We start from the raw sequence: 56,352 nt of genomic DNA, 5'->3' as shown, positions 1-56,352 counted from the left end.
AATTGTTCAGCAGTGATGACCTGAACCGGGCCTGCCGAAGCAGTCGCAGCGTCGACCGCGATGCGCGAACCGGTGACGACGATCTGGGCTTCGTCGGGTTGCGTGCTGTCGGCCTCATCAGCAATGCTGTCCTGCGCCTGCGCTGCCGAGGGCGCGAGGGTGGAAACGAGCATCGCCGCGGCAAGCGCCGAAAGCGAACAAGTCTGTCTTGTATGTGTGGAATAGCGCATCATTTTTCCTCGCGTAGGAAGTTCAATCACTGACGCTCCAACGCTGCTGCAAGGCTGCGTCGGAGCGTGTTGCTCATTTCAGACAATGTGCAAACGACGGTCACCCGCAAGCGGCACTCTTGCCTGAATTCAGTCCCTCCTGACCGAGGCGGAAGCCGGGATTTTTCCCGTATCATCCCGCGCCCGGTAACATCTCTGGCTGTGTTTATTACCAGCTTGCAGCCTTAACCTGCCGCAGATGCTGCTTATTCACAACCCAAGTGGCGTGCCTCTGCAAAGCATTGTAGGCTTTTGCCGCATAAGTGTAGCCAATGCGCAACATTGGCGGGGTCTGAACCTTTGTTGAACAAACGAGCCTGATGGGCCGTGATCCAGCGCAATTTTGCGGGTTCGCCTCGGCTGCATGGCAATGCTAACGCTGCCGTCATGAGCGAATGGATCATCGACGCGCGAACAGCTATTGCGGCGGCGCGAGCTTATTGTGACGCTTTGCGGGTGACGCTGGCGGAACGGGTTGCGCCTGACGGATCGCCCGACGCCGTGCTGCTTGAGCGGGAACAGCACGCGGTGCATGGTTTCGCCTGGGCGGCAGCGACGCTGGCCGCGCTTGAGGCGACCGCTGACTGGGCGGCGCGGGCTGATGCCGGTGGCCGGTTCGGTGCGTCGGAGCAACTGGCGCTGCGCATCGGTTTTGGCGAGGCGCTGGCACAGCTTGCCTTCGGCCTCCCCATGAGCGCGAGCGAGGTGGTGCGTCCGGCCGCGTTCGGCTGCGAGGGCGCGGCGCGCGCGCTGACAGATACGCCTGCAATAGCCCGCTTTCTCAACCACGGCAGCACCGCCGAGACCCGCGCCGCTTTTGCCGCGCTGCTCGCCGATGGTCAGCGCCCGGACGAGGCGCTGGGTGACGAGACGCTGGATATGGTGCGCGAACAGTTCCGGGCCTTCACTTCGGAGCGGATCACGCCTCACGCTCACCAGTGGCACCTAGCCGACGCGCTGATTCCCGACGAGGTGATCGCGGAAATGGCGCAGCTTGGCGTGTTCGGCGTGTGCATCCCGGAGGCGCACGGCGGGCTGGGGCTGGGCAAGCTCGCCATGGCCGTGGTTTCCGAGGAGCTTTCGCGCGGGTGGATATGCGCAGGCTCGCTCGGCACCCGGTCGGAAATTGCAGGTGAACTGATCACTGCAAACGGGACGGACCAGCAAAAGGCAGCGCTGTTGCCGCGCATTGCCGACGGCTCGTGCCTGCCGACTGCTGTTTTTACCGAGCCTGATACCGGCTCCGACCTCGCAGCTGTGCGGACGCGTGCGGAACTTCAGCCCGATGGCCGCTGGGAAGTAACAGGGGCCAAGACGTGGATCACTCACGCCGCACGTGCGGACCTGATGACGATGCTGGTGCGCACTGATCCAGCGCAGCCGGGCTATGCTGGCCTGTCGATGCTTCTTGCGGAAAAGACGCGCGGTACGGACGCGCAGCCATTTCCCGATGCCGGGATCGACGGCAGCGAGATCGAAGTGCTCGGTTATCGCGGAATGAAGGAATATGCGCTCGGTTTTGACGGCTTCGTGGTCGCGCCGGAGGGTCTGCTGGGCGGACGCGAGGGACAAGGCTTCAAACAGCTAATGCGGACCTTCGAGGGTGCCCGGATCCAGACCGCCGCACGCGCCATCGGCGTAGCGTGGAATGCCCTGGATCTGGCGCTGGATTATGCGCAGAACCGTAAACAGTTTGGCCAGCTGCTCACCGCCTTTCCGCGGGTCGCCGACAAGATCGCGCTGATGGCGGCTGATATCGTGATGGCGCGTGAGCTGACCTATTATGCCGCCCGAGCCAAGGACCGGCAGGCGCGCTGTGATATCGAGGCGGGGATGGCGAAACTGCTTGCCGCGCGCACCGCCTGGGCGGCGGCGGACAATGCGGTGCAGATTCACGGCGGCAATGGTTATGCGCTCGAATACCCGATCAGCCGGGTGTTGTGCGATGCGCGGATTCTCAACATCTTCGAGGGCGCAGCCGAGATACAGGCGCAGGTGATCGGGCGCGGGCTGCTTGCCGCGCAGTCGCAGGCGCGCGCTGCGTGAGCTGGCGAGCCTAAAGCACGCGCCGCGTCATCTCCATGCGCGGCGCGGCAGCGGGGGTGTCGATTGCCAGCGCGGTCTTGATATCGACGTGACGCGGACGATCACCGCGCAGCTTGATTATCCGCCCGACCCGCCGCACCAGCACAGCGGGATCAAACGGCTTGCGGATGAAATCCTGCGCGCCGGCAAAGATCGCCTGCGCTTCGTCTTCATCGCCGCTCAGCGCGGTGAACATGATCACCGGCAGGTCATAAAGCTGGGCTGAAAGGCGCAGCCGCCGCAGCAGGGTAAGCCCGGATTCGCCGGGAAGACCCTGGTCGAGCAACAGGATATCGGGCCGCTTGCGGCGCACGCATTGCCAAGCCGTCTCGGCGCTCGTCACCCAACCGCAGGCATGGCCGGCATCGATCAGCACTTCGCTTGCCAGTTCGGCGATCAGTTCGTCATCATCTGCGATCAGGATCCGGGCCATCGGGAAGGGGCCTTTCGGTTAATGCGGGTTCGGTTTCATGATTAACCAAATCAGGCTCAAGGTCGGCTTGGCGCGATCCCACGCAATTCCCCCTAAGGGCGGCGGCGGTGGTGCCTGCCTTGCCCCCGTCACCTGCCACTGCCACTGTCGTCAGCGATGATTCGCCACAAAACCAGCCCCGCCGCTCCCCCTGCCGCCCCCCTCGCCGCCGAGGCGCAGGCCATCGGTCCTTTCCTGCCGACCGAAGGCATTCACAACCTGCGCGATTATGGCGGCTATGCAGTGCCGGGCGGGGCGCGGGTGCGTACCGGAGTGCTGTTCCGTTCGGGCCAGCACATGGACGCGACCGATGCCGACCTCGCGCTGCTCGACCGGCTCGATATCCGTACCATCATCGATCTGCGCGGCGTCAGCGAGCGCGCGGGCTTTCCCTGCCGCCGCCATCCGCGCTTTGCTGCTGAAGTGATTGCCCATGAAGGCGAGACCAGCAATTCGCCGCCGCACGAGGGCGGGGGCGGGCGGCTGGTGATGACCCCGCAAAAGGCGCGCGAACGGATGCTGGCGGTCTATACCCGCATGCCGGTGAACCCGGCGATGATCGCGATGTTCACGCGTTATTTCGCCGCACTCGACACGCGTGGTGGCGGCAGCCTCGTGCATTGCTTCGCTGGCAAGGACCGCACCGGGATCGCCGCGAGCCTGTTGCTGCACGTGCTGGGCGTGAACCACGAGGATGTGGTGGCAGAGTTCCTGCGCACCAATGATGCGCCCACCCGCCACGTGCTCGAACGCCAGTCGCTTCCCCGGATGGAAGCCCATTATGGCGCGATCGATCCTGAGGCGCTGCGCAACCTGATGGGTGTGCTGCCCGAATATATCGCAACCTACTTTGCCGAGTTGACGCGTGACCATGGCTCGATCGACACCTATCTTGCGACAAGATTAGGTGTGGATGAGGCAAGGAAAGAACGCCTGCGCGCCAAGCTGGTGGCGTGACAATTGCGCTGCTGCGTCCCATATCGCTGGCACCATATTTGACGGATTGAAGAGACGGATCATGGCGACGCACCACACCAAGATGCTGATTATCGGCTCCGGCCCGGCGGGTTATTCTGCCGCGATCTATGCCGCGCGTGCGATGCTCGAACCGATCGTGGTGCAGGGCTTGCAGCCCGGCGGGCAGCTGACCATCACCACCGATGTCGAAAACTATCCCGGTTTCCGCGATGTGGTGCAGGGCCCGTGGCTGATGGAAGAGATGAAGGCGCAGGCCGAACATGTCGGTACGCGGATGATCTGGGACACCATCGTTTCGGTCGATCTGGAAAACGGCCCCCCGTTTCGCGCCATCGGCGACAGCGGCGATGAATATATCGGCGAAACGCTGGTTATCTGCACCGGCGCGCAGGCCAAATGGCTGGGCGCCCCGGGCGAAATGGAGCTCGGCGGCAAGGGCGTTTCGGCCTGCGCGACCTGCGATGGGTTCTTCTATCGCGGCAAGAAGGTGGCAGTGATCGGCGGGGGGAATACTGCGGTGGAAGAGGCGCTCTACCTCACCAATCATTCCGACAACGTCACCCTGATCCACCGACGCGACAGCTTGCGGGCGGAGAAGATCCTGCAGGAACGCCTGTTCAGCAATCCGAAGATCACTGTGCTGTGGAACAAGGCGGTGGAAAGCTTCGAGGCGGGCGACAACGGCATGCTCGACCACCTCGCCCTGAAAGACACGGTGACAGGCGAGGACTCCACTATCGCAGTCGACGGGGCTTTCGTCGCCATCGGCCACGCGCCCGCGACCGAATTGTTCAAGGGCAAGCTGCCGATGGATGACAGCGGCTATCTGCTTACCGAACCCGGCACGCCCAAAACGGCCATCCCTGGCGTGTTTGCCGCCGGAGACGTGACCGACCATGTTTACCGGCAGGCGGTGACGGCAGCGGGGATGGGCTGCATGGCGGCGCTTGATGGCGAACGCTACCTCGCCGCGCGCGCCCATGCGGCTGCCGAACCTGAAGTGCAGGTGGCGGAATAATCCGTCGCCTTATGCGCTGGCCTAGAACACCGCGATTCCGGCGTGAAGGATCAGCGCCATCAGTACCAGCGATGACAGGGCATAAAGCGCGAACCGGATGATCACCCGGTTGATCGTCGCTTGCACGATGCTGTGCGCGATGCGCAAACCCACATAGGCCCAGGCGAGAATGGTGTTGAACCCGTCGCCCTGTCCGATGATCGCCAGCACGATTGCCACCGCGTAAAACAGCGTTGGCGCTTCGTGCAGGTGGTTGTAATTGTCGGCCTTCCAACTGACCGTGTCTGGCAGCTTAGCGCGCAGGCTCGACCCCTCGCCGCCGACGAGGTTCTTGGCATCTATCCCGGCGGCGTTCATTGCCGGGATGCGGGTGGCATACATCCACAGCCACATCACCATTGTCCACACCAGCAACGCGACGACGGGTTGCAGAATATCCATTCCGATCATGTCATTATCCTCAAGCCGGGAGTACGGAAGGGTTGGCCAGCAGCGTCGCCATCACGGCCCGCACCGCCAGAACGATCAGCGCAGTGGTGCTGGCGAGAAACAGTGCGAACCGCACCGGCACGGCGTTGACGAGGTTCTGCCACAGCGAATGCACGATCCGTAAGCCCACATAGACCCAGGCGAGCGTTACATCGAGCGCGGCCGGCCCCATGACCGCCAGGATCAGCACCGTTGCATAAAACAGCGTCGGCTGTTCGTGCAGGTGGGTGTGGTTATGCGCGGGCCAGTTGGCCTTGTCGGGGATCGCACCTTCCAGATCAGCGCCGCGCGCGCCCTGCTTGGCGGCCAGCGCAGATTTGTCCGCCAGCTTGGCAATCGCCCCGAACCGCGCTGGAATGATCCAAAACAGCACGATCAGCGTCCATACCACCAGCACGGCGGCAGGCGCGAGTATTTGCGCTTGCATCTGATTGATCCCCTTCGAGAGCCACTCTCGCAGCCCTCACTGCGCAAGCGAAGAACGATTGTCAATTGCAACTGAGTTGCAAGCGGCACACTGTCTGCTTTGCCCGTGGTTCGGTCCGGCTCTCTGAATGCTAGATCGCCTTGCGGCACAGGGGCGCGTATAATTCCGGACCCTGATAGGCGGTGAGCGCGGACGCCGCGTCCGCGCTCGGCGCTTGTAGGAACGCATTCAGGCGATCGACCATTTTGGGGTCCATCCCCGCCATCCACAGGCCAAAGGTCACCGCCGAGGCACAGGAACAGAACGCGCTGTCGGGGGCCACCGCTTCGCCCTTGGCCGAACAATCGGCGCGAACCGCATCGTCGATCGCGGCAAGCGAGGGGTGCTTCGCGATCAGGGAGTCGCGAACCTGCGCCATCTCGCCGACCATGTCCTGTGCTTTCCGGTCGGCGGCGAGGGCATTCCCGCCGATCACCGACAAGCCACCGATGAAACCTGCCGACATACCGAACCATAAGCTTTTCAACGCAAAGCCCTTCACTTTTGGCATCAGAGTGGATCTCTGGTGCCATCGACTTGGAATCGCGCCGAAACCGAACTGGTTGCGCGCCTTTGCTTGCGTCCCGGCGGCGTTGACTGCGGGACCGTGGACAAGACTGACGATCAAAAGGCTAGTCTAGCCCGCCCTTTTGAACACGACCGGAGCTGCGGCAATGTTGAACGTGAGCGACTGAGGAGTCCCGGAATCAGGGCCGAAATCCACCTCGAAGTAATCGACTTCTATTCCGGCTGTTGGCGGCTGTGAAGCGGTAAGGCCGAAACGGGAGCCACCCAGATGCTTCAGCGAAAATTCGTCGCCCGGTGTCGTCAGGACAAGGCGTTTGTCCTCGTAATGCACATGGATCTGGCCATACCCGGCGGCTTCATATGTCCCTGAAAGGGAGGCTGGTTTCAATGCAAGCGGGTCTGACTCGTCGAGCTGAAGCTCTGCGCCTGGCTCTGCCAGCGGGCCTGCATCCCTCACGATCACGGGATATTGCGAGAGTTCTCCAGCGGTCAGACCCAGCATTTTGCGCATGATCATGTCGGTCACGACATAAGGCAGAACCGAGTCCTGCTGATTGGTCAAAACCACAATCCCGATATTTTTCGCAGGGACCATCATGACGTGCGTACTGAAACCGTTTTCGTTGCCGCCGTGATGAACAACATAGTTGCCTTCAACCGACTTGATTTGCCACCCGTAACCGTAACCGAACAGATAGATATTTGGCTCATCTGCATCGGGAACCGAGCCGTTCTCGATGGCCTGCATGCTAAGTGCCTGCTTGGCGTAATCGGTGGGCACGATCTTGGCTTCAGCAGTTTGGCCGTCGCTCATCCACATGCCCAGCCAACGTGCCATGTCAGGGGCCGTTGCGTAGACGTGCTCGCCAAAAAGGCGTTCCACCGCGGTTCGTTCCATTTTGCCGGATCGTGACACATAACCGACTGCGGCATTCCGCGATGCCATGAATTGCTCCGTTGCGCTCAGCGAACCGGCCATTCCAATGGGCGCGAAGAGACGCTCCGTTATCAACGTGGTTTTCGATTGGCCGGTCACACTTTCCGCCACCATGTCCAGCATGATGAAATTCAGATTGTTGTAGGCCCAGCAATCCCCGACCCTGCAGGAGGCGGGGAAGTTCACCAGCCTGGGTGCAAGTTCTGCCTGCGTTTCGGGCGGAAAGAATGTGGTCGACCCATCGATGTTTGGAAGACCCGACGTCTGGCTCAGAAGGTTTCTGATCGTCAGGTCACGGCTCAGACCGGCGTCACCAAATTCCAGACCGGGGACATATTCTGCCGGACTGGCATCGAGGTCCAGCTGCCCTTCCGACGCCAGTTGCCCGATCAGCGCGCTCGTGAACGACTTGACGACCGATCCGATACCAAACTGAGTTTCATGCTCGACCGGCCTGGCAGTTTCCAGGTCGGCATGGCCCATGGTGTATGTGTAAATGATCTTGTCATCGGCAATGACGCTCACCGAAACGCCCGGCGCTCCGTACTTGGTTGCCATGAAGGTGATATCGTCTGACAGGTCATCAAGCTCATGATCTGTGTTGTCTTGTGCAACTGCAGGATACGAAGCGAATGCCGAGACAATAACCAAAATTCTGAACACACGGCGCATAGAATTTGTCCCCTGATTGGTTAATTCGAGTGGTCAGAAACAAGCGCCCAACTGATCACCGGACGTGTAAATAAAAATTTTGGTAGTTAGGCTCTCGGGTGATGGCAGTAAGAAATTTCCAGACTGGTGTAGGGACATTATTCGGATGCGGCGTTGAAATCTGATTTTATATCATCAGTTTCGTCAAAACTCATTGGCCGCACGATGATTTTATATTTCGCTCTGCGTGAGGGTTCAATCAAAACCCCACAAACCGCGCAGCCTCGTCGACGCTCTTGCGCAGAGACACCACCGCATTGGCCGGAAAATCCGGATCGGGCCAGCCCATCGCCACCGCTTTCATGATCACTTGGGTCTCGGGAATCCCGGCGTGTTCGCGCACCACGGGGCTTTGCATGATGCCTTGCGAGTTGATCACGCAGCCGAGCCCCCGGCTCCACGCGGCGTTGACCAGCGCTGTCGTCACCGCGCCGCAATCGAAGGCCGTATCGTCGCTGCCGGAAAGCTCGCGGTCATAGGTCACGATCACGCAGACCGGTGCGTCGAACTGGCGAAAGCCGCGCAGCACCCAGTCCTGCCGCGCGTCCTTGTCATCGCGTTCGATGCCCATCGCGCCGAACAATTGCTTGGCGACCTCGACCTGCCGTTCGCGGTGCACGCCTGCAAAGGCCTCGCCCCGGCGGAATTCGCGGCTGTCGGGCAGGCCGGCGAGGATGTTGTCAGTATTGCCCTTGCGGATGCGGTCCAGCGGTTCGCCGGTGATCACATGGAAATGCCACGGCTGGGTGTTCATCGATGTGGGCGAGCGCATGGCCATGGCCAGCACCTCCTCGATCAGCGTACGAGGCACCGGCTTGTCGAGGTAGCCGCGAATGCTGCGCCGTCCGAGGACGATTTCGGCGAAGGTCTGGTCAGGCGTACCGCCCATTGATGCTCTCCCGATTCTGGTTTCGCAGGAGGCGTTAGCGCAGCAATGAGCCGTCACAAAGGACGCTACGGCATAGCGGGTACGATCAGGCGGCCTGTGCCAGCTCCAGCTCCAGCCGATCCCAGATTTCAACGAGCGCGGCTGTCAACTCGTCCATCATGTCCGTGGTATGGCCTGGGCCGGGGGTAAAGCGCAGCCGTTCGGTGCCGCGCGGCACGGTGGGGAAGTTGATCGGCTGCACGTAGACGCCGTATTCGGCCAGCAGGATATCGCTGATCTTCTTGGCGCGGACCGGATCGCCCACCATCAGCGGCACGATATGGGTGACAGAATCCATCACCGGCAGGCCCGCCTCGGCGAATTTCAGCTTGAGTTGCGCGGCGGCGCGTTGCTGGGCATTGCGTTCTGCCGAGGACTTCTTGAGATGCCGCACCGAGGCGAGCACACCCGCCACCAGCACCGGCGACAATGAGGTGGTGAAGATGAATCCCGGCGCATAGCTCCGGATGCAATCGACCACCTTTGAGCTGGAAGCGATATACCCGCCCATCACGCCGAAGGCCTTGCCCAGCGTGCCTTCGATGATGTCGATCCGGTGCGCGGCATTGTCGCGTTCCGAAATCCCACCGCCGCGTGCGCCGTACATGCCGACCGCGTGAACCTCGTCGATATAGGTCAGCGCGTTGTATTTTTCGGCAAGATCACAGATCGCGTGGATCGGGGCGACATCACCCTCCATCGAATAGACGCTTTCAAACGCGATCAGCTTGGGCGTGTCCGCATCCTCGGCGGCGAGCAGTTCTTCGAGGTGCGCGACATCATTGTGGCGGAACACCCGTTTTTCGCAGCCCGAATTGCGGATGCCCGCGATCATGCTGGCGTGGTTCAACTCGTCGGAAAAGATCGCACAGCCGGGCAGCAGCCTGGCCAGCGTCGAAAGCGTCGCATCGTTCGAGACATAGCCCGAGGTGAACAGCAGCGCGGTTTCCTTGCCGTGGAGATCGGCCAGTTCGTTTTCGAGCTGCACGTGAAGGTGGGTATTGCCGCCGATATTGCGGGTGCCGCCTGAACCGGCGCCAACATCGTGCAGCGCGGCTTCCATCGCGCCGATCACCTTGTCGTGCTGGCCCATGCACAGATAATCGTTGGAACACCACACGGTGATCGGCTTGGGGCCGTTATGCCCGTGGAAACAGCGCGCGTTGGGATAGGCGCCCTTGTTCCGCAGGATGTCGATGAAGACGCGGTAGCGCCCTTCCTCATGCAGGCGGTCGATCGCCTGATCGAAGATCTGATCGTAATTCACACGAATCTCTTTGTCCTGCGGGCGGAGCCATTCATCCGGGCCGTTGCGGCGTTTGGATATCAGCGTCCATAACCCACAAACCGGGGAAATGTTTCGCAGGTTTCTAGGTCAGGGTAATCGGTTTTACCACCCGCGATATTTGCGAGCGTTTCGCAAGGCACAGGCGCGGGATCAGAACGCCTCGGCAGGGCCGAAACCGCGGGTTGCGAGCGCTGTTTCCAGACCGTCCGCGTCAGACAACGGCCCTGTGGCGATGAAGCGGTTGGCGCCAGCGGATGCAAACTCCTGCCCTTTGAGCAGATGGGCGATGCGCCGCGCGATGCCTTGGGCCCCGTCGATCTGCATCACGCCCGGCCCGAATTCGGCCGCGAGTTCATCCGCCAGCAGGGGAAAGTGGGTGCAGGCGAGCACCAGCGTGTCGATTGCCGCACCGCCGGGCATTGCGGCAAGCTGTGCGCGTGCATTGCGGATTGGCGCAGGATCGACCGTCTGCCCGCGCAGCTTGGCTTCCGCGGCATCAACCAGCCCCGGAGCGGCAATGCGCAGCAGGCGCGTGCCATTGCCGAATTGCGCTTCCAGATCATCGACATAGGCCTGCCGGATGGTCGCTTCGGTTCCGACAAGGCCGATGGTGCCTGTTTTGGTGATCCCCGCCGCCGGCTTGATCGCGGGCACGGTGCCGACCACCGGGATTTCCAGCACATCGCGCACCATGCCCAAGGCGATGGTGCTGGCAGTGTTGCAGGCGATACAGGCGAGCCGCGGCTGGAACCGTTCGGCCATCCGCCCTAGCAATCCGGAAACCCGCGCGGCGATCTGCGCCTCGGTCTTGGTACCATAGGGCAGGCCCGCCAGATCGGCGGCATAGATCACCGGCGCTTGCGGCAGCACTGAACGCAGCGCGTCATACACCGTCAGCCCGCCGACGCCGGAATCGAACAGCAGGATTGGATCTTCGGGCTGGACCATCGGATCGAGGCGATGGCCGAGGCCCGCGCCCCGGTCAACTCCCGGACGCGGGCACGTCTTTCAGGACGATAGTTGTCTCTACGCCGAGGTCCGCGAGGTGGGCGCTGTTCCACACGTGGAATTCGCGAAACGAAACGCGACCGTCCCTGTCCGTGTCGGCAGCATCATAGAATTCGGCGATCCGGTCGGGATCGGCGTCGCCCCCGGTAAGTTCCGCACTTTCCGGCCCTGGATGATCGGTTGGCTCGATCAAGGCGAGTGTCACGAAGGGCGATTCAGGATTTTCAAGATACCCGCTCCCGTTTTCGTCGAGCTGATCGAAAGTCGGCCCCATATTTGTGTCAAGCGTGATGGTGCCGGTTTGGGCGGGCCTGTTCGGATCGCCAGCGGGCTGTTGCGCGGCGATGAGGCCGAGGGCGACAATCATGGTAAACGACATGGCAATACCTCCAATCAAGATGGGCCGATATTGCAGAGATTGGCGGGACGATGGTGCCGCGAATAGGTCCGCCGAGCCGGTTACGGCTGGTTGGTACCCCTCGGCTTGGGCCAATATCCTGGCGGCTTCCAGCGACGATCCGGCATCAAGCTTGACGCGGGCCAGCTTGAGCCGCTTTTCCACGGCATGATGCGAGACGCCGATATCCATGGCGATTTCCTTGGCGGTCTTGTGCGCCAGCCAGGCGCGCAGAACCTCCTTTTCGCGTTCGGTCAGCCGCGCTGTCGGGTCATTCGTATCCATGCCAATCAGCCTAGCGGCATGGCTAAGGCTGCGAAAGTATGGCTGAACAGTACCGCGATGCTGTTTTGGCCGGATCGGCACACACAGCTTTGGCCGGAACGGCACATAGGCTTAGACGAATCGGGCGACGCGGCTATTAGGGCCACATGGAACCGATTTTTGCCGCGCTGCTGGGCTTTGCGCTGGGCTCGATCCCTTTCGGCCTGATCCTTACCCGCGCGGCGGGGCTTGGCGATGTGCGCCAGATCGGCAGCGGCAGCATCGGCGCAACCAACGTGCTGCGCACCGGGAACAAGGGGCTGGCGGCGGCGACCGTGCTGCTCGATGCACTGAAGGCGGTGGTACCAGTGCTGGTGGCAGGCGCGGTGTGGCCCCATGCTAACGGTCTTACCGGAGGCATCGCAGGCGTTGCGGCGGTGGCGGGGCATTGTTTCACCCCATGGCTCGCTTTCAAGGGCGGCAAAGGCTTTGCCAGCGCGGCGGGCGCGCTCGCTGCGCTGGCATGGCCCGTGATGCTGGCCTGCGCTGCAATCTGGGCAGCGGCGCTGTTTCTCAGCCGCATTTCTTCCGTGTCATCAATGGTGACGGTGGTGGCTTCGCCGCTGGTGGCATGGGGGCTGGGCTATCCGCAGGTCATCACGCCGCTCATCGCCATCGCCGCGATCGTGCTGGTGCAGCACCGCGCCAATATCGGCCGGCTGATGCGCGGGGAGGAGCCGAAAATCGGCTCAAGCAAGACGTGATGCGGGGGCGCTTCTGATGGAGAGCAGGGGGTCGCAGCCTGCGCTCTCGCAACACGAAGCCTTTGCGCGCATCCGCCTGCTGCGTTCGCCGAACATCGGCCCTGTGAGCTATCGTCAATTGCTCGCCCGCTTCGGCACGGCAGCGGCTGCGCTGGATGCGCTGCCCGATCTCGCCAGCCGTGGCCGGGGGCCTTATCGTCCGGCGAGCGCGGATGGCATCGAGCGCGAGGTCGCCGCGGTGCGCAAGGCCGGGGCGCGTTACCTGTTTCACGATCAGCCCGATTACCCCGCGCTGCTGGCCGAGTTGGACAGCGCGCCGCCGATCCTGACCTGCCGGGGCAGGCTGGCGCTTGCATCCCAGCCTTGCGCTGCGCTGGTCGGCGCGAGGAATGCCAGCGCCGCAGCGGTCAAGCTGGCGCGCGATTTTGCGGGTGGGCTGGCCGATGCGGGCTTTACTGTGGTCTCGGGGCTGGCAAGGGGGATCGATGGCGCGGCGCATGAAGGCGCGTTTCCACAGACCATCGGGGTGATCGCCAGCGGCATCGACATCACCTATCCGCCGCAGCACGCAGCCTTGCAGGAACGCATCGCCAACGAAGGCTTGCTGATCGCCGAACAACCCCCCGGCACCGAACCGCGCGGACGCCATTTCCCCAGCCGCAACCGCATCATCGCCGGTCTCGCTTCAGGCACACTGGTGGTCGAGGCCGCGCCGCAATCGGGCAGCCTCATCACCGCAAGGCTGGCAGGCGAGGCGGGGCGCGAGGTGATGGCGATCCCCGGTTCCCCGCTTGATGCCCGCGCCTTGGGCTGCAACCAGTTGATCCGTGAAGGCGCGGTGCTGGTGCAGACTCCGGAAGAGGTGGTCGAATTGCTGCAAAGCTTTACCGGCGCGCCGCGATCCCGCTTTCGGGTCGGCGAGGGGGCAACTGATTTCGACTACGCCGAACTGGCCGAGGCCGGTTGGGATGGGGAGGGCAGCGAAGCGATTGCCGCGCTGCTTTCCAACGCGCCGATCGCGATCGACGAGTTGATCCGCCAGTCTGGCGCAAGCGCGGCGGCTGTGCACATGGCGCTGCTCGAACTCGAACTGGCGGGCGATCTGGTGCGCGAGGCTGATGGGCTGGTGCGACGCAGCGGCGTGCCTGCCGCCGGTTGACGGCGAAGGTCGGGCGACACAAGGCGATGCGGAACAAGCGAAAGGATCACGGGTGAATGCTTTTCCTGCCGCCCCGCGCGAGCTTGATTTCGGTGCCTTGCTGTCGCTGACGTTTGCCAATTTGCGGCTGGTCTGTTGGCAGGTCCTGTCTTATCTCGCGGTGGTTGCGGTGCTCGCTTTTGCCGTGCCGCTTGCGGGTGACGGGCCGACGGGGTTGCTGGGCCTCGGGCTCTACCTTGGCGGACAATACTGGCTTTATCACTCGCTGCTGAAGGCGCGCGGCATGCTGGAGACCTCGCGTATCCATGCCCTTGGCTTTGTCGGCCTTGCGGCGGTGCTGTTCTTTCCGATCATGTTTGGTCTCGCGCTGTTCGTGCTGCCGGGGCTGTTCCTGGTTGCCCGCTGGATTGCCGCGCCGGCCTTTATCGTTGCACGCGGCGAAGGGGTGTTTCCGGCAGCTCGCCTCAGCTGGCAAGCGGTGCGCGGTAACACTGGCAAGCTTGCAGGAGCGGTTGCGCTACTGTTCGTCCTGGTCAGTTTGATCGGCGGGTAGAGCGGCGGTGTTGATGTGACTTTGTCCGATCTCGGCGTTGATCGCAGGGCACAGCCGATCGACCTGATCCAGGCACAGCTGTTTCCCGTCCTGCTGTTTGCCCTGTCTTGCGCAACTTACGATCTGCTGGGGCCAAGGGACAATTCGATCGAGGAAGTGTTCGGCTGATCGGATGGCGTGCAAACCGGCACCCCCTTGCACAACCTGCTTGACGCTGTAAGTCGCGCCGCTCCACCTTCGCGCGTACACACGTAAGGGACACCCTGGCACCACCATGCAACTTGTCATCGTTGAATCGCCCGCGAAGGCGAAGACTATCGAGAAATATCTCGGCAAGGACTTCAAGGTCCTCGCTTCTTACGGCCATGTCCGCGACCTGCCGCCCAAGGATGGCAGCGTCGATCCCGACGCCGATTTCGCGATGGAGTGGGAACTTTACCGCGACAAGCAGAGCCGCTTCAAAGAGATTGCGGACGCCGCCAAGGGCGCATCGCGGCTGGTGCTGGCAACTGACCCTGACCGTGAAGGCGAGGCAATCAGCTGGCACGTCCTGGAACTGCTGAAGAAGCGCAAGAGCCTGCCCGCCAGCGTCGACCGCGTCACCTTCAACGCGATCACCAAGGCCGCCGTGACCGAGGCGATGACCAAGCCCCGCGAGCTCGATCAGCCGCTGATCGATGCCTATCTCGCTCGGCGCGCACTGGATTACCTGTTCGGCTTCACCCTGTCGCCGGTGCTGTGGCGCAAGCTGCCCGGCGCGAAAAGCGCAGGCCGCGTGCAGTCCGTCGCGCTGCGCCTGATCGTCGAGCGTGAGCGCGAGATCGAGGCTTTTCGGGCGGACGAATACTGGTCAGTCGTCGCCAAGATGCAGCACGATGGCAGTGAATTTGATGCACGGCTGGTACGGTTCCGGGGCGAGAAGCTGGAGAAGCTGAGCCTTGGCGCTGAAGGCATTGCGATGGAGGCCAAGGCGGCTGTTGAAGCCGGGCGTTTCACGGTCGAGGGCGTGGAAACCAAACCGGTCAAACGCAACCCCGCGCCGCCCTTCACCACCTCGACCCTGCAACAGGAGGCCGCGCGCAAGCTCGGCTTTTCAGCGCAGCACACCATGCGGCTGGCGCAAAGCCTGTATGAAGCGGGCGCGATCACCTATATGCGGACCGACGGTGTGCAGATGGACATGAGCGCGATTCTAGCTGCGCGCGATGCCATTGCCGCACGGTTCAGCGAAGATTACCGTCCGGAAAAGCCGCGCTTCTACAGCACCAAGGCCAAGAACGCGCAGGAAGCGCATGAGGCGATCCGCCCCACCGATTTCACCCGCGAGCGGGTGGCGTCGGGCGACGAGGCCAAGCTTTATGACCTGATCTTCAAGCGCGCCATGGCGAGCCAGATGGCGACCGCGCAGCTTGAACGCACCACCGTCACCTTGCGCGATGCGACCGGGAGCCACGAGCTGCGCGCCACCGGGCAGGTGATCCGCTTCCCCGGTTTCCTCGCGGTCTATCAGGAAGGCTTCGACGACAGCGAAGATGATGAAAGCGGGCTGCTGCCGGCAATGAAGGCTGGCGATTGCCCGGCCAAGCGCGCCGTCGATGCGACCCAGCACTTCACCCAGCCGCCGCCGCGTTTCTCCGAAGCCAGCCTTGTCAAACGCCTCGAAGAACTCGGCATCGGGCGGCCTTCGACCTATGCCTCGACCATCCAGACCCTGCGCGATCGCGCCTATGTCAGGATGGAGAAGAACCGTTTCTTCGCCGAGGAATCGGGTCGGCTTTTGACGGCGTTTCTCGAACGCTTCTTCCCCACCTATGTCGCCTATGATTTCACCGCCGGGATGGAGGATGAACTCGACATCGTTTCCGACGGACGCGAGGATTACAAGCTGCTGCTCGCCCGCTTCTGGAAGGACTTCAAGCCCAAGGCTGACGAGGTGATGGAGAAGCTGCCTTCGGAAGTGACCGAGGCGCTTGATGAATATCTGTCCGATTTTCTGTTCCCCCCGCGCGAGGATGGCAGTGACCCGCGTGCCTGCCCGCTATGCGCCAGCGAGGGCCGCGAAGGTGGCCGACTGGCCTTGCGCGGTGGCCGGTTCGGCGCGTTTGTCGCCTGCGCCAATTACCCCGAATGCAAGTTCACCCGCCGCTTTGCCCAGCCGGGCGGCGAAGGCGCAGACGGCGCCGATGATGGCGTGATGGGCCAGCATCCCGAAACGGGCGAGGATATCCACCGCAAGACCGGTCGTTTCGGGCCTTACGTGCAGATGGGCGATGGCAAGGAAGCCAAGCGCGCCAGCATCCCCAAGGACCTCGATGATTTCGATCTTGATTGGGCGGTGAAGCTGCTCGATCTTCCGCGCATCATCGGCGCGCACCCGGAAACGGGGCTGGAAATCGAAGCCAATATCGGGCGTTACGGGCCATATCTGCGCCACGATGGCAAATACGGCAAGCTCACCAATACCCGCGAGGTGTTCGAGGTGGGGATGAACCGCGCGGTTGATATCCTTGCCCAGGCCGCCAATCGCGGCGGCGCGGCGCGTGGCAAGGCCGAACCGATCGCCACGCTCGGCGCGCACCCTGTCAGCGCGGGCGAGATCAAGGTGATGCCCGGCCGGTATGGGCCCTATGTTACCGACGGCACCACCAATGCGACCATCCCCAAGGATGTGAAGCCCGAGGATGTCACGCTCGAAGCCGCGATCGCGCTGATCGATGCCCGCATCGCCAAGGGCCCGGCCAAGGGCGCCAAGAAGGGTGGGGCCAAGAAGAAGGCCGCGCCCAAGAAGAAGGCTCCGGCAAAAAAGGCTCCGGCAAAGAAGGCTGGGGCCAAGAAGGCTCCGGCGGAAAAGGCGGCAAAATAATTCCAGCCTGCGTGCGGCTCGCGCCCGCGTTGGTAAATCATAAAGCATTGCTGCCTATCACGGCCCTTCAAGACCAGGGGCTGCACCGTGATTGAGATCGAAGTCCAGAACGAGACGCACCAGACCCAGGCCCGCATCCGCTTTGCTGCGGTGCCGCGCATTGGAGAGGGTATTCGCCTGCGCGAGCCCGACGGGATCTGGGCGAGTTATGATGTCCTCGACGTATGGTATCAGAAGGCCGAGTTCGGCGATGTGTGGATGCCCTATCTGCATATCCGCATGACGCCCGGCGAAGGCGCGCTGGCAGGCGAGGACCCGTTTTCCGACGATTACGCCGCCCGCAGCTATGATGCCGGGTTGGTCAAAACGGGCGGGGAGCGCGAGACGTGCAAAATCTGATCAAGCGCAATTCCGGGCCGAACCGCCGTTCGGGCATGGAAGGCAAGACGCTGGCGGAAAAGCTGGCGCAAGGCGAAGCCGCGCGCGAGGCGGCACAGGCTGAACCGGCTCCGCTTGCCGAGGAAAAGTCCGAAATGCAATCGCGCGCGCCGGCCGCGCCCGAGGCAGGTCTTGATGATACCGACACGATCGTTGCCGCTGCCAAGGCGATGCGCGACCGTTATGCCGGGGGCGTTGCCCCTGCCGCCGCGGCAAAGACCTGCCTGATCGTCGACGATAGCCGGGTGATCCGCAAGGTTTCCTCCAAGATCGCGCTCAGTCTCGGCTATGTCCCGATCGAGGCGGAGAATGGCGAGGAAGCGCTGGCCCGCTGCAAGAAGGCGATGCCCGATCTGGTGCTGACCGACTGGAACATGCCCGAAATGGACGGCATCACCTTCGTTGCCAAACTCCGCGCCATCCCCACGCCGAAAGAGCCGGTGGTGGTGTTCTGCACCTCGAACGGCGAGGCCAAGGATATTCATGACGGGATTGCCGCAGGCGCGGATGATTACATCGTCAAACCGTTTGATGAGGCGGCATTGAAGGCGAAGCTGGAGAAGCTGGGGCGGGGGTGAACAACCCCTCGTCGCCCCGGACTTGATCCGGGGCTTGGCTTCTTCTCGCCCTACGCTCGGGCGAAGGAGCCAAACACGAGGCGACTTCGTCAATGCAGCGTTTCGCAGGGGCACGTCAGCTTTCAGGATTTCGGTGGTTGAGGGCTAACGGCTAGATGTGGGTGGTGACCTGCCCTTTTCGTCATCCCAGCGAAAGCTGGGATCGCTGGCGGTCAGTTGATCTGCTCGAAAAGGTCACCCCATTCAGGGTTGCTCTTGTCTATCTGCTCGATCTTCCATGCGCGCTTCCATGCCTTCATCGCTTTTTCTCGGGCGATGGCAGCGACGATCTCGGCATGAGGCTCCACGTAGACCAGTCGGTCAAGACCATACCGACGGCAGAAGGTGGAACCCTTGCTTTGCTTGTGTTGCATGATCCGCGCGGGCAGGTCGGCGGTGACGCCGATATACAGAACGCCGCCGCGTTTGTTGGTCATGATGTAGACCCAGCCGCCGATTGCCGTGAGCTAGCACGCGGGCGAGAGCGATCCCAGCTTTCGCTGGGATGACGGTAAAGTCCGCTCCGGGGTCGATAGCCGAACGGCAGGTTTTGTCTCAATTTCGCGAGAAGCGGACGCTCCTACCGCACCCAATCGAGCCCCATCTCTTCGAAAATCTCCTTGTCCTCGGCCCAGTTCTCCGACTGTTTGACGTGGAGATAGAGATGCACCGGCACGCCCAGCACTTCGGACAATTCCTTGCGCGCCGCCGCGCCGATTTCCTTGATCCGCGATCCGCCTTTGCCGAGCACGATGGCGCGCTGGGTTTCGCGGGCGACCACAATCTGCTGGTGGATTTCGATGCTGCCATCCTTGCGCACCTCGTACTTCTCGGGCCGCACCGCGCTGTCATAGGGCAGTTCCTCGTGGAGCTGCTGATAGAGCTGTTCGCGGGTGATTTCAGCGGCGAGCAGGCGTTCGGAGGCATCCGACACCTGATCTTCCGGGTACATCCATTCGCCTTCGGGCATCATGCCCGCCAGCGCGTCCTTCAACTCCGGCACGCCGTCCCCGGTCAACGCCGAGACGAAGTAGATCTCGGCAAAATCGACCTTGCCGGCCAGATCCTGCGCCAGCGCCAGCATCGGTTCTTTCTTGGCGCGGTCGACCTTGTTGATGACGAGGATCTTGCGTTCGGGCCGCCCGGCCAGCGCCTCCAGCAGCGGTTCCAGCTCATGGCGGCGTTGCTTGATCGGATCGACCAGCAGCAGCACCGCGTCGGCGGCTTCCGCGCCTTCCCAAGCGGCGCTCACCATCGCGCGGTCGAGCCTGCGGCGCGGCGCAAAGATGCCCGGCGTGTCGACCAAAATCATTTGGGTGGGGATCATCTGCACCGGCGTGCCTGCCAATTCGTGCAGCGCAATGCCGAGCATCCGCGCGCGGGTGGTCTGCGCCTTGGCACTGGTGATCGCGACCTTCTGGCCGACGAGCTGGTTGACCAAGGTTGATTTGCCCGCATTGGGAGCGCCGATCACGGCAACAACGCCGCAGCGGGTGGGGGGTGTATCCGTCATATCCGTCTTTCAATCGTGGCCCATCATAGCGCCATATAAGAAATGTTTCACGTGAAACATATCAAGAACATTGGCGCTGTTAGCGCCTGTTCCGGCCTAACCATATTCTTCCAGAAAGGCTTTCGCCGCCAGCCGTTCTGCCTCGCCCTTGCTGCTGGCGCTGGCCTCGGCCTCGCCGACATTGCGGACACTCACCCTGACGGTAAAGCGTGCCGCGTGGTCGGGGCCGCTGCGTTCGACAACCTCGTAATGCGGTACCGCCCGCTTGTTGCCCGCAGCCCATTCCTGCAACGCGCTTTTGGGATGCTTGGCCTTGCCGACATCGCCTTCGAGTTCGCGCGTCCACAGCCGGTAGACCATTCGCTGCGCGGCATCAAAGCCGTTTTCGATGAAGCACGCGCCGATCAGGGCCTCCATCACATCGCCCAGGATCTTGTCGCTATCTGCCCCGCCATCATCGCGCGCCTGCTTGCCAAGGCGGATGTGGGCGGGAAGGTCGATATTGCGGGCGATGCGGGCGCAGGTCGCCCCGCTGACGAGCGCGTTCAGCCGCTGCGACAGCTTGCCTTCCGGCCCGTCACCTGCGCGGTAGAGCCAGCTCGCCACCGACAGGCCCAGCACCCGGTCGCCAAGGAATTCAAGCCGCTGGTAATCGGTCGCCTCGCCGCCTGCGCCATTGAAGCTGCCGTGGGTGAGCGCTTCAATCCACGGGGTCTCGTTCGTGACGGCAAAGCCCTGTGCCTCCAGCCATGCGCGGGCATCGGGTTCGAGCGCGCTCACAGCGTCTCCCCGATCCGGTCCCAGCGTGCTGCGGAAATCCATGTCCACGGCTTGAGCCATTCGGCGCCGCCATCGGTCGACCACACCACCACCCCGGCGCGGCCCACCAGCCGGTCGAGCGGAACGAACCCCACCGCATCGCCTGCCGCCGCCGGCCAGCGGCTGTCGCGCGAATTGTCGCGGTTGTCGCCCATCACGAAGACCATGCCTTCAGGCACGGTGACGGGGGCGAAACTGTCCCCCGGAGTAATGCCGAAATCGAGCACTTCGTAAGCTTTGCCGCCGGGCAGGGTCTCGCGGAAGCGGACATAACGGCAGGCCTCGCGCCCCTCTGCCATGGGCACCGCCGCGCCGCCCCATTCGCAGCTGGTGTTACCTGAAAGCGGGATGAGAAAATCGGCCATCCGTTCGCGCAGCACCGGCTTTCCGTTCAGCACTGGCTGGCCTTCGACCACGGCCATGCTGTCGCCCGGCAGGCCGATCACCCGCTTGATGTAATCGCGCCCGTCGATGGGGTGCTTGAAGATCACGATATCGCCGCGCTGCGGGATGCTTGCCAGTACCCGCCCGGCCGGCAGCGGCAGATCGAACGGCAGCGAATGGCGCGAAAAGCCATAAGGCCATTTGGCCGCGAGCAGGTAATCCCCGTTCATCAGCCGCGGTAGCATGCTTTCCGAAGGAATCGAAAATGGCGAGAAGACCAGCGTGCGGAAGGCCAGCACCACCATCAGCAATTTGACCAGAAACCAGACGAAGCTGCCCCATCCCTCGCGCGCGGGTGGCTGGCCCTGCGCGTCGATCATCGCGCCTTGCCCGAGAGATTGGCTCTTAACATCCATCTCTCATGCCCTTAGTCGCAGCGGCACATATGCGCAAAGGGGAACGGCAATGAACGGATCGGGCGAAGCACGGGGCAAGGTAGCCGTGGCCGAGGCATGGGCGCGGTTGCGCGCGATCGAAACCCCGGCGCTGGCTGAGCTGTTCGCTGTCGATCCGGCGCGGACCGATGTGATGACCCGGCGGATATCATGGCCAGTCATGCCCGGCAGCGATGCGCAAGCGGGCATGGTGATCGACTTTGCCAAGACCCACCTCGGCCCTGATGCGCTGACCGCGTTCGAGGCGCTGGCCGAAGCTGCAGGCTTTGACGCGGCGCGCGCGGCGCTGTTCGATGGCGGCATCGTCAACCCGACCGAAGGCCGCGCCGCCACCCACGGCGCACTGCGCGGCAGCGGCACACCTGCGCAGGTGGAGGAGGCCGAGGCGTTGCTGGCGCGCATGGGGATGCTGGTCGAGGCGATCCATCAAGGCGCTCTGGGCGAGGTCAGGCATTGCATCGCCATCGGTATCGGCGGATCGGCATTGGGCCCGGCGCTCGCGATCGATGCGCTGACCCGCGATCTGGCGCTGGTCGATGTTCATGTCGTCTCGAATATCGACGGGCTGGCATTGGAACAGGCCTTTGCCGCCTGCGATCCTGCGACCACGCTGATCGCGCTCGCCTCGAAGACCTTCACCACCATCGAGACGATGACCAATGCGGCCAGCGCGCTCAAATGGCTGGCCGACAATGGCGTGGCCGATCCCGGCGGACGGGTGGTGGCGCTGACCGCCGCGCCCGAAAAGGCGGTCGAGTGGGGCGTGGACGAAACCCGCGTGCTGCCGTTCCCCGAAAGCGTGGGCGGGCGCTATTCGCTGTTCTCGTCAATCGGGTTTCCGGTCGCGCTGGCGGTGGGGATGGACGAATTTCGTGCCATCTTGTCAGGCGCAAAGGCGGTGGATGATCATTTCCGTGAGACCGAAGGACGCGCCAATGCGCCGCTGCTGGCCGCCTTTGCCGATCAGTTCTACGCCCGGCTGAAGGGCTGCCAGACCCGCGCGGTGTTCGCCTATGACGAACGGCTGGCGCTGCTGCCCGACTATCTCCAGCAGCTGGAGATGGAATCCAACGGCAAGAGCGTGACCACCGATGGCACGCCGGTTGACGGGCCGACCGCGCCGATCACATGGGGCGGGGTGGGCACGGACGCGCAGCACGCGGTGTTCCAGCTGCTGCATCAGGGCACGCATCTGGTGCCGGTGGACTTCATTGCCAGCATCGCGCCTGGCGACGCGCTTGATCCGGCCCATCACCGCGCGCTGCTGATGAACTGCCTTGCACAGGGTGCGGCGCTGATGGCGGGCAAGCCGTCGGACGATCCGGCGCGCGCCTATCCGGGGGATCGGCCTTCGACCACCATCCTTGTCGATGATTGCGACGCCAGCGCGCTGGGCGCGCTGATCGCGTTTCATGAACAACGCACCTTCGCCAATGCGGTGTTGATGGGGATCAACCCCTTCGACCAGTTCGGCGTGGAGCTGGGCAAGGCGATTGCGAACCAGATCGACAGCGGCGAAGGGGAGTTCGACCCGAGCACAAAGGCGCTGATGGCGGCGGCGGGGCTGGGGTGAGTATTGGCACGGCGCAATGATTGATTGACTTTCCGCAACTTTACGCCCATCTGCCGCCTATCGAAGCGCGCTAGCCATGCGTGAAGCGGCGGAACTCTGACAATATCCGCCCCGGCCGCGCCTCGGTTTTTCCCAAGGACTTCCCTTTTCACGCGGGCGGTTTTAACCCCCGCGCCGCGCCCGCAGTCCGTTTGGGACTGGCGGATGCGCGCCGCACATTATGCGAGTTTTCATGACCACTTTTGCTGATCTCGGGCTGTCGCAGCCCGTTCTCCAGGCCCTCGACATGAAGGGCTATTCTACCCCAACCCCGATCCAGGAACAGGCCATCCCGGCGGTTCTCAAGGGCCGCGATCTGCTCGGCATTGCCCAGACCGGCACTGGCAAGACCGCCGCTTTCATGCTGCCCGGTATCGACCGGCTGCGCGAAAACGACAAGCAGATCCCGTTCAAATCCTGCCGCATGCTGGTGCTGGCCCCGACCCGCGAACTGGCGGTGCAGATTGCCGACAGTGCCAGGGATTATGGCGCGCTCGCCGGCCTGAAGGTGCAATGCATCGTCGGCGGCACCAGCGTGGGCAAGGATCGCAACAAGCTGCATCGCGGCACCGACATCCTCGTCGCCACGCCGGGTCGCCTGCTCGATCTAATTGATCAGAAGGCGCTGAACCTCAACGGTATCGAAGTGCTGATCCTCGACGAGGCCGACCAGATGCTCGACCTCGGCTTCATCCATGCGCTGCGCAAGATCAAGGAACTGGCTCCGAAAGAACGCCAGACCCTGTTCTTCAGCGCCACCATGCCCAAGGCGATCAAGGAACTGGTGAGCGGCTTCTGCAACAATCCCGTGCAGGTCTCCGTGACCCCGCAATCCACCACGGCTGAGCGGATCGACCAGTACTTGTTCATGGTGCAGCAGGACGAAAAGCTGTCCTTGCTCGAAATGATCCTGAAAGGCCGCCACGATGTGCCCGGCACGATCGAACGCGTGCTGATCTTCACACGTACCAAGCATGGCGCGGACCGGGTGGTGAAGCGGCTGTCACATGCCGGGATCGAAAGCAACGCGATCCATGGCAACAAGTCGCAGCCGCAGCGCCAGCGCGCGCTCGACGAGTTCCGCAAGGGCCGCGTGCCGATCCTGATCGCAACAGATGTGGCCGCGCGCGGGATTGATATTCCGGGCGTGTCCCACGTGATCAATTACGAACTGCCCAATGTGCCTGAACAATATGTCCACCGCATCGGCCGCACCGCGCGCGCCGGCAAGGAAGGCATCGCCATCGGGTTCTGTGCCGAGGATGAACGCGCATATCTGAAGGATATTCGCAAGGTCACCGGCGCCGAGCTTGAGCGTCTGCCGCTGCCCGATAATTTCCGTGCCGTGGTCGAAGGCGAAGGCCCGACCAAGCCTGCGCCGCGCACGCCGATGAAGCGCGTCAACCCGCGCCCGCTCGGCCAGCGCAAGCCTCAGGGTGATCGGCGTCCGCAAGGCGAACGTCGTCCCGAAGGCGACCGTCGCCCGCAGGGTGATCGCAAGCCCCAGCAGGCGCACGGTTCGGGCGGCTCGGGTCGCCCCTCGGGCAAGGGTGGCGGAAATGGCGGCGGCAATGGCGGCGGCGGTGATCGCGGCCGTGGTCGCGGTCGTCCCGGTGGCGGCGGGCGTCCACGCTCGGTCAACGCCTGATGTAACCTTATCCAAGTGCAAGGCGAAGTCTCCCACCCGGGAGCGCGCCTTGCGGTTGGCATCGGCGGTGCCATCGGCCATAGCGCGCTTGCCACCGACAGGAGGATAAGCGCGCATGGCCGACCAATATGACTACGATCTTTTCACCATCGGCGCAGGTTCCGGCGGCGTGCGCGCCAGCCGCGTCGCCGCCGCACATGGTGCGCGCGTGGCTGTGGCCGAGGAGTACCGCGTCGGCGGCACCTGCGTGATCCGCGGCTGTGTGCCCAAGAAGATGCTCGTCTACGGCGCGCATTTTGCCGAGGATCTCGAAGACGCAAAAGCTTTCGGCTGGACGATCGAAGGCAAGAGCTTCGATTGGGCGGCTTTGCGTGACGCTGTCCAGAACGATGTAACCCGATTGGAGGGGCTCTACGGCGAGACGCTGTCCAACCATGATGTCACCGTGCTGAACGAGCACGCCCGCATCACCGGCGATCATCAGATCACCCTGGCAAGCGGCAAGATCGTGACCGCCAGATACATCCTCATCGCCACTGGCGCGCGGCCTTTCATTCCCGATTTTCGCGGCAACGAACATGTCATCACCTCGAACGAGGCATTCCATCTTGATGCTATTCCGCGCCGCATCCTGATTGCAGGCGGGGGCTATATCGCCAACGAATTCGCCGGAATTTTTAACGAATTCGGTAGCAAGGTGACACTTGCTAACCGTTCCGACACGATCCTGCGCGGTTATGATGAAAGCGTGCGCGACCGATTGTTGCAGATCTCGCTGACGAAGGGGATCGAGTACTGCTTCATGGCCGAATTCGAATATGTCGAAAAACAGGATGACGGCAGCCTCAGGGTCAAGCTGACCGGGCAGGACGAACGCATCTTCGACGTGGTGATGGTCGCTACCGGACGCGTCCCCAATATCGAAGGGCTCGGGCTTGAGACCATAGGTGTCGAATGCGGCAAGCGCGGCGAGATCGTGGTCGATACCTTCAGCCGCACCAATGTCGATTACGTCTATGCCTTGGGTGACGTGACCGACCGGGTGCAGCTTACCCCGGTGGCCATCCGTGAAGGCCAGGCCTTTGCTGACAGCGTGTTCGGCGAGGTCGAACCCTATGCGGTCGATCATTCCTGCGTGCCGAGCGCGGTGTTCAGCCATCCGCCCATCGCCGCGGTCGGCATGACCGAAGGCGAGGCGCGCAACACGCTGGGCAGCGTCAAGGTGTATCAGGCCGATTTCCGCCCGATGAAGAATGTCGTCGCAGGCCGTAACGAGCGCAGTCTTTACAAGATGATCGTCGATGCGGCGACCGACCGCATCGTCGGCATCCACATGATCGGCCCCGAAGCGCCCGAGATCATGCAGGCTGCGGCCGTCGCGGTGAAGGCGGGCCTTACCAAGGCCGATTTCGATGCGACGGTAGCGATCCACCCGACCATGGCGGAAGAACTGGTGCTGTTCAAATAGCGACAGGGCGCAAAACGGGGGAAGTGAAATGCAAGTGACTGGCAAGGCCGTGCTGCTGACCGGCGGCAGTGCAGGCATCGGGCGCGAGATTGCACGCCAGCTCAAGGCCAGGGGCGCAGATGTGATCCTTACGGGGCGCGATCCGGCGCGACTGGCGGCGATGGAGGCGGAAGGTTTCGAGGTGATCGCCGCCGATCTTTCGAATGCTGCCGGGGTCGATGCGCTGGTGGCGGTGCTGGGGGAGCGGCCGGTCGATATCCTCATCAACAATGCCGGACAGCTGGTCGATCACGATTTCCGCAACGGCGTGCCTGATCCGCAAGCCGCCGATAATTGTGTCTACGCCAATCTATCTGCGGCGATCCGGCTGATCACCGCGCTCGTCCCGCGTCTGCGCGCCCGTCCGGAAGCGGCGATCGTCAACGTGACCAGCGGCCTTGCGATCGCTCCGGCGGCACGCCAGCCGGTCTATTGCGCCACCAAGGCGGGCCTCAGGTTCTACACCCTTGCGCTGCGCGAACAGCTGAAGGGCACCGGCATCCGGGTGATCGAGGCGCTGCCGCCGGTGGTCGACACCCAGATGAACGACGGCAACCCGATGAAGAAGATGAGCCCCGAGGCATGCGCCCGCCAGATCATCGCCGCCATCGAGCGCGGGCGGGACGAGGCCAATATCGGGATGACCCGGCTGCTGCGGATGGTCGAATCGATTGCGCCATCGCTGGCGCGGCGGCTCACGCTGCGGTTTTAGGCACCCAGCCGGGCCGGCGAGAACATCGCGAAAGAAAGCCCCGCTTCGGCGCAATCATCAGGGAACGGCAGGCCCAACACCGCGCTCTCCGCGATCAGCGACAGCGCGGGCGCCGTCTGGAAGCCATATCCGCCTTGCCCGGCACACCACACGAACCCCGGCGCGCGCGCCGCATGGCCGATCACCGGCAATTCATCCGGCGCAAAGCTTCTGAGGCCCGCCCATGAATGGCTGATCCGGCGGATCGGCAGCGTGGTCGCCTGCTCCACGCGATCTGCCGCGATGGCGATGTCCAGTTCCTCGCTCGCGGCATCGCACGGATCGCTCGGCGTCTGATCCATCGACGAGGCGATCAATTGCCCGCGTCCCTCCGGCAGCAGGTAAAAGCCTTTGCCGACCGTCTTGGTGAACGGCCATGGGCTCACATCCTCGCTATCCGGCCCGGCAAAGGAAATCACCGTTCGGCGGCGCGGTTCGATGCCGATCGGGGTAACGGCCGCCATCTGCGCGACTTTATCGGCCCATGCCCCGGCAGCATTGATAACCAGCGGCGCAGCATAGGTTTCGCCGCCCGCCGCAACCTGCCAGCCGGAACCTTGGCGTTTGATCGCGCTCACCTGCGCGCCTGTCACCAGCGTTCCGCCATGGGCGCGCAGATCAGCAAGATGCGCCGCCAGCATCGCGTCGGTATCCAGCTTCAGCGAGCCGTGATCGACCAGCGCGGCGTGGCAATGTTCCGGCCCCGTCTTCAGCACCGGCAGCAGCGCGCGCGCTTCATCGGGCGTGATGCGAACATTGTCACAGCCGAATTGCCGGTGCACTTCCTCCAGCGCATCCAGCACAGCGACCTCGTCAGCGCGGGCGATGTGCAGCGCGGGGTGCCTCACCGCCAGCGCCGGATGCCCTTCGGCTGGCGGAGCGGCGAGATCGGGCAGGCTGAGCGCCGTCAGGGCGCGCACGATGGCATCGCCCAGTCCGAAATGGGCAAAGGCGACGCTGCGGCCCGAGGCATGATACCCGGGCGCACTCTCGCCCTCCAGCACCACCACCGTGCCGTGCTGCGCCAGCCGTGCGGCGTGGCTGAGTCCCGCGATCCCGCCGCCGATCACCACCATATCCGCCTGCCGCATTACGATCCCTTCCTTGCCGCCCGCCATTTTTGCCACGTTGACGCTGCGCCAGCGCTAAGGCAACGCATCTGCCAAAGCAAACAACAGGGGATGCCCGTGTCCGCCAATATCGCCGAAATGGAACGCCGCCGTGAAGCCGCCAAGATGGGCGGCGGGGCCAAGCGCATCGAAGCCCAGCACGCCAAGGGCAAGCTGACCGCGCGTGAGCGGCTGGATGTGCTGCTCGACGAAGGCAGCTTTGAAGAGCTGGATACCTATGTCGAACATGACTGCATGGATTTCGGCATGGAAACGCAGCGCATCCCCGGCGACGGGGTGGTGACCGGCAGCGGCACCATCAACGGGCGTCTGGTCTATGTGTTCTCGCAGGATTTCACCGTGTTCGGCGGGAGCCTGTCGAAACGCCATGCCGAAAAGATCTGCAAGGTGATGGACACCGCGATGAAGGTCGGCGCGCCGGTGATCGGGTTGAACGATTCGGGCGGCGCGCGGATTCAGGAGGGCGTGGCCAGCCTCGGCGGCTATGCCGAGGTGTTCCAGCGCAATGTGCTCGCCAGCGGCGTGGTGCCGCAGATCAGCCTCATCATGGGGCCGTGCGCGGGCGGGGCGGTCTATTCGCCTGCCATGACCGACTTCATCTTCATGGTGAAGGATTCGAGCTACATGTTCGTCACCGGCCCGGACGTGGTGAAGACCGTCACCAACGAGGTCGTGACGCAGGAGGAACTGGGCGGGGCGATCACGCATACCACCAAGACCAGCGTGGCCGATCTTGCTTACGAAAACGATATCGAAGCCCTGCTGGCCACCCGCCGCTTCATGGATTTCCTGCCGCTGTCGAACCGCGAGGAAGTGCCGACGCTCCCCACCAGTGATCCGTGGGACCGGCTCGACATGAGCCTCGACACGCTGATCCCCGACAATGCCAACCTGCCCTACGACATGCACGAAGTCATCGCCAAGGTGCTGGACGAAGGCGATTTCTTCGAGATCCAGCCGGCCCACGCGGGCAACATCCTGTGCGGTTTCGGCCGCGTGGAAGGCCGCACCGTCGGCGTGGTGGCGAACCAGCCGATGGTGCTGGCAGGCGTGCTCGACATCAATTCCTCAAAGAAAGCCGCGCGCTTCGTGCGGTTCTGCGATGCGTTTGAAATCCCGATCATCACCTTTGTCGACGTCCCCGGCTTCCTCCCCGGCACCGCGCAGGAGCTGGGCGGGATCATCAAGCACGGCGCAAAGTTGCTGTTCGCCTATGCCGAGGCGACCGTGCCCAAGATCACCGTCATCACCCGCAAGGCTTACGGCGGGGCCTATGACGTGATGGCCTCCAAGCACCTGCGCGGCGATTTGAACTACGCCTGGCCCACGGCGGAAATCGCGGTGATGGGCGCCAAGGGCGCGGTGGAAATCATCTTCCGGCAGGACCGCGGCGACGCTGAAAAGATCGCCGAAAAGACCAAGGAATACGAAGACCGCTTCGCCAACCCCTTCGTCGCCGCACAGCGGGGCTATATCGACGAGGTGATCCACCCGCACTCGACCCGCCGCCGGATCGCGCTGGGGCTAAGGAAGCTCCGGACGAAGCAGCTGGAGAACCCGTGGAAGAAGCATGACAATATTCCGCTGTGAGGTGAGCCAGTGCCGCAAAATTTGATCGGACGAAGTCTGAAGCTTTTCCTAGTCGATGGCACCCCTTCCGGCGTTATCACCGCGGAATTGGGTGTTTCTTCCGTCCGGGCGGTAGTTGCAAACCGTGTCTCTCTTCCGGATTTGATTTCGAGGGACGAAGCATCAAGGACGGGCGTTTACCTTCTGCTAGGCTCGGACGATGGTGAGAATTCAAAAGTTTACGTGGGAGAAGGAGACTCTGTCAGGACCCGTCTGAGTTCTCATGACTCCGATGAATCCAAGGCCTTCTTCGAGCGGGTCGCCTTGATTGTATCGAAAGATGAAAACCTAACAAAGGCTCACGGGAGGTATCTCGAAAGTCGAATTCTGGAACAGATTAAAGGCTCTGGTCAGGCAGAGATCGTAAATGCGACCTCGCCATCCTTCACTGGACTCCCAGAAGCTGAGATCGCTGATATGGAACGGGTATTGGAAGAAATTTCCATCCTCCTTCCAATCCTCGGATTTGACCTCTTCAAATCTCAGAAGCCCCCTGTCCTCTCGGCAGAAATGGTATCTGGTTCTAGGCAACCAATCGATTATCGTCCGGTTCAGGCTAGTGGACAATTTATTGCTCAAATTCGCGGGGCCACGGGAGAAGCGATAGAAGATGCAGGGCAGTTTATTTTGCTCGCTGGCTCGAAGGTCTATGCGACTGAGAAATCCTCATTTGCTGACCACCTCAGATTGAGGAAGGCTCGGCTTAGGCAGAATGGCACCCTTGTTGACACTACTGATCCTGAGCTGTGGGAGCTTACCCAAGACACAAACCTTGGCAGTCCGTCTGCGGCATCCGCATTCATGGCTGGACGCTCAGACAACGGGCGGACGACCTGGAGGACCAAAGACACTGGAATTACTTACGCCGATTGGCGTGCAATGAAGTTGAGGCAACATGAAGCTGGGTAGACTGAACCACATCGGGGTCGCCACGCCCTCCATCGCGGACTCCATCGCCTTCTACCGCGACGTGATGGGCGCGACCAAGATCCACACGCCGTTCGACCTAGAGGAGCAGGGCGTGAAGGTCTGCTTCGTCGACACCCCCGGAGCCGATGGCGCTATGAACGGCACGCAGATCGAGCTGATCGAGCCGCTGGGGGAAGGCTCCACGCTCGCCGGTTTCCTCGCCAAGAACCCGCTCGGCGGGCAGCATCACCTGTGCTTTGAAGTGCCCGACATCGCCGAGGCGCGCACCGCGTTTGAAGAACTCGGCAAGCGCATCCTCGGTCCCACGCGCATCGGCGCGCATGGCACCCCTATCTTTTTCGTCCATCCCAAGGACATGGGCGGCATGCTTACCGAAATCATGGAGACCCCGCGCGAGGATGCGCATTGGTCGAATTAGTTTAATCGTCTCCCCGGACTTGATCCGGGGCCCCGCTTCTTTTGTCACCTGATGAAGAAGAAAGCGGGGCCCCGGCTCGGGGCCGGGGGGGCGTGAAAGAAAGGTTGAACGAATGTCTTACGAAACCATCCGCGCCGAACGTGACGGCCCGCTGCTCACCATCACCTTGAACCGCCCCGAGCGGCTCAACGCCATGCCGCCCGCGATGGCGGACGAACTGGGGCAGGCGTTCTACGACCTTGGCGATGCGCGTGCGGTGCTGATCACGGGTGAAGGCAAGGGCTTCTGTTCGGGCGCGGACCTGTCCGCACGCGGCGATGGCAGCGCATTGGGCGGGAAGGGCGGCAGCCACGAGGCCCTGATCAATCATTACAACCCGGCGATCAGCCAGCTTATCCGCGCGCAGGTACCGGTGATCTGCGCTGTCAACGGACCGGCAGCGGGCGTAGGGTGCAGCCTCGCGCTGGCGGCAGACTTCACCATCGCTGCCAAGAGCGCCTATTTCCTCCAGGCCTTTGTCAATATCGGCCTTGTGCCCGATGGCGGATCGACCTGGCTGCTCGCCCGCGCCATCGGCCGCGCCCGCGCCACGCGGATGATGATGCTGGGCGAGAAGATTTCGGGCGAACAGGCCGAGGAATGGGGCCTGATCTACAAATGCGTCAATGATGCCGAGTTGATGACCGAAGCCCGCGCGCTGGCCGAGAAGCTGGCGAACGGGCCGACGGTCGCCTACGCCACAATGAAGCGCAACATCGCCACAGCGCTCGACCAGAACCTGCAAATGGTGCTGCTGGCCGAGGCCGAGGGCCAGCGCATCGCCGGCGCGACCAAGGACGCGATGGAGGGCGGGATGGCCTTCCTTCAGAAGCGCAAGGCCGAGTTCAAGGGTCAATAGTCGGCCAGACTATTGACCCGCAGCCCCCGCGAAGGCGGGGGCTCAGCTTCCTTTTGCGCCATGGATGCTGGAACGAAGTCACCACAGGTGAAACAAGTTCAGCATGACGGGATTGTATAGTGATGACCCAGAAACCCACCCCCGCCGACTGGAAAGCCCTCGCCGACAAGGAAGTGAAGGGCCGTGACCTGACCTGGCAAACGCCCGAAGGTTTCGCGATCAAGCCGCTCTATACGGCGGAGGATCACGCCGATTTCGACCCCGGCCTGCCCGGCTTCGCGCCCTTCACGCGGGGTGTGAAGGCGAGCATGTATGCGGGGCGCCCGTGGACGATCCGGCAATATGCGGGCTTTTCCACCGCTGAGGAATCGAACGCCTTCTACCGCCGCAATCTGGCAATGGGGCAAAAGGGCCTGTCGGTAGCCTTCGACCTCGCCACCCACCGGGGATATGACAGCGATCACCCGCGCGTGGTCGGCGATGTCGGCAAGGCGGGGGTGGCGATCGACACGATCGCGGACATGCAGATCCTGTTCGACCAGATCCCGCTCGATGCCATGAGCGTGTCGATGACGATGAACGGCGCGGTGATCCCGGTGCTGGCCTTCTTCATCGTCGCGGCCGAACGTCAGGGCGTGTCGCAGGACAAGCTGGAAGGCACGATCCAGAACGACATCCTCAAGGAGTTCATGGTCCGCAACACCTATATCTACCCGCCCGAGCCTTCGATGCGGATCATTTCGGACATTATCGCCTATACATCGGCCAACATGCCGAAATTCAACTCGATTTCGATTTCCGGCTATCACATGCACGAGGCAGGCGCCACGGCGGTGCAGGAGCTTGCCTTCACCATTGCTGACGGCAAGGAATATGCGAGCCGCGCCATGGCGGCGGGGCTGGATATTGATGCCTTTGCAGGGCGTTTGAGCTTCTTCTTCGGCATCGGCATGAACTTCTTCATGGAGATCGCCAAGCTGCGCGCCGCCCGCACGCTGTGGTACAAGGTGATGGACGGGTTGGGCGCGAAGGACGAACGCTCCAAGATGCTGCGCACCCACTGCCAGACCAGCGGCGTCAGCTTGCAGGAACAAGACCCCTACAACAACGTCATCCGCACCACGGTTGAAGCGATCGCGGCGGTGCTGGGCGGCACGCAGTCGCTCCACACCAATGCTTTGGACGAGGCGATTGCGCTCCCCACTGATTTCAGCGCCCGCATCGCGCGCAACACGCAATTGGTGCTGCAAGAGGAAAGCGGCATCTGCAACGTCGTCGATCCGCTCGGCGGCTCGCATTATATTGAGGCTTTGACCGCTCGCCTCGTGGCCGAAGCCGAGGCGATGATGGCTGAGGTCGACGCGGCGGGCGGCATGACCGCCTATGTCGCCACCGGCGCACCCAAGGCCGCGATCGAACGCGCAGCGGCGGAAAAGCAGACCGGGATCGACAAGGGCGAGACGGTGATCGTCGGGGTCAACAAGTATCGCAAAGACAGCGAAGACCCGATAGACACGCTGGATATCGACAACCAGAAGGTGCGCACGGGGCAGATTGCCCGCCTCGCCAAGGTGCGTGCAGGCCGCGACGAGGCGGCGTGCCGTGCGGCGCTCGCGGCGTTGACGGCGGGCTGTACATCCGGCGAGAACGTGCTGGCGCTGGCCGTCGAAGCCGCCCGCCACGATGCCACGCTGGGCGAGATTTCCTCGGCGATGGAAGAGGTGTTCGGCCGCCACGATGCGACGCCCGCGCCGGTCTCGGGCGTTTACAAAAGCGCCTACGAGTTCGACCGCCGCTGGGCGCAGGTAACGGACGGTGTGGAAGCCGTAGGCCGCCGTTTGGGCCGCAAGCCGCGCATCATGGTCGCCAAGATGGGGCAGGACGGCCACGATCGCGGCGCGAATGTGATCGCCAGCGCGTTCGGTGACATGGGCTTCGAGGTCGTCTCCGGCCCGCTGTTCCAGACACCGGAGGAATCGGTTGCGATGGCGCTCGAACACGATGTCGACGTGGTTGGCGCGTCGTCATTAGCCGCAGGCCACAAGACGCTGATCCCCGAACTGATCCGGCTTTTGCGTGAAGCAGGGCGCGGCGATATCAAGGTCACCGCAGGGGGTGTGATCCCACCGCAGGACTACGATTACCTACGCGAGGCAGGCGTACAGGGCATCTACGGCCCCGGCTCGAACGTGGTCGAATGCGCGGCGGATATCCTCGTGCTGCTCGGCCACAACATGCCGCCTTTGGGTGAGGGACTGGACGAGGCGGCGGAGTGATGGCTACTTCCTCGTCATTGCGAGCGGAGCGAAGCAATCCAGCTTCGGAGGTTGCTGCATAACGAGACGGCAGTTGATGGATTTCCGCTTCGCCTGCGGCTCCTCGCAATGACGAAGGGCTGGCTAAATGATTGTTGCTTATGTCGTTCACGAACTTGGCCCCGATGATTTGATCGGCCCACAAGAGCTTCCGGCCCTTCCCACGTCGGGGGCGATCATCAGCGGGATTGACCGCAACTCGAACAAGTATCGCCTGAAAGTCACTTCTGTCGAATTCTTCGTGGCTTCAACCGATCCAGAGCGCAAGGAAATGCAACTTGCATTGGGCGGTGAGACTCGAATCCGCATTACCGGAACCTCTTTTTATGACTGAAATCCGCACTGACTGGACCCGCACGGAAATCGCGGCCCTCTTCGACCTCCCCTTCACCGAGCTGCTGTTCCAGGCCGCCAGCGTCCACCGCGAATACCACCCGCCCACGCAGGTGCAGCTGTGCACCCTGCTCAGCATCAAGACCGGCGGGTGTCCGGAGGATTGCGGCTATTGTTCGCAGTCGGTGCACGCGGACTCCGGCGTCGAAGCCACCAAGCTGATGGACGTGCAGGCCGTGCTCCAGCGTGCGGCGCAGGCGAAGGATGCGGGCAGCCAGCGGTTCTGCATGGGTGCGGCGTGGCGCAATCCCAAGGACCGCGATATGCCCGCGATTGTCGAGATCGTGAAGGGCGTGCGAGACATGGGGCTGGAGACCTGCATGACGCTGGGGATGCTCGAACCGCATCAGGCAGCGCAGCTGGCCGAAGCGGGCCTCGATTACTACAATCACAACATCGACAGCTCGCCCGAATATTACGAGCGCGTCATCTCCACCCGCGATTTCCAGTGCCGGCTTGATACGCTGGACCATGTGCGCAAGGCCGGGATCAATGTGTGTTCCGGCGGGATCGTCGGGATGGGGGAGACGCGCGGGGACCGGGTGGGCTTTATCCACACGCTCGCCACCCTGCCGCAGCACCCCGAAAGCGTGCCGGTCAACGCGCTGGTGCCGGTAAAGGGGACGGTGCTGGGCAACATGCTGGCCGACACGCCGCTCGCCAAGATCGACGATATCGAGTTCGTCCGCACCGTAGCGGTGGCACGCATCACCATGCCGCGCTCGATGGTGCGGCTGTCGGCTGGGCGCGAGTCGATGTCCGAGGCGACGCAGGCGCTGTGCTTCCTTGCGGGCGCCAATTCGATCTTCACCGGCGAAAAGCTGCTGACCGCGCCCAATGCCGGTGACGACAGCGACGGTGCGCTGTTTGCGAAACTCGGCCTCACCGCGCTGCAAGGCGAGGAACCCGCGCGGTCGGCAAAGCAGGCGGAACCGGCGGGGTGACTTCCTTTAGTGTCATCCCAGCGAAAGCTGTGATCTGTAGCCAAGAGATCGGACGCCGGTGGCCTGAGACCCCAGCTTTCGCTGGGGTGAGGGATTAGGGCGGTGTCCCTCGGCTTCTCCGTCGACACGCTGCTGCCCAAGGCGCGGGGCGGCGGGCAGCTGCGCATGGGGCTGGTCAAGCTGGAGGAGCGCGAGTGGCTCCAGCCTGCGCCCGATCTGGCGGCACGCGCGGCGGGGTTTGCCGACTGGCCTGAGGGGGTGCAACTGACCCCCGAAGTGGATGCGCCGGGCCGCGAGCTTGCGGCGATGCTGGGTGTCGCAGGCGCGCTGCCTGAGGCCGCGCTGGCTTGTCACGAAGACCTCTGCATGCTGACCAAAGCCGAGGGCGAGGAGGTTTACCGCCTGATCGGGGCGGCGGTGGCATGGCCATCCGACTGGCATCCTGCCGAGAAGATCGGCCTGCCTTTGCGCGCGCTCCATGCTCCGATTGCGGGATACGAGGAGCAACTCGCCACCGGGGTTGATCGCTTCATGGAAACGCTCCGTCCCGGCCCGATCTACGCCCGCTGCAACTGGTTCATTGCGGCCACCGGAGAGCGCCGCTGGTTGCCTGACCTCCCGCCAGCCGAAGCCTTCGCCCATGTCACACCGGAGAACGCAGGCGAGACCCTGTTCGTCCGCTCCGAACGCCAGACCCTGCGCCGCCTGCCGCAAACGGTCGCGATCCTGTTCACCATCGGGATTTATGTGGAGCCGCTCGCTAGCCTTTCCCCCGCCAATATCATCATGCTCGGCAAGGCGGTGCAGACGCTCGTCAGCGGCGAGGGTGACCGCAGGGGCGCACCTGCTTATGCTGACAGCCTGATCGCCTTTGCCCAACGGAGAGCTGCATGATCGCCTCGTTTATCCTCCCGCTGCTGCTGCAAACCGCAAGTCCTGCCGAAGATGGGATGAGGCACGCTTTCGCGGCCGCAGAGCAAGGCGGCGATCCCGAATGGAACTGCGACGATCCGCAGGTGCAGCAGGAAATGAACTGGTGCGCGGGCCGCGATTTCGAGGTCGCGGATGAACGGCTCAATGCGCAATGGAAGGAAACCGCCGCGGTCATGAAAGCGCAAGATGCCGAGTTTGCGGCCTATGGAAGCGAGCGTGACACCCGCGAAGGCTTCTTTGAAAGCTTGCTCGAAGCCCAACGCGGCTGGCTGCGTTACCGTGACGCGCATTGCCGGGTCGATGGCTACACGGCGCGCGGCGGCAGCCTGGAACCGCTGCTGGTTTCGACCTGCAAGGCGCGGCTTACCCGCACGCGCACGAGGGAACTGAAGGAACTGGTCGAGGTCCCCGGCTGAAGCCCCAAATCCGCTAGCTTGCAGGCTGCGTGATCAGGCGGCATAGCCCTGTGCAAGAAAAAGCGCTTGCACGAGAGGTCTTCCGCCTTGTTCTCGAAAATCCTGATTGCCAACCGCGGCGAAATCGCCTGCCGGGTCATCACCACCGCCCGGAAAATGGGGATCAAGACCGTCGCGGTCTATTCCGATGCCGATGCGCGCGCGCCCTTCGTGGCGATGGCGGACGAGGCCGTGCATATCGGCCCGTCACCTGCGGCCGAATCCTATCTGATCGCGGACAAGATCATTGCTGCCTGCAAGCAGACCGGGGCCGAGGCGGTGCATCCCGGCTATGGGTTCCTGTCGGAACGCACCTCTTTCGCCGAGGCGCTGGCCAAGGAAAACATCGCCTTCATCGGCCCGCCGGTGAACGCCATCGCGGCAATGGGTGACAAGATCGAATCCAAGAAACTTGCCATGCAGGCGGGTGTCAATGTCGTCCCCGGCTTCGTCGGCGAGATCGAGGATACCGAGCACGCGGTCCGCATCTCGAACGAGATCGGCTATCCGGTGATGATGAAGGCCAGCGCAGGCGGCGGGGGCAAGGGGATGCGCCTTGCCTATTCCGAAGCCGACGTGCGCGAGGGCTTTGAAAGCGTTAAGCGCGAAGGGCTGAGCAGCTTTGGCGATGACCGCGTTTTCATCGAGAAATTCATCCTCAACCCGCGCCACATCGAAATCCAGATCCTCGGTGATCAGCACGGCAACATCCTCTATCTGAACGAGCGCGAATGCTCGATCCAGCGCCGCCACCAGAAGGTGGTCGAGGAAGCGCCGTCGCCCTTCGTCACGCCCAAGATGCGCAAGGCGATGGGCGAGCAATGCGTCGCCCTGTCGCGCGCGGTGGGGTATTATTCGGCTGGCACGGTCGAACTGATCGTCAGCGGCGCGGACCCGACGGGGGAAAGTTTCTACTTCCTCGAAATGAACACGCGTTTGCAGGTCGAACACCCCGTGACCGAGGCGATCACTGGCATCGATCTGGTCGAACAGATGATCCGCGTCGCCGCTGGCGAGAAGCTCGCCTTCACGCAGGACGATATGGGGATCGACGGCTGGGCGATCGAAAACCGCGTCTATGCCGAAGACCCCTATCGCGGGTTCCTGCCATCAACCGGGCGGCTGGTGGAATATTCGCCGCCGCTGCCGGGCTGGAGCGAGGATGAAACCGTCCAAGGTAAGGCACGGCGCGGGGTAGCGCGGGGCAATGGTTCGGTGCGGGTCGATGACGGTGTTTACCACGGCGGCGAGGTTTCGCGCTTCTACGACCCGATGATCGCCAAACTGGTGACCTGGGCGCCGACCCGTGACGAGGCGGCCGGCTTGCAGATCGAGGCGCTAGACAATTTCCGGATCAAAGGTCTCGGCCACAACATCGATTTCCTCAGCGCGATCATGCAGCACCCGCGTTTCCGTTCGGGGGAACTGACCACCGGCTTCATCGCCGAGGAATATCCCGAAGGTTTCCACGGCGCGGCGACGAGCGAGGATTTCCGCCGCATCCTTGCTGCTGTGTGCGCGGGCAACGAATTCACGCTTCAGGCGCGCGGGCGGCAGATTTCGGGGCAGCTTGATGGGCCGCTCCCGGTCGGCAGCGATTGGCTTGTCAAGCTGGGTGATGAACGCTTCGAAGTGACGCTGGGAGATGGCCATGCACTGGTCGATGGTGTGCGGGTGGAGGGCACCTGCGACTGGCTGCCCGGCATGGTGCAGGCCAGCGCCACCGGCAAGATTGGTGATGGCGCAGAGGTGCGCTTCGGCCTGATTGTCGAGCGGATCGGCAATCACTGGAAGGTCACGACCCGCGGCGCGGCGCACACTGCGCTGGTGCTGCCGCTGCGGCTTGCCCGACACGAATCGCTGATGCTGGAAAAGGTGCCGCCCGACCTGTCGCGCTTCCTGATCTGTCCGATGCCGGGGATGCTGATGAAGCTCCACGTGGCTGAGGGCGAGACCGTGCAGCCCGGCCAACCGCTCGCCACGGTCGAGGCGATGAAGATGGAAAACATCCTGCGCGCCGAAAAGGAAGGCGTCATCGCGAAGATCAACGCCGCCGAGGGCGAAAGCCTGGCGGTCGATGCGGTGATCCTCGAGCTGGAGTAGCGCCTTGTCCGGCGCAAGCGGCGATCAAAAGTCGGCGTTGAAGCGGATGGTGGAATAGGTCCAGCCTTTGGGCAGGCGATCCGCGGCAAACTCCCACAGGATCAGGATGTCGCGGTGCTGACAGATGTAACTGGTCATGATCCGCAGGCTTGATATGTAATCCTGCTTCCAGCCGACGCATTGCTCTGCCTTGCCATATTCGGCGCTGACGGTTTCGTTCTGGCTCACGACGAGGCTGATCTGGCTGGTCTGCTGCGCGACCACCGGATTTTCGCTGAGCGCCGCGCGCAAGGCTTCGGCTGCCTTGCCGGAGATGATCTCTGCGATCAGTGCATCGGTTTTCTCGCGCACATCGGCAAAATCGACCGGCGTGGGGGCGGAAAGTTCCTCGATGGTGCCTTGCGCGAAGGCGGGAGCGGCCAGTGGCATGGCGAGCAGAAACGGCATGGCACGGGCGAAGCGATGGGGGAAATTCATGAGGACCTCCTGAACACGAAACGACACAGCGCCCGTTCACAAGCGCGGGCCGTGCCTTGAGAGAAGTGAGCCGTGACACAGTGCTGCGTCAACACGGAATCAAGGCATTGTGGCGAGAAATATTCTTGCCGGATCGCTTGTAGATTTTCGTCAATATGATGATTCTCGGCCCCAAATGGCGGCGCGGATTTGGCAGATGGCCGCGATCCCAGTGATGATAGCCCTTGCCGGGTCGCGGAATGTCCCGCGCGCGGATTGGATCTGAATGGGAGGGTTTGATCATGGCACATACTGGGACGGGGTTCTTTGATCGCAAGGGGAACTTCTTCAAGTCCGCCCGTGATGCGACGGTGAGCGACCTTGCCGGGATGCTCGGGCAGATTGGCGAGGGCGAGAGTCTGGCTCCGGGCATCGCCTACATGCTGCTGGAACGCCGCGCCGAAATCGAGCGGTTGTTCGCCGAGCATGACAAGATGCTGGAGGAAGAAGCCGTGATCAGGGGAGCGCGTTTGGCGGAATCGCCGGACAATGTTGCCAAATTGGGCAGGCTGAACCGGGTCAGCTTTCCAGGACCGCCACAGCGCGGATCCAGCCAGCGCTGGCGCGTTCGATTTTCACCGGAAAGCAGCTCACCATGAAGCCGTAGGGCGGCAGGCTGTCCAGGTTGCACAGCTTTTCGATCTGGTAATAGGGACGGATGCGTCCAGCCTTGTGGCCTTCCCAGATGATCGCAGGATCGCGTTGTTCGGCCCAGCGTTTTGCCGTGTGACTGAAGGGCGCGTCCCAGCTCCATGCGTCGGTGCCGACGACTTCGACCCCGCGCTCCGTCAGCCACAAGGTCGCCTCTGCGCCCAGACCGACGCCCTGATCGGTGAAACCCTCGGTGCCGTAGACCGCGCCTGATTGCACCAGCACGATGTCAAGCGGTTCGAGCGCGTAGCCGATCCGCGCCAGCTCCGCCTCGACCTCGGCGGTGCTGACCACGTGGCCATGGGGAAGGTGGCTGAAATCGAGCTTCACGCCGGGCCGGAAGAACCGGTCGAGCGGGGCTTCGTCGATGCTGGGGGCAGGGCGCGCGCCAGAATCCGTGGTCGAATGGTAGTGCCACGGCGCGTCCATGTGGGTGCCGTTGTGGGTGGACAATTCGACGAATTCGACCGCCCAGCCTTCGCCATCGGGCAGGTCTTCGCGGGTAAGGCCGGGAAAGAACATCGCGATCTGTTCCCACGTGTTTTCATGGGTCATGTAGGTGACGCGGGGGCGCATCACATCAGGATCGGAGATCACGTCGTTGGTGATCGGGATCGAGAGATCGACGAAGCGGGTCATCCGGCAAGCTCTCCATCAAGAAAGGCGGCAATGTCGGCGAGGTCGACGTCGCGGGCGAGATAGGCCTCTCCGATGCCGCGCAGTAGCAGGAACGGCAGGGTCGTGCCTTCGGCCTTCTTGTCGTGTCGCATATGGTCGACCAGCGCAGCGCCATCGCAGGTTATCCCCAATGCCGGCAGGTTGGCGGGTAGGCCGACAGCGCCAATCGCCTGCGCGGCTCGTTCGGCATCGCCAGACGAAATTTCGCCGCGCCGCGCCGAATAGCGCGCTGCCAGAACCATCCCCAGCGCTACCGCTTCGCCGTGCAGCAACCGGTCGGAAAAGCCGGTCTCCGCCTCCAGCGCATGGCCAAAGGTATGCCCCAGATTGAGCAATGCGCGGCGGTCCAACGTCTCGCGCTCGTCCTCGGCGACGATCTGCGCCTTCATCGCGATGCTGGTGGCGATCGCGTGTTCGAGCGCAGTCGGCTCGCGCGCTAGAACCTTGTCGCCGTTCGCTTCCAGCCAGCCAAAAAACGCCGCATCGCCGAGCAAGCCATACTTGATCACCTCGGCATATCCGGCGCGCATTTCGCGTTCGGGCAGGGTGTCCAGCACCGTGGGATCGATCAGCACGAGGCTGGGCTGATGGAATGCTCCGATCAGGTTCTTGCCTGCCGCGGTGTTGATCGCGGTTTTCCCGCCGACCGAGCTATCGACCTGCGCCAGCAGCGTGGTCGGGATCTGCACGAAGCCGCAGCCGCGCTTGGTGACGGCGCAGGCGAAGCCGACCAGATCGCCCACCACCCCGCCGCCGAGCGCAAAGACATGATCCGATCGCGTCACGCCCAATGCCAGCAGCCAGTCGGTCAGCTGTTCGAGCACACCCCAGCTTTTTGCCTCCTCACCCGGTTGGACCACGAACCATTCGGCGGCCAGCCCATCCGCGTCGAGACTGTCATTAATCGCCATATGACACAGCCGGTGGGTGTTGGCATCGGCAACAAATGGAACCTTGCGCCCGCCCTCATAAGCCTTGAGGAATGGCGCGGCGGCCTTGGCCAACCGGCCCAGCAGTCCCTCCTCGATCACCACTTCATAAGCGCGCCCGGCCAGCGCGACAGGAATTACAGCCATTGGTCGATTGCCTTGATGATGGTGCGGGCGGTGTCGGCGTGGGGGCCGTTCTCGCTTACCACGCGGATAGGGGCCTCGGCATAGAACGGCGCGCGTTCTGCAGCCAGCCGGGTGAGGATTTCATGAGGGTTGCCGCCCTGCAGCAGCGGCCTCGTATTGCGCCGCGCCGTGCGTTCGACCAGCATATCCACATCGCAGTCGATCCACACCGCGATGGCACGTTCAAGGATCAGGGCGCGGGTCGACGCATCCACGAATGCCCCGCCACCGGTCGCAATCACGCCGTGGCCTTCCTCGATCAGGCGAGCGATCACGCGCCGTTCGCCGTCGCGGAAATAGGGCTCGCCGAACTGGGCGAAGATTTCGGGGATGCTGAGCTGTGCGGCATCGGCAATGGCATCGTCGGCATCGGCGAAGTCGCGTTCGAGCATCCGGGCGAGCTTGCGCCCCACGGTCGACTTGCCGACGCCCATCAACCCCACCAGCACCACGGGACGGCTGATGCGCGCAGCGACGGCAGCGATTGCGTGATCGGTTGATTCAAGTTCGTCGGACATTGCCGCACGGCCTATAGATGGGGTAGGGCGCGTGCAATATGGCAAACCTGTCCCGCCGGCTGGCATCACGGCAGATTCTTTCGCGCGAACCGGCGCCGCGATCGCGGCTGCGCTGGCTGGCGATGGCGCTGGCTGTGATTGCAGGCCTGGCCGGGTTGGCCTGGATCGACGGAGGCGAAGAACCGCTTCACCCGATTGCCGAGCCGGTAGAACTACCCGGACCTGCCTCCGGAGCTTCGCAATGAGATCGGTGGCTTCATACCGGATGCTGGCGGTCAGCATGCTGGCGCTGGGTTGTGCCGGCGCGCTTGGCGGGGCGGGTCTTGCAGGAATGGCGACCGCGCAGAGCAAGCCCGAATCGATTTTGCCCCCGGGGTTTGACGATCCGGTCCCTGCGCCCACCCCGACGCCGCGGCCCGCGCCCGCGCCGACATCAGGCCCGCCGCCGATTGTCCGTCCGGTCCCTGGCGAGGTTGGGCCAGTCCCGGTCGCGCCGTTCCCCGGCACCGTTCCTGCCAGACCTGTCGATGTGCCGCCTTTGCCCTCCATCACGCGCGACGAGCTGACCCGTCTGCCCAGCCTTGAAGAGCTGGAAAGCATGTCGACCGAAGAGCTCGACCAACTGCTTGGCCTCAAGCCCAAATTCGATATTCCGCCGGGCGCGCGCCGCGCTTTGACGCGTATCGGCGTGCTGGCGGTGGACGAAGGCGGCCTGCCGCCGCGCGCGCTTGCCAACCAGCCGGCCACCTTGGTCCGTGCAGCGCTGGCGGGCAACAAGGGGATGATGGTGTCGCGCTGGGGGCACATCCTGCTGCGCCGCGCACTGGCGAGCCGTATGGTCGCGCCCCAAGGCATGGAGCCGATCGAATTTGCCGCGCTGCGGGTCGGCCTGCTCAACCGCCTGGGCGAACACGCCGTTGCGCGCGCCGTGATGCAGGATATCGACACCGCCAATTGGTCGGCCGAACTCACATCCGAAGCGCTGAACGCCTATCTTGCGGTCGGCGACATTACCGGGGCCTGCCCGGCGGTGCGGCTTCAGGGTTCCACCCGCGAGGATGGGGAGTGGCAGCTGATGCAGGCGATCTGCAACGCCTTCGCTGGTGAAAGCGCGCTGGCCGCCTCGCAGCTTGACGGTGCGCTGTTCCGCGGCATCGCACCGCGCATCGACGTGTTGCTCGCGCGGCGTTTTGCCGGGGCGGCAGGGCGCGGCCAGCGTGCGGTGCAGATCGAGTGGGACGCCGTTGACGCACTCAATCCGTGGCGCTTTGGGCTGGCGACGGCCCTTGGAGAGCCGGTGCCCGATTCCCTGCTGGAGTCCGCGCTTCAGGCACCGGGCGGGGCTTATTACGCCCATGCCGGAGCGTTGCTGCCGATGTTGCCTGCGGCCCAGCGTGCGCCTTATGCCGGACGTGCGGCGCACGAAGGGATTTTCTCCTCGCAGGCGCTGATCGATCTTTACAGCGCCGTCTATGCCGACCCGGCGGCCAATGGCGAGGCGGCGACCAATGCGGCCACCTTGCGCGAGGCCTATCTTGCCGCCGATCCCGCCGCCCGCATCGCCGCGATGCAGCGGTTGTGGGACGCGGGCGAGGCGATCGGCGGTGGGGATGGTCACAGCGCGCAGGTGCTCACCGCCTATGCCGCGGCGCGGATCCCCGCCGACGCCTCCCATGCCGGGGCGGCGGGTGGATTGATCGCGGCAATGCTGACCGCCGGGCTCGATCGCGACGCATTGGCGTGGCGCGAGGTGGTTGAGCAAGGTTCGCTCGGCTGGGCGTTGATTGCGCTTGCGGCTCCGGGCAGTACCGGTGTCGGGCAAGGCGGGGTCGATGTTTTTCTCGATGATGATGAAAGCGCTGGTGCGCGCAAATCGGCTTTTCTCGTGGCGGGGCTGGCCGGGCTGGGCAAGCTGTCATCTGGCGATGCCGGGACGCTGGCAGACCGCGTCGGGGTCGATCTGGCCCGTCAGACCCGCTGGAGCCGTGCGATTTCGCGTGCAGCCGAGGTGAACAACCCGGCGCTGGTGGCGTTGCTTGCGGGGCTCGGGATGCAGGGAACGGGTTGGCAGCAGATGACCCCGCTTCATCTCTACCACATCACTGCAGCGCTGCGGCGCGTGGGACTGGAAGCCGAAGCCCGGATGATCGCCGCAGAGGCGGTCGCGAGAGGCTGAGGCCTGTCGCGGGGGAAGAGCATGTCCGCCGCCACCGAAGCCTTTCTCGCCATGCTCGCTGCCGAGCGCGGGGCTGCACCCAACACGCTGGCCGCCTACCGCCGCGATCTGGCCGGTGCGGAGGACGCGATTGGCGATCTCGCCAGCGCCCCGCGCGAAGCGGTCGCCAGCCTCGCGCAGGTCTGGGGCGCGCTTGCCCCTGCCAGCGTTGCGCGCAAGGCATCGGCGTTGCGGCAGTTTTTCGGATTTGCTGTCGATGAAGGCTGGCGGCGCGACGATCCTTCGGGCGCGCTGCCTGCCCCGCGCACGCGTCGCCCCTTGCCCCGGGTGCTGGGCCATGATCAGATCGCCGCGCTGTTCGTGCGGGCCGAGCTGGAAGCGGTGGTCGAGGAACCGCGCGCCGTGCGGAGCCTTGCGCTGATCGAATTGCTGTATGGATCGGGCCTGCGAGCGAGTGAACTGGTTACCCTGCCGCTGGTGGCGGTGCCGCGCGATGCCCCGTTCCTGACCATCACGGGCAAGGGCGGATCGACCCGGCTGGTGCCGGTCGGGGCGCGGGCGCTGGATGCGCTGGCGCGCTGGATCGCGGTTCGTCCCGGTCTTCCGGCCTCGCGCTATCTGTTTCCGTCGAAGGAGGGCAAGCCGTTGACCCGCGTGCGGCTGTTCCAGCTCATCAAGGCGCTTGCCGCGCGCGCCGGGGTTGATCCGGCCACGATCAGCCCGCACGTGCTGCGCCATGCCTTTGCCACCCACCTGCTTGAAGGCGGCGCAGACCTGCGGGTGTTGCAGACCTTGCTTGGCCATGCCGATATTGCCACCACCCAGATCTATACCCATGTCGAGCCGGCCCGGCTGGTCGCGCTGGTCAATTCGCGCCATCCGCTTGCCCAGCCCTCACTTGCCCAGCCTCCACTTGCCACACGCGCAACATCGGACTAGCGCCGGGCAATGATTTCCTACCTCGATTTCGAGAAGCCGGTCGCCCAGCTCGAAGAACGCATCGCCCAGCTGCGTAACGTCAACGCGCTGCATGATGTCGATGTCGAGCAAGAGATTGCCCGGCTCGAAGCCAAAAGCGCCGAGCTGCTCGCCAGCACCTATGCCTCGCTTACCCCGTGGCAGAAGACCCAGGTCGCGCGGCATCCGCAGCGCCCGCATTTCCGCGACTATGTCAGCCATGCGTTCAGTGATTTCGTCCCGCTGGGCGGGGATCGGCTGTATGGTGACGATCAGGCGATTATGGGCGGATTTGCGCGGCTGCACGGGCGCCGGGTGATGTTGATCGGGCACGAGAAGGGCAATGATACGCAAAGCCGGATCCGGCACAATTTCGGCATGGGCAAGCCCGAAGGCTATCGCAAGGCGATCCGGCTGATGGAACTGGCGGGCCGATTCGGCCTGCCGGTGGTGACTCTGGTTGATACCTCTGGCGCGTTTCCGGGAATCGAGGCGGAGGAACGCGGCCAGGCCGAAGCCATCGCCCGTTCGACCGAGGCGTGCCTTGCGCTGGAAGTGCCGATGGTGGCTGCCATCGTCGGCGAAGGCGGATCGGGCGGCGCGGTGGCGCTGGCCAGCGCCAACAGGGTGCTGATGATGGAACATGCGGTCTATTCGGTCATCTCACCCGAAGGCTGCGCCTCGATCCTGTGGCGCACGTCGGACAAGGCAGCCGACGCCGCACAGGCAATGAAAGTGACCGCCCAGCACCTCAAGCGTAGCAATGTGATCGATCATATCGTCAAGGAGCCGGTCGGCGGGGCGCAGCGCGATCCGAAAACCGCAGCGCGGCTGCTCGGGCAGGCCTTGAACGAGGAGCTTGAACTGCTTTCGGGCAAGAGCGGTGAAGCGTTGATCAGCCAGCGCGAAGAGCGGTTTCTCGCCATCGGCGGTTAAGCTGCCTTCCTTCAAGGCTTTGCCAAAGGCCGCTTTGCCGATAGGCTGGCGGCACGGCTTTGTCACAGGGAGAAACAGCCATGGCAAGAATCGTACGCACGATCCTCGCAGCCGGGGCCGCGCCGCTGGCGCTGGCCGGATGCATGGGCGCAGGCGCCGCGGTCCCTTCTGCCTCAACCCCGATCACCCAGCAGGAAGCGCAGATGGGGGCGCAATATCATCCCCAGCTCATCGCCCAATTCGGCGGCGCGATGAGCGGGCCACACGCCGCCTATATCGAACAGGTGGGCAAGAATATCGCAGTGCAATCGGGCCTCGGCAATGCGCGCGAGAGCTTTACCGTCAGTCTGCTCAATTCGCCCGTCCACAATGCCTTCGCAGTGCCGGGCGGCTATATCTACACGACCCGCCAGCTGGTGACGCTGATGAACAACGAGGCCGAGCTGGCGGCTGTGCTGGGCCATGAAGTCGGCCATGTCGCCGCGCGCCATTCCCAGCGGCGTCAGCAGGCAGCACAGCGCAATTCGGTTTTCGGTATGCTTGGCGCGATCGGTTCTTCAATCCTGTTTGGAAACAGCGAAATAGGGCAGTTGGGTCAACGCCTTGCGATGGGCGGGGCGCAGTTTTTCACGCTCAAATTCTCGCGCAAGCAGGAGCTTGAGGCAGACGATCTGGGGATCCAGTATTTGTCGCGTGCGGGTTATGACCGGCGGGCAATGGGGACAGTGCTGGCCAGCCTCGCGGCGCAAAATACGCTCGATGCGCGGTTGCAGGGGCGCAATGCGAGTGTACCCGAATGGGCTTCCACACACCCCGATCCGGCCAGCCGCGTGCAAGGGGCGTTGGCCAAGGCGGGCGCGGCGGCGGGCGGTGTCACGAATCGCGACACGTTCCTGAGCCGGATCGATGGACTGCTGTATGGAGATGACCCGGCACAGGGAATTATCGATGGTAGCCGCTTTATCCACCCTGATCTGCGCCTTTCCTTCACCGCGCCGCAGGGTTTTTACATGGTCAATGGCACCAGCGCGGTCAGCATCAACGGGCAGGGCGCGCAAGCGCAAATGAAGCTTGCGCCTTATAGCGGCAATCTGGAAACCTATGTGCGCCAGCAGTTTACGGCGCTGGGCGGACAGAACAGCACTCTTGCGCCGGCGCAGATGGAGCGCACCACGGTCAATGGCTTGCCAGCGGCCTACGGAATTGCGCGGGTTAACAACGGCAATAGCCAGGTTGATGTGGTGGTGTTCGCTTATGAATTCGCGCGCGACCGTGCATTTCATTTCACCGCGATCGCGCCGGCGGGCCGGGCCGCGGTGTTCAATCCGATGTTTCAGTCGATGAGCCGGATCAGTCAGGCCGAGGCGGGCGCGGTGGTGCCCAAGCGGTTGCAGGTGGTGACGGTGCAACGCGGGGACACGGTGGCAAGTCTGGCGCGGAGAATGGCCTATCCAAGCGCGCAGGAAGAGCGTTTCCGGGTTCTGAATGCGCTCGGCAGCCGTGATGGCCTTGTGCCTGGGCAGACGGTCAAGCTGGTGGTCCGCGCCCGCTAACACCTAGCGGTGTTGCGACGGGGTGCGTTGCAGACAAAGAAAAAGCGGCGGGGAATATCCCCGCCGCTTCTCTTGAGCTTGAAAAAGCTGCGATTAGGCGGTGAGCGCAGTGTTCACTTCGCCGAAGGTCGTGTTGAGGTTGCTGCCCAGCTGGGTCATCGCGGTGATCGCAGCGACAGCGATCAGAGCGGCGATCAGGCCGTATTCAATGGCAGTCGCGCCCTGTTCGTCGCGAAGCAGCTTGTTGATGAACTTCATGTCTAGTCTCCTGGTTCAGTCTTCGGTACCCGTGTCCGTCCCCTTGGTCAGTTCGGACAGTTGCGTGTTAAATCGGCAGGCCTTGAGAAATTCCTAACTCGAAAAACTTTTCGAGAATTAATTACTCGTAGCTTCCACGATCTCAGTCTCAACAGTATCCCACATCTCGATGGTTGCGCCGGCGACCGCCTGCAGCATCGAGACAATGGCAATAACAACCAGACTGAGGATCAGGCCGTATTCGACAGCTGTTGCTCCGGAAGAATCGTCCTTCACGGTCCATAGAAAGGTCTTCATCTTCATGGAGGCACCTGCCCTTGCGTGTCCTGATGCTTTGAAAATCGGCCCTGCGGGTTAAGAAAAGGTTGATGACGTGCCTGAGTCTGGAAAAAATTCCGACATGAAGCCTGAATGGATCATGGTGGTGGCAGGTGCGTTGCAACGCGCGGATGGGTGCTGGCTGATGCACCTCAGGCCTGAGGGAAAGCATCATGCGGGGCTATGGGAATTCCCTGGGGGCAAGGTTGAAGCTCTTGAAACTCCTGTAAAAGCCCTTGTCCGCGAGCTTCGGGAGGAACTCGGCATCGGCTGTGCGGAGGCATATTGCAAACCTGCCGCCTTTGCCGAAAATCCGGGCGCTGATGGCGATATCGCGATTGTCATCCTGCTTTACACGGTAACCAGCTGGCAGGGCGAGCCAGCGGCGCTCGAAGGGGGTGGCATCGGCTGGTTCACGCCCGAAGAGGTGATCGCGCTGGCCAAGCCTCCGCTTGATGTGGCGCTCGCCGCCCGGCTGTTCGAAAATCATTGAACTGGCCCAAGCCCACTTGCCAAGCCTGACCGACCCCCTTATGTGGCGCCCCTCGGCACGCACCCGTAGCTCAGCTGGATAGAGCACCAGACTACGAATCTGGGGGCCGGAGGTTCGAATCCTTCCGGGTGCGCCAACAACGCCCGCTCCTTTTCTAAGGGGCGGGCGTTGTTGGTTTGAACGATCGCGAATCGCTGATTCTAGGAAATGCCGGTCGCCGGTTCCTTGGCGATTGGCACTGGGGTTGCGGGGTGGGGAATGCCGCCCGCGCCCGGCGCGGCGCGATCAGCAACCAGATACTTGCTCCCATGCCACAGCAGGATGACAGCAAGCGCTGAAACGATCCCGTCGAGCGCATAGTGCCACGCCAGATGCACAGAGCCGATCCAGATCAGGATCGCGTAGACAAGCGTCAGCCGGCTGGCCCAGTGTTTGCGGCCGAACTGATCGCGGCAAAGAATGCACAACAACGCCGCCAGCGCGACATGGAGCGAAGGCATGGCGCTGATCCCCGAACCGGTGGTTTCCTCGCCCAGCGTCAGCAGCAGATATTCCTGCGCGCCATGGGCAAATAATTGCTGCTGCGCGAGCCGGTCCATCAGCGGCACAAAGCGGTCATCGCCCATTAACGGCTCCATGTAACACGGACCGACCGACGAGAGCATCACCGCCATGAATGAACCGATCACGGCCCAGGCCCCAAGATGGGTAAAGCTTGCGCGAAGCTGGAATGCCGGATCGCGCGCGAACGCGGTCCAGACGAACAGCAGGGCCACGATCGGGAACCACACCACATATAGCAGGTCGATCACCAGCGTTCCCGTCGGGCCAATCACGGCATGGGTGATCCGCCACGGGTCCACGCCCATGAACAGCATACGATCCGCCTCGGCCAGCCAGTGGTCGGCATAGAACGGGTTGATGCGCGGAATAGCGACCTTGATCGCGGTAAAGGCCCGGTTGGCCGGCACCAGCAGCATGACGATGATATAGGCCCGCAGGAACCAGTAGCGCTGTTCATGGGCCTTGCGACGGACATAACCGATGATGTCGTCAGTTTCGCGCCGGGCCTCGATCCCGAGCCATGCCAGCCAGATAAAGACCGGTACGAAGAAGCGCAGGGCATCCGGGATGTCGCGCGGCAACAGGTAATAGGCCGCCGGTTCGCTGCCGACGATTACGCCAGCCGCAATTTCGACGGCAGCCAGCGCGAACAGGATGTAAAAGCCGCGATGCTGGCCTTCGAACAACCGTTCATGCAGCTTTGGCCGGATTGCCAGGGTCGCCATTGCTTCGCTCCCGCCTGCGTGTCGGATTGCCATGGCGCGGTCCATCCGCGCTTCGTGGGCGGACCCTAGGCCAGACGTGGTTAAGGCAAGTTTAAAAGGGGTTTGCCGCAGGTGCGCAAAGGCTCTTGTCCCGGTCTTCGCGCGGCCGTGCCAGCCGCAGCGTGACAAGGCACAAGCCGATCAGCAGGGGTGCGATGATCGCGGGCGCGATGCTGGCGGCAAGGCTGCTCGCTCCGCTTTGGTCTGCCGGCAGCAGGGCTTCGATCATCACGCCATAGCCGCAGGTCACCCAGCCGAGCGCCAGCAGTGCTCCCAGCGCGCGCGGGCTGGCTCGTGCGGCCAGGTCAGGGGCGATGAAGGCCAGTCCCACGCCAAGGATCGCAAGGTCGTAATCATAGCTGTAGGGACTGACAAACAGGGACAGGGCGCAGATCAGCGCGGCACGATGACGGAATGCGAACTTCGCCAGCGAGACCCAGGCCAGCAGGCCCAGCGCTGCAAGCGCGCCGACAAGATGTCCGGTCATCGCCCAGTCCGCGGGCAATCCCCAACTGCGCAGCGCGGCATAGACCGAACCCATCCGGAACAGCGAGTAATGGCCCCCGGCCAGAAAGGCGCCCGCTTCCGCCACCGCGCCGAGAAAAGCGGGCCACACGCCGAACCCGTAGGCCAGCGTGGATAGCCCCAGTGCGCCCAGCGCGACCAGCGCGGCGATCGCCAGCACGCTCCAGCGGCGGCCGAACAGCGCCAGCAGGCCGATGCCTGCGGCCAGATGCGGCTTGATGATCATGAGGCCGAGCGGCACGCCCGCCGCCATCTTGCGATCCCGCCACGCCAGCAGAAACGCCCCGATCAGCGCGGCGACCAGAAATCCGTTCTGCCCCACGCGCAGGTTGACCAGAACGGCCGGCATCACGAACAGCAGCACCCCGGGAAGCCACGTTCCGGCAATGCGGTGCAGCACGACAAGGTAGAAACCGAAGCTGGCAAGGATGAACAGCACATAAGCGACCCCGACCGGGAGATCGGCCAGCGCGTCGACAAACAGAGTGAAGGGCGGCGGATAGGTCCACGGCATCAGCTTTGCCGTGGGGGAACGTTCGGCCTGCGCGTCCATCATGGCAGAAGCGGTGTAGGCATCGGCGACATCACCGCGTCCGGCAAGGGTTCCGGCAATGTGGAAGGCGTCAAAATCGGTCAGCAGCTTGTCCTGCCCGAGCAGTTCGGGCGCCTGAAACCGGATCGCCGAAATTCCCGCCAGCATCACCGCCACCAACACGAAGGCAATGAGAATCAACCGGCTCTGTCCGATCCGCCGGATCACCGGCATCGCGTCCGCGCTCACAGCTTGATCCCCTTGAAGATGCCTTCAGGGATCGCCCGGATCACCGTCATCACCAGCCGCCAGACGGGCTTTGCGTAAATCACGTCGCGGCGCTTAGCTGCCGCGCGGTAAATCGCCTCGGCGACGGCGGCAGGTTCGGCGGTGAGGCGCGCTGGCAGATCCATGCCCGCTGTCATGCGGGTGCGCACGAAACCGGGCAGTACGGTCATCACGTGCACGCCCGATTTCGACAAGCGGTTGCGCAGGCCCGAAAGGAAGGCGGTGTAACCGGCCTTGGCCGAGCCATAGATGTAATTGCTCGCCCGCCCACGCTCGCCCGCGACGGAACTGATGCCGATGATCGTGCCGCTGCCGCGCTTTTCCATCCGGTTGGCAATCAGTCCGGTCAGCAGCGCCGGGCCTTCGTAATTGCTGCGCATGGTCAGCCGTGCAGCCTCCAGATCGGTTTGCGCGGTGGCCTGATCGCCAAGCAGCCCGACCACGCAGATCGCCACCTCCGGCAGCACCGGCAGGTGATCGAGGAACGCGGCAAAGCTGCCGGGTTCGAGAATGTCGAGGTCATGCACGCTGGTGCTGGTGCCGTGGCGCAGGGCGATGTCGGCGGCGTCCGCCTCCATCTCTGCCATCCTGCGCGCGGCGAGCTGCACCCGATGCCCGGCGGCGGCATAGTGATGCGCCAGCGCCATGCCGATATCGGAACGCGCGCCGATGATGAGAACGGTCGGGGCGGTCACAGGCACAGCCTTTCGGATTGGCTCGAACGGAAATTGGTCATGCCTTTGTCGTGCCGCAGCACGGTGAAGGCATCGGCGCGATGGTCTGAGCGGCGCAGCGTGGCGGCGCTCATGCGCGCGTCCTTGGCAAGGTAGAAACGCCCGCCGTGATCCAGCGTGATCGCATCGAGCCGCTCGATCAGCCGTGCCGCTTCCTGCGAAAAGGGAAAGTCGAGTGCGAGCGTATAGCCTTCCAGCGGGAAGGAGAACGGGCCATGCTCTGCCCCCATGCGTTTGAGCACCGATAGAAACGAGCTCTGCCCACTGGCGGTTATCGCGCGCAGCAATTCGCCAAGGCCCGCGTGGGCGCTGGCCAGCGGCAGGACGCATTGAAACTGCATGAAACCGCGCGAACCATAGATGCGGTTCCATTCGAGAATCGCATCAAGCGGGTAGAAATAGCTGTCCCAGTCAACCAGCTTCTCCCCGGCAGCGGCGCGGGCATTGCGGTAATAAAGCGCATTGAAGGCCTTCACCGTCATCCGGCCCAGCGCCGCGCGCGGCAGGTCGATCGGTATGGTGCGGGCGCGCTTCTTCGGCACGGCGAAAGGCGCGGCGCGGCGGTCTCGGGGCAGTTCATCGGCCCGCGCATGTTCGCCCAGCATCAGCGCCGAACGCCCGAGGCCGCTGCCGGTGTTGAGGCAATCGATCCACGCCACAGAATAGGTCGCAGCCTGATGCTCCTCGAACAGCGCCATCACGTGATCGAGGTTGCGGGCGGGCAGGGTGGTCTGGCGGATATATGCGCTCTCCACCCGGCGCAGGCGGAAGGCGACGCGCAGGATCACCCCGGTCAGCCCCATGCCGCCGATGGTCCAGCCGAACAGCTCGGCATTTTCCTGCGGGCTGCAACGGCGCACTTCGCCGTCCTCGCCCATCAGGTCGATCCAGTCGACAAACCGCCCGAAGGTGCCGACGCGGTGGTGGTTCTTGCCGTGAACATCGGACGCGACCATCCCGCCGATGGTGACGAATTTGGTGCCCGGCGTGACCGGCACAAACCAGCCGCGCGGCAGGAAGGTGGCGATCACGTCGGCCAGCATTACACCTGCCTCGGCAACCAGCTGGCCGGTCTCGGCCTCGAAGGCGAGCATGCGGCTGAAGCCGCGCATTTCCAGCGTGGCGTTGCGCTGCATCGCGCAGTCGCCATAGCCGCGCCCGTTGCCGCGCGCGATCCGCGGGCCCTGAACCAGCAATGCGCGCAACTCGTCCTCGCTGCGCGGCTGGTGCAGCGCGCACCATTGCTGCGGAAAGCGGCCCCAGCCTGACAGCATCATGCCGCCGCGCTCCCGCCGGTGGTGAAGACGAAGCGCCGGTCGAGCCGGTATTTGACGACATAGCCGATGCCAAGTCCCAGCACCGCGCCCAGTTCGCGCGCGGCATGGGTTTGGCAGGTCAGCCAGAACACGGTCTCGGTGCCCCAGAAGATCGCCGTGGTCGCGACCCCCATCAGCGCATAGAGCGAAAAACGCTTGCCATGGGCTTCGACCCCTTGCGAGAAATCATGGAAAATCCAGCGCTTGTCGAGCAGGTACTTGATCACCAGACCCGCCAGCGTGCCCGCGCCCAGCGCCAGCGGATAAGCCAGCGCCGCTTTCGGCTCCGGCACTGCCAGCACCAGCCGCTGCACCGCCAGATTGGCAAGCGTCGCGATCACCGCAAAGACGATGTATCGCAGGGTCAGCGCGGTGCGGGTCACACTATCGCTCCGGCCAGCGCCAGCGCGCCGACGATCGCTCCGCAGGCAAGGCTCACCCGGTCGCGCGCGGCGAACACCAGCGGATCATCATGCATCTGTCCGCGCTGGGTAAGGATTGCGATCCGGCTGTTCCAGAACAGCAGCACCAGACACACGCCCCACAGCATTTCGGGCGTGCGGTAAAGCATCTGCACCGGATCGGAATTGGCATAAAGCGCCAGCACCAGCACCGACACCATGCCCGCCGATACCGCGATATTGCTGACGATCCCAAGGTCATCGACGTGATAGCCGCGGCCATGCGCCTTGACCTTGCCTGCAGCGATGCCATCGACCAGCTCGGCCTGGCGTTTCACCGCGGCGAGCGAGAAGAAGAAGAAGGTCGAAAACGCCAGCAGCCACATCGAGGACGGGACCCCGGTCGCCGCGCTCCCGGCAAGAATGCGAAGGGTGTAAAGCACCGCGAGCGTGCAGATATCGATCACCACCAGCCGCTTGAGCTTGAAGGAATAGGCGCTGGTTACCGCAGTGTAGAGCAAGAGCGTGCCCAGCAAGGCCGGGCCTGACAGCAGCGCCGTGCCAATTCCGGCCAGCACCAGCAACGGCATCAGCAGCGTCCCTTGCGCAACACTCACCGCGCCCGAGGCAAGCGGGCGGTTGCGCTTGCGCGGATGGGCGCGGTCGGCGTTGAGATCCATCAGGTCGTTGAGGACATAGGTGCCCGAAGCAATCAGGCTGAAGGCGATAAAGGCCAGCACCGCCTGCCACAGGGGGCCGGGCGTCAATTGGTGCGCGGCGAGCATCGGCACGAACACCAGCGCGTTCTTGAGCCACTGGTGCGGTCGCAGCAGGCGCAGGACGGCGCCAAAGGAGAGGGCGACACGGGCCGATCTGCTGGTCGATCTGCTGGCCGATCTGGACGTATCCATGCTGGGGATATCAGACCCGCCGGGCGCGATCATCGCATAGCCGCCGGTGCCATAGCGGTGTTGAAGCGCAGCGTCGCTTTCGCCCGCCAGTCCGATCCCGCCATGGGCATCGTCAAACAGGCCGAGATGGGCGGCAATGCCGCTGATGGTTTTGCCGTCATGCGGCCCGGTCAACGCGGTTCGTCCGCCGCTGGCCCGCCATGATTGCACCGCCTCGATAATGTCTTCGCAGTAAGCAAGGCGTGCCGGGGCCTGACAGGCGGTTTCTGTCAGCCGGGCGCGCAGCTTGCCTGCATCCCCGGCATGGCGCACGAGCGCTGCAAGCGCGCCGCTCCAGCTGGCCGAGGCTGCCGTCCAGAAGGCTTCGAACAGGTTTGCAGGCGGCTGCACCAGCTGGTCAAAGCCGACCACCACCACCATCTCAGACGGGTTGCGCCTCCCCTCGTCCATTGCACCACCTTTGCAAGTCCACCGGCCGCAAGGCGCGACCGCATGGACAGGGCGGTATAGTTAATGTCCTAATAATTTCTGACCGGCGGACGATCCTGCGAAGGTCGCAATGGCACGCTGCATCATTCCCCGACGCTTGCCTCAAGCGCATGCATATCGGCGTCGGAGAAGCCGAAATGGTGGCCTGCCTCGTGGATCACAACGTGGCGCACCAGTTCGGCAAAGCCGACTCTGGTCTCGTGCATTTCGGCCAGCAGTGGCTGGCGGAACAGGCTGATCACCGGCGGCATTCGTTCGTGATCCCATTGCGATTGTTCGGTAAGGGCGATGCCTTCATACAGGCCGGTCAGTTCCCAGCGGCTCTGCATGCCGACCGCGGCCAGCTGTTCGGCGCTGGCGAATTCCTCGATCCTGAGCACCACATCGACGAGCTGTTCGCGAAAGGCCCGCGGCAGGCGATCAAGCACGGCGCGGGCGGCGGCTTCGAATTCGGCGGCATTGGGGCTGGGCACGCGGTGGTCCTCTTTTGCCCGAAAAAGGGGGGTGATTTGGCCGAAAGCGGGCTTACATATGATAATATGGGGCGCTTACCGAGCGGCACAACCGGCGATCTTGCGACGAAAACTACG

At 63.4% G+C, this 56,352-nt stretch carries 59 protein-coding genes and 1 tRNA gene (1 of these 60 only partly in view); 32 read left to right on the top strand and 28 right to left on the bottom strand.

Features of this window, described 5'->3' with window-relative positions; all coding sequences use genetic code 11:
• Positions 1-233, bottom strand: the beginning of a protein-coding gene (locus tag BUA05_RS02380; RefSeq protein WP_084662419.1) for a TonB-dependent receptor domain-containing protein. The gene continues 3,133 nt to the left of window position 1, outside the view; only the first 233 of its 3,366 coding nucleotides appear in the window; it begins with the start codon at positions 231-233; the stop codon falls past the left edge of the window.
• A 423-nt stretch (positions 234-656) separates the two neighbouring features.
• Here BUA05_RS02380 and BUA05_RS02375 point away from each other — a divergent pair, with 423 nt between their 5' ends.
• Positions 657-2,315, top strand: a complete 1,659-nt coding sequence (locus BUA05_RS02375; RefSeq protein WP_072673093.1) for an acyl-CoA dehydrogenase family protein — start codon at positions 657-659, stop codon at positions 2,313-2,315.
• A 10-nt stretch (positions 2,316-2,325) separates the two neighbouring features.
• Here BUA05_RS02375 and BUA05_RS02370 read toward each other — a convergent pair whose 3' ends face one another.
• Positions 2,326-2,787, bottom strand: coding sequence for a response regulator (locus BUA05_RS02370; protein WP_072673054.1), 462 nt, complete (start codon positions 2,785-2,787; stop codon positions 2,326-2,328).
• A 156-nt stretch (positions 2,788-2,943) separates the two neighbouring features.
• On the opposite strand from BUA05_RS02370, the gene BUA05_RS02365 reads away from it, so the two are divergent.
• Positions 2,944-3,783 (top strand): tyrosine-protein phosphatase, encoded by an 840-nt coding sequence (locus tag BUA05_RS02365; protein ID WP_084662418.1) that lies wholly within the window; start codon positions 2,944-2,946, stop codon positions 3,781-3,783.
• Between the two features lie 61 nt (positions 3,784-3,844).
• Positions 3,845-4,822, top strand: a complete 978-nt coding sequence (gene trxB, locus BUA05_RS02360) for a thioredoxin-disulfide reductase (protein WP_072673053.1) — start codon at positions 3,845-3,847, stop codon at positions 4,820-4,822.
• A gap of 21 nt (positions 4,823-4,843) precedes the next feature.
• On the opposite strand, the gene BUA05_RS02355 is transcribed toward trxB, so the two are convergent.
• The 8 genes from BUA05_RS02355 to BUA05_RS02320 all read right to left on the bottom strand — a co-directional run bounded on the left by BUA05_RS02355 (position 4,844) and on the right by BUA05_RS02320 (position 11,859).
• Positions 4,844-5,272 (bottom strand): MAPEG family protein, encoded by a 429-nt coding sequence (locus BUA05_RS02355; RefSeq protein ID WP_072673052.1) that lies wholly within the window; start codon positions 5,270-5,272, stop codon positions 4,844-4,846.
• A gap of 10 nt (positions 5,273-5,282) precedes the next feature.
• Positions 5,283-5,738 (bottom strand): MAPEG family protein, encoded by a 456-nt coding sequence (locus BUA05_RS02350; RefSeq protein WP_072673051.1) that lies wholly within the window; start codon positions 5,736-5,738, stop codon positions 5,283-5,285.
• Positions 5,739-5,868: 130 nt separating this feature from the next.
• Positions 5,869-6,405 carry a hypothetical protein gene (locus BUA05_RS02345; RefSeq protein ID WP_143150237.1) on the bottom strand — a complete coding sequence of 179 codons (537 nt, stop codon included), beginning with the start codon at positions 6,403-6,405 and terminating at the stop codon, positions 5,869-5,871.
• Between the two features lie 9 nt (positions 6,406-6,414).
• Positions 6,415-7,914, bottom strand: coding sequence for a serine hydrolase domain-containing protein (locus BUA05_RS02340; RefSeq protein ID WP_072673049.1), 1,500 nt, complete (start codon positions 7,912-7,914; stop codon positions 6,415-6,417).
• A gap of 238 nt (positions 7,915-8,152) precedes the next feature.
• Positions 8,153-8,842, bottom strand: coding sequence for a nitroreductase (locus BUA05_RS02335; protein ID WP_072673048.1), 690 nt, complete (start codon positions 8,840-8,842; stop codon positions 8,153-8,155).
• Positions 8,843-8,927: 85 nt separating this feature from the next.
• Positions 8,928-10,148, bottom strand: coding sequence for a 5-aminolevulinate synthase (gene hemA, locus BUA05_RS02330; RefSeq protein WP_072673047.1), 1,221 nt, complete (start codon positions 10,146-10,148; stop codon positions 8,928-8,930).
• Between the two features lie 171 nt (positions 10,149-10,319).
• Complete coding sequence (gene murI, locus BUA05_RS02325) at positions 10,320-11,117, bottom strand: glutamate racemase (protein ID WP_072673046.1); 798 nt, start codon at positions 11,115-11,117, stop codon at positions 10,320-10,322.
• 34 nt (positions 11,118-11,151) lie between these two features.
• Entirely contained in the window at positions 11,152-11,859 is a 708-nt protein-coding gene (locus tag BUA05_RS02320) for a LuxR C-terminal-related transcriptional regulator (RefSeq protein ID WP_072673045.1), read from the bottom strand.
• A 146-nt stretch (positions 11,860-12,005) separates the two neighbouring features.
• Between BUA05_RS02320 and plsY the strand changes: the two genes are divergently transcribed.
• From plsY to BUA05_RS15055, 7 genes are all read left to right on the top strand, one after another.
• Entirely contained in the window at positions 12,006-12,602 is a 597-nt protein-coding gene (plsY, locus tag BUA05_RS02315) for a glycerol-3-phosphate 1-O-acyltransferase PlsY (protein WP_072673044.1), read from the top strand.
• A 16-nt stretch (positions 12,603-12,618) separates the two neighbouring features.
• A complete protein-coding gene (dprA, locus tag BUA05_RS02310; protein ID WP_072673043.1) occupies positions 12,619-13,761 on the top strand; it encodes a DNA-processing protein DprA in 1,143 nt (380 codons plus the stop codon).
• A 52-nt stretch (positions 13,762-13,813) separates the two neighbouring features.
• Complete coding sequence (locus tag BUA05_RS02305; protein ID WP_143150236.1) at positions 13,814-14,314, top strand: hypothetical protein; 501 nt, start codon at positions 13,814-13,816, stop codon at positions 14,312-14,314.
• A gap of 21 nt (positions 14,315-14,335) precedes the next feature.
• Positions 14,336-14,482 carry a hypothetical protein gene (locus BUA05_RS14660; RefSeq protein ID WP_178139129.1) on the top strand — a complete coding sequence of 49 codons (147 nt, stop codon included), beginning with the start codon at positions 14,336-14,338 and terminating at the stop codon, positions 14,480-14,482.
• Between the two features lie 106 nt (positions 14,483-14,588).
• Positions 14,589-17,177, top strand: a complete 2,589-nt coding sequence (gene topA / locus BUA05_RS02300; RefSeq protein ID WP_072673041.1) for a type I DNA topoisomerase — start codon at positions 14,589-14,591, stop codon at positions 17,175-17,177.
• An 87-nt stretch (positions 17,178-17,264) separates the two neighbouring features.
• On the top strand, positions 17,265-17,576 hold the full coding sequence (locus BUA05_RS02295; RefSeq protein ID WP_245790047.1) for a hypothetical protein: 312 nt from the start codon (positions 17,265-17,267) through the stop codon (positions 17,574-17,576).
• Positions 17,564-18,193, top strand: a complete 630-nt coding sequence (locus tag BUA05_RS15055) for a response regulator (protein ID WP_342742085.1) — start codon at positions 17,564-17,566, stop codon at positions 18,191-18,193. Before BUA05_RS02295 ends, BUA05_RS15055 begins: the two co-directional genes overlap by 13 nt.
• 212 nt (positions 18,194-18,405) lie before the next feature.
• Here the strand turns inward: BUA05_RS15055 and BUA05_RS02285 are convergent, their stop codons facing one another.
• From BUA05_RS02285 to lepB, 4 genes are all read right to left on the bottom strand, one after another.
• A complete protein-coding gene (locus tag BUA05_RS02285; protein WP_281247000.1) occupies positions 18,406-18,690 on the bottom strand; it encodes a GIY-YIG nuclease family protein in 285 nt (94 codons plus the stop codon).
• 122 nt (positions 18,691-18,812) lie between these two features.
• Positions 18,813-19,745: a GTPase Era gene (era, locus tag BUA05_RS02280; protein WP_072673039.1), complete on the bottom strand. Its 933-nt coding sequence runs from the start codon at positions 19,743-19,745 to the stop codon at positions 18,813-18,815.
• Between the two features lie 96 nt (positions 19,746-19,841).
• Positions 19,842-20,567 (bottom strand): ribonuclease III, encoded by a 726-nt coding sequence (gene rnc, locus BUA05_RS02275; RefSeq protein WP_178139130.1) that lies wholly within the window; start codon positions 20,565-20,567, stop codon positions 19,842-19,844.
• Positions 20,522-21,364: a signal peptidase I gene (gene lepB / locus BUA05_RS02270; RefSeq protein WP_072673038.1), complete on the bottom strand. Its 843-nt coding sequence runs from the start codon at positions 21,362-21,364 to the stop codon at positions 20,522-20,524. The genes rnc and lepB overlap by 46 nt, the downstream gene beginning before the upstream one ends.
• Before the next feature lie 49 nt (positions 21,365-21,413).
• Between lepB and pgi the strand changes: the two genes are divergently transcribed.
• From pgi to BUA05_RS02250, 4 genes are all read left to right on the top strand, one after another.
• Complete coding sequence (pgi, locus tag BUA05_RS02265) at positions 21,414-22,976, top strand: glucose-6-phosphate isomerase (RefSeq protein WP_072673037.1); 1,563 nt, start codon at positions 21,414-21,416, stop codon at positions 22,974-22,976.
• A gap of 232 nt (positions 22,977-23,208) precedes the next feature.
• Positions 23,209-24,663 (top strand): DEAD/DEAH box helicase, encoded by a 1,455-nt coding sequence (locus tag BUA05_RS02260; RefSeq protein ID WP_072673036.1) that lies wholly within the window; start codon positions 23,209-23,211, stop codon positions 24,661-24,663.
• A 115-nt stretch (positions 24,664-24,778) separates the two neighbouring features.
• On the top strand, positions 24,779-26,131 hold the full coding sequence (gene gorA, locus BUA05_RS02255) for a glutathione-disulfide reductase (RefSeq protein WP_072673035.1): 1,353 nt from the start codon (positions 24,779-24,781) through the stop codon (positions 26,129-26,131).
• Positions 26,132-26,159: 28 nt separating this feature from the next.
• On the top strand, positions 26,160-26,882 hold the full coding sequence (locus BUA05_RS02250; protein ID WP_072673034.1) for an SDR family oxidoreductase: 723 nt from the start codon (positions 26,160-26,162) through the stop codon (positions 26,880-26,882).
• Here the strand turns inward: BUA05_RS02250 and BUA05_RS02245 are convergent.
• Entirely contained in the window at positions 26,879-28,039 is a 1,161-nt protein-coding gene (locus tag BUA05_RS02245) for an NAD(P)/FAD-dependent oxidoreductase (protein WP_072673033.1), read from the bottom strand. The two genes, BUA05_RS02250 and BUA05_RS02245, sit on opposite strands and share 4 nt — an antisense overlap.
• A 69-nt stretch (positions 28,040-28,108) precedes the next feature.
• Between BUA05_RS02245 and BUA05_RS02240 the strand changes: the two genes are divergently transcribed.
• The 10 genes from BUA05_RS02240 (at position 28,109) to BUA05_RS02195 (ending at position 39,069) form a co-directional block, all read left to right on the top strand.
• On the top strand, positions 28,109-29,641 hold the full coding sequence (locus BUA05_RS02240) for an acyl-CoA carboxylase subunit beta (protein ID WP_072673089.1): 1,533 nt from the start codon (positions 28,109-28,111) through the stop codon (positions 29,639-29,641).
• Between the two features lie 9 nt (positions 29,642-29,650).
• On the top strand, positions 29,651-30,589 hold the full coding sequence (locus BUA05_RS02235; RefSeq protein WP_143150235.1) for a GIY-YIG nuclease family protein: 939 nt from the start codon (positions 29,651-29,653) through the stop codon (positions 30,587-30,589).
• Positions 30,576-31,028 (top strand): methylmalonyl-CoA epimerase, encoded by a 453-nt coding sequence (mce, locus tag BUA05_RS02230; RefSeq protein ID WP_072673031.1) that lies wholly within the window; start codon positions 30,576-30,578, stop codon positions 31,026-31,028. Before BUA05_RS02235 ends, mce begins: the two co-directional genes overlap by 14 nt.
• 112 nt (positions 31,029-31,140) lie before the next feature.
• Positions 31,141-31,926 (top strand): enoyl-CoA hydratase-related protein, encoded by a 786-nt coding sequence (locus BUA05_RS02225; RefSeq protein WP_072673030.1) that lies wholly within the window; start codon positions 31,141-31,143, stop codon positions 31,924-31,926.
• Positions 31,927-32,048: 122 nt separating this feature from the next.
• Complete coding sequence (gene scpA / locus BUA05_RS02220; protein WP_072673029.1) at positions 32,049-34,202, top strand: methylmalonyl-CoA mutase; 2,154 nt, start codon at positions 32,049-32,051, stop codon at positions 34,200-34,202.
• Positions 34,203-34,329: 127 nt separating this feature from the next.
• Positions 34,330-34,575, top strand: coding sequence for a hypothetical protein (locus BUA05_RS02215; protein ID WP_072673028.1), 246 nt, complete (start codon positions 34,330-34,332; stop codon positions 34,573-34,575).
• On the top strand, positions 34,568-35,578 hold the full coding sequence (bioB, locus tag BUA05_RS02210; protein WP_072673027.1) for a biotin synthase BioB: 1,011 nt from the start codon (positions 34,568-34,570) through the stop codon (positions 35,576-35,578). Before BUA05_RS02215 ends, bioB begins: the two co-directional genes overlap by 8 nt.
• A gap of 102 nt (positions 35,579-35,680) precedes the next feature.
• Entirely contained in the window at positions 35,681-36,472 is a 792-nt protein-coding gene (locus tag BUA05_RS02205) for a heme-dependent oxidative N-demethylase family protein (protein ID WP_072673026.1), read from the top strand.
• Complete coding sequence (locus BUA05_RS02200) at positions 36,469-36,927, top strand: lysozyme inhibitor LprI family protein (RefSeq protein WP_084662416.1); 459 nt, start codon at positions 36,469-36,471, stop codon at positions 36,925-36,927. Before BUA05_RS02205 ends, BUA05_RS02200 begins: the two co-directional genes overlap by 4 nt.
• A gap of 87 nt (positions 36,928-37,014) precedes the next feature.
• On the top strand, positions 37,015-39,069 hold the full coding sequence (locus BUA05_RS02195; protein WP_072673025.1) for an acetyl-CoA carboxylase biotin carboxylase subunit: 2,055 nt from the start codon (positions 37,015-37,017) through the stop codon (positions 39,067-39,069).
• A 24-nt stretch (positions 39,070-39,093) separates the two neighbouring features.
• Here BUA05_RS02195 and BUA05_RS02190 read toward each other — a convergent pair whose 3' ends face one another.
• Positions 39,094-39,546: a hypothetical protein gene (locus BUA05_RS02190; protein WP_072673024.1), complete on the bottom strand. Its 453-nt coding sequence runs from the start codon at positions 39,544-39,546 to the stop codon at positions 39,094-39,096.
• A gap of 239 nt (positions 39,547-39,785) precedes the next feature.
• Here BUA05_RS02190 and BUA05_RS14875 point away from each other — a divergent pair, with 239 nt between their 5' ends.
• A complete protein-coding gene (locus BUA05_RS14875; RefSeq protein ID WP_245790045.1) occupies positions 39,786-40,184 on the top strand; it encodes a hypothetical protein in 399 nt (132 codons plus the stop codon).
• Here the strand turns inward: BUA05_RS14875 and BUA05_RS02180 are convergent.
• From BUA05_RS02180 to BUA05_RS02170, 3 genes are read right to left on the bottom strand one after another with little or no spacing between them, the layout of a single operon-like run.
• The gene (locus BUA05_RS02180) at positions 40,105-40,875 is read right to left on the bottom strand and encodes a cyclase family protein (protein WP_072673023.1); all 771 of its coding nucleotides are present in this window, start codon (positions 40,873-40,875) and stop codon (positions 40,105-40,107) included. The genes BUA05_RS14875 and BUA05_RS02180 overlap by 80 nt on opposite strands.
• Positions 40,872-41,990: a 3-dehydroquinate synthase gene (gene aroB, locus BUA05_RS02175; protein ID WP_072673022.1), complete on the bottom strand. Its 1,119-nt coding sequence runs from the start codon at positions 41,988-41,990 to the stop codon at positions 40,872-40,874. The genes BUA05_RS02180 and aroB overlap by 4 nt, the downstream gene beginning before the upstream one ends.
• Positions 41,981-42,547 carry a shikimate kinase gene (locus BUA05_RS02170; protein ID WP_072673021.1) on the bottom strand — a complete coding sequence of 189 codons (567 nt, stop codon included), beginning with the start codon at positions 42,545-42,547 and terminating at the stop codon, positions 41,981-41,983. Before BUA05_RS02170 ends, aroB begins: the two co-directional genes overlap by 10 nt.
• Before the next feature lie 38 nt (positions 42,548-42,585).
• Here BUA05_RS02170 and BUA05_RS02165 point away from each other — a divergent pair, with 38 nt between their 5' ends.
• The 5 genes from BUA05_RS02165 to BUA05_RS02145 all read left to right on the top strand — a co-directional run bounded on the left by BUA05_RS02165 (position 42,586) and on the right by BUA05_RS02145 (position 48,169).
• Positions 42,586-42,792, top strand: coding sequence for a hypothetical protein (locus tag BUA05_RS02165; RefSeq protein WP_072673020.1), 207 nt, complete (start codon positions 42,586-42,588; stop codon positions 42,790-42,792).
• Complete coding sequence (locus BUA05_RS02160) at positions 42,789-44,723, top strand: hypothetical protein (RefSeq protein WP_245790044.1); 1,935 nt, start codon at positions 42,789-42,791, stop codon at positions 44,721-44,723. The genes BUA05_RS02165 and BUA05_RS02160 overlap by 4 nt, the downstream gene beginning before the upstream one ends.
• Before the next feature lie 21 nt (positions 44,724-44,744).
• The gene (locus BUA05_RS02155; protein ID WP_072673019.1) at positions 44,745-45,662 is read left to right on the top strand and encodes a tyrosine recombinase; all 918 of its coding nucleotides are present in this window, start codon (positions 44,745-44,747) and stop codon (positions 45,660-45,662) included.
• 9 nt (positions 45,663-45,671) lie between these two features.
• A complete protein-coding gene (locus BUA05_RS02150; protein ID WP_072673018.1) occupies positions 45,672-46,616 on the top strand; it encodes an acetyl-CoA carboxylase carboxyltransferase subunit alpha in 945 nt (314 codons plus the stop codon).
• Positions 46,617-46,696: 80 nt separating this feature from the next.
• Positions 46,697-48,169 carry a M48 family metalloprotease gene (locus BUA05_RS02145; protein ID WP_072673017.1) on the top strand — a complete coding sequence of 491 codons (1,473 nt, stop codon included), beginning with the start codon at positions 46,697-46,699 and terminating at the stop codon, positions 48,167-48,169.
• Positions 48,170-48,262: 93 nt separating this feature from the next.
• Here BUA05_RS02145 and BUA05_RS02140 read toward each other — a convergent pair whose 3' ends face one another.
• Complete coding sequence (locus BUA05_RS02140; RefSeq protein ID WP_072673016.1) at positions 48,263-48,427, bottom strand: Flp family type IVb pilin; 165 nt, start codon at positions 48,425-48,427, stop codon at positions 48,263-48,265.
• A gap of 117 nt (positions 48,428-48,544) precedes the next feature.
• Positions 48,545-48,730: a Flp family type IVb pilin gene (locus BUA05_RS02135; protein WP_072673015.1), complete on the bottom strand. Its 186-nt coding sequence runs from the start codon at positions 48,728-48,730 to the stop codon at positions 48,545-48,547.
• Positions 48,731-48,827: 97 nt separating this feature from the next.
• Here BUA05_RS02135 and BUA05_RS02130 point away from each other — a divergent pair, with 97 nt between their 5' ends.
• Positions 48,828-49,238, top strand: a complete 411-nt coding sequence (locus BUA05_RS02130; RefSeq protein ID WP_072673014.1) for a (deoxy)nucleoside triphosphate pyrophosphohydrolase — start codon at positions 48,828-48,830, stop codon at positions 49,236-49,238.
• A 59-nt stretch (positions 49,239-49,297) separates the two neighbouring features.
• Positions 49,298-49,374 (top strand) — tRNA-Arg (locus tag BUA05_RS02125).
• 64 nt (positions 49,375-49,438) lie between these two features.
• Here BUA05_RS02125 and BUA05_RS02120 read toward each other — a convergent pair.
• The 7 genes from BUA05_RS02120 to BUA05_RS02090 form a co-directional block, all read right to left on the bottom strand.
• Positions 49,439-50,527, bottom strand: coding sequence for a phosphatase PAP2 family protein (locus tag BUA05_RS02120; RefSeq protein WP_072673013.1), 1,089 nt, complete (start codon positions 50,525-50,527; stop codon positions 49,439-49,441).
• 91 nt (positions 50,528-50,618) lie between these two features.
• On the bottom strand, positions 50,619-51,605 hold the full coding sequence (locus BUA05_RS02115) for a glycosyltransferase family 87 protein (protein WP_425429507.1): 987 nt from the start codon (positions 51,603-51,605) through the stop codon (positions 50,619-50,621).
• Positions 51,606-51,868: 263 nt separating this feature from the next.
• The gene (locus tag BUA05_RS02110) at positions 51,869-52,606 is read right to left on the bottom strand and encodes an SDR family oxidoreductase (RefSeq protein ID WP_072673011.1); all 738 of its coding nucleotides are present in this window, start codon (positions 52,604-52,606) and stop codon (positions 51,869-51,871) included.
• The gene (locus tag BUA05_RS02105; RefSeq protein ID WP_072673010.1) at positions 52,603-53,922 is read right to left on the bottom strand and encodes an FAD-binding oxidoreductase; all 1,320 of its coding nucleotides are present in this window, start codon (positions 53,920-53,922) and stop codon (positions 52,603-52,605) included. The genes BUA05_RS02110 and BUA05_RS02105 overlap by 4 nt, the downstream gene beginning before the upstream one ends.
• Positions 53,919-54,344: a GtrA family protein gene (locus BUA05_RS02100; protein ID WP_072673009.1), complete on the bottom strand. Its 426-nt coding sequence runs from the start codon at positions 54,342-54,344 to the stop codon at positions 53,919-53,921. Before BUA05_RS02100 ends, BUA05_RS02105 begins: the two co-directional genes overlap by 4 nt.
• Entirely contained in the window at positions 54,341-55,723 is a 1,383-nt protein-coding gene (locus BUA05_RS02095) for a UbiA family prenyltransferase (RefSeq protein ID WP_072673008.1), read from the bottom strand. Before BUA05_RS02095 ends, BUA05_RS02100 begins: the two co-directional genes overlap by 4 nt.
• A gap of 122 nt (positions 55,724-55,845) precedes the next feature.
• Complete coding sequence (locus tag BUA05_RS02090) at positions 55,846-56,235, bottom strand: metallopeptidase family protein (protein ID WP_072673007.1); 390 nt, start codon at positions 56,233-56,235, stop codon at positions 55,846-55,848.
• Between the last annotated feature and the right edge of the window lie 117 nt (positions 56,236-56,352).

The sequence above is a fragment of the Erythrobacter sanguineus genome (assembly GCF_900143235.1).
Classification (GTDB): Bacteria; Pseudomonadota; Alphaproteobacteria; order Sphingomonadales; family Sphingomonadaceae; genus Erythrobacter; species Erythrobacter sanguineus.
The sequence above is the reverse complement of the archived record's forward strand: the minus strand, read 5'-3'. Positions and strand labels throughout refer to the sequence as shown.

Coding starts and splice junctions, on each gene's coding strand:
- pgi (WP_072673037.1), top strand. CDS start 21,414: ATGAACGGATCGGGCGAAGCACGGGGCAAGGTAGCCGTGGCCGAGGCA.
- dprA (WP_072673043.1), top strand. CDS start 12,619: ATGGAGAGCAGGGGGTCGCAGCCTGCGCTCTCGCAACACGAAGCCTTT.
- era (WP_072673039.1), bottom strand. CDS start 19,745: ATGACGGATACACCCCCCACCCGCTGCGGCGTTGTTGCCGTGATCGGC.
- BUA05_RS02320 (WP_072673045.1), bottom strand. CDS start 11,859: ATGGATACGAATGACCCGACAGCGCGGCTGACCGAACGCGAAAAGGAG.
- topA (WP_072673041.1), top strand. CDS start 14,589: ATGCAACTTGTCATCGTTGAATCGCCCGCGAAGGCGAAGACTATCGAG.
- gorA (WP_072673035.1), top strand. CDS start 24,779: ATGGCCGACCAATATGACTACGATCTTTTCACCATCGGCGCAGGTTCC.
- BUA05_RS02350 (WP_072673051.1), bottom strand. CDS start 5,738: ATGCAAGCGCAAATACTCGCGCCTGCCGCCGTGCTGGTGGTATGGACG.
- plsY (WP_072673044.1), top strand. CDS start 12,006: ATGGAACCGATTTTTGCCGCGCTGCTGGGCTTTGCGCTGGGCTCGATC.
- BUA05_RS14875 (WP_245790045.1), top strand. CDS start 39,786: ATGTCCCGCGCGCGGATTGGATCTGAATGGGAGGGTTTGATCATGGCA.
- lepB (WP_072673038.1), bottom strand. CDS start 21,364: ATGGATGTTAAGAGCCAATCTCTCGGGCAAGGCGCGATGATCGACGCG.
- BUA05_RS02180 (WP_072673023.1), bottom strand. CDS start 40,875: ATGACCCGCTTCGTCGATCTCTCGATCCCGATCACCAACGACGTGATC.
- BUA05_RS02375 (WP_072673093.1), top strand. CDS start 657: ATGAGCGAATGGATCATCGACGCGCGAACAGCTATTGCGGCGGCGCGA.
- rnc (WP_178139130.1), bottom strand. CDS start 20,567: ATGGATTTCCGCAGCACGCTGGGACCGGATCGGGGAGACGCTGTGAGC.
- BUA05_RS02190 (WP_072673024.1), bottom strand. CDS start 39,546: ATGAATTTCCCCCATCGCTTCGCCCGTGCCATGCCGTTTCTGCTCGCC.
- BUA05_RS02130 (WP_072673014.1), top strand. CDS start 48,828: ATGAAGCCTGAATGGATCATGGTGGTGGCAGGTGCGTTGCAACGCGCG.
- BUA05_RS02140 (WP_072673016.1), bottom strand. CDS start 48,427: ATGAAGTTCATCAACAAGCTGCTTCGCGACGAACAGGGCGCGACTGCC.
- BUA05_RS02145 (WP_072673017.1), top strand. CDS start 46,697: ATGGCAAGAATCGTACGCACGATCCTCGCAGCCGGGGCCGCGCCGCTG.
- scpA (WP_072673029.1), top strand. CDS start 32,049: ATGACCCAGAAACCCACCCCCGCCGACTGGAAAGCCCTCGCCGACAAG.
- BUA05_RS02250 (WP_072673034.1), top strand. CDS start 26,160: ATGCAAGTGACTGGCAAGGCCGTGCTGCTGACCGGCGGCAGTGCAGGC.
- BUA05_RS02260 (WP_072673036.1), top strand. CDS start 23,209: ATGACCACTTTTGCTGATCTCGGGCTGTCGCAGCCCGTTCTCCAGGCC.
- BUA05_RS02155 (WP_072673019.1), top strand. CDS start 44,745: ATGTCCGCCGCCACCGAAGCCTTTCTCGCCATGCTCGCTGCCGAGCGC.
- murI (WP_072673046.1), bottom strand. CDS start 11,117: ATGGTCCAGCCCGAAGATCCAATCCTGCTGTTCGATTCCGGCGTCGGC.
- bioB (WP_072673027.1), top strand. CDS start 34,568: ATGACTGAAATCCGCACTGACTGGACCCGCACGGAAATCGCGGCCCTC.
- BUA05_RS02225 (WP_072673030.1), top strand. CDS start 31,141: ATGTCTTACGAAACCATCCGCGCCGAACGTGACGGCCCGCTGCTCACC.
- BUA05_RS02215 (WP_072673028.1), top strand. CDS start 34,330: ATGATTGTTGCTTATGTCGTTCACGAACTTGGCCCCGATGATTTGATC.
- BUA05_RS02340 (WP_072673049.1), bottom strand. CDS start 7,914: ATGCGCCGTGTGTTCAGAATTTTGGTTATTGTCTCGGCATTCGCTTCG.
- BUA05_RS02135 (WP_072673015.1), bottom strand. CDS start 48,730: ATGAAGATGAAGACCTTTCTATGGACCGTGAAGGACGATTCTTCCGGA.
- BUA05_RS02200 (WP_084662416.1), top strand. CDS start 36,469: ATGATCGCCTCGTTTATCCTCCCGCTGCTGCTGCAAACCGCAAGTCCT.
- BUA05_RS02370 (WP_072673054.1), bottom strand. CDS start 2,787: ATGGCCCGGATCCTGATCGCAGATGATGACGAACTGATCGCCGAACTG.
- BUA05_RS02150 (WP_072673018.1), top strand. CDS start 45,672: ATGATTTCCTACCTCGATTTCGAGAAGCCGGTCGCCCAGCTCGAAGAA.
- BUA05_RS02170 (WP_072673021.1), bottom strand. CDS start 42,547: ATGTCCGACGAACTTGAATCAACCGATCACGCAATCGCTGCCGTCGCT.
- trxB (WP_072673053.1), top strand. CDS start 3,845: ATGGCGACGCACCACACCAAGATGCTGATTATCGGCTCCGGCCCGGCG.
- BUA05_RS02335 (WP_072673048.1), bottom strand. CDS start 8,842: ATGGGCGGTACGCCTGACCAGACCTTCGCCGAAATCGTCCTCGGACGG.
- BUA05_RS02095 (WP_072673008.1), bottom strand. CDS start 55,723: ATGGACGAGGGGAGGCGCAACCCGTCTGAGATGGTGGTGGTGGTCGGC.
- BUA05_RS02365 (WP_084662418.1), top strand. CDS start 2,944: ATGATTCGCCACAAAACCAGCCCCGCCGCTCCCCCTGCCGCCCCCCTC.
- BUA05_RS02245 (WP_072673033.1), bottom strand. CDS start 28,039: ATGGCGGGCGGCAAGGAAGGGATCGTAATGCGGCAGGCGGATATGGTG.
- aroB (WP_072673022.1), bottom strand. CDS start 41,990: ATGGCTGTAATTCCTGTCGCGCTGGCCGGGCGCGCTTATGAAGTGGTG.
- BUA05_RS02165 (WP_072673020.1), top strand. CDS start 42,586: ATGGCAAACCTGTCCCGCCGGCTGGCATCACGGCAGATTCTTTCGCGC.
- mce (WP_072673031.1), top strand. CDS start 30,576: ATGAAGCTGGGTAGACTGAACCACATCGGGGTCGCCACGCCCTCCATC.
- BUA05_RS02355 (WP_072673052.1), bottom strand. CDS start 5,272: ATGATCGGAATGGATATTCTGCAACCCGTCGTCGCGTTGCTGGTGTGG.
- BUA05_RS02160 (WP_245790044.1), top strand. CDS start 42,789: ATGAGATCGGTGGCTTCATACCGGATGCTGGCGGTCAGCATGCTGGCG.
- BUA05_RS02120 (WP_072673013.1), bottom strand. CDS start 50,527: ATGGCGACCCTGGCAATCCGGCCAAAGCTGCATGAACGGTTGTTCGAA.
- BUA05_RS02105 (WP_072673010.1), bottom strand. CDS start 53,922: ATGATGCTGTCAGGCTGGGGCCGCTTTCCGCAGCAATGGTGCGCGCTG.
- BUA05_RS02115 (WP_425429507.1), bottom strand. CDS start 51,605: ATGCCGTGGACCTATCCGCCGCCCTTCACTCTGTTTGTCGACGCGCTG.